Here is a 57,671-nt window from a genome sequence, read left to right on the forward strand (position 1 = left end):
CCATTAGAGCATGAGCTCGGCTGATTAGCCGAACTCATGCTCTAATGGCGGACCTGACCCCGGATTTTTAGTGCGGCCGGCGGCGGAACCAGCCGGCCAGCGACAGGCGGTCGTGCGTGGCCGGCAGTACTTCATGCGGCATGTCGGCCGACATGAACAGCACCAGCCGGCTGCCCATCGGCGCGATGTCGCAGGTGGGCGCGTCCAGCGGATGCACACGCAGCGCGCCGCCCTGCTCCACTTTCCAATCCGGGTTCAGATAGATCACTACCGAGACGGTGCGCAAGTCGTCGTCGCGAAAGCGGTCCAGGTGCTTGTGATAGGCGGCGCCGGGGGCGTAGTGCGCGAAGTGGCTTTCGTAGCTGTCGAGACCCAGGAAGAATTCCCGGTTCAGCGCCAGCCGCAAGGCTTCCATCACCAACAGATAACTGTCGCAGGCGGCGGACTGGCCGGCTTCCAGCCACAGGATGCGGTCGCCGCGTATGTCGCTGCGCACCGCCTGCGCGGCGCCGCGGCCGACAGCGGCCAGCGCCAGCACGCCAGCGGCCGCGCCGGCGCGGCATTCGGCGGCCAGGGCCAGCGTCAAATCATGGGATAAAAACAGGTTCTGCTGCGACCAGCCATGCAAGGCCAGTCCATCGAGCGTCAGTTGATGCAGGCCATCGGTGCTGGCGGGGAGTTCATTGGGCATAGGACTCCTAGTGAGCGGCCATAGTACCACCCATGCACCGTAGCGCACATCGAATGCCCAGTTCGGCAGCGCCCAGCCAGCCTGTTCTACACTTTGACTTACCGCAGTGTGCGCCGGCAAAAGGGTCGCATGATTGATATCGTGCGCCCATCACCGCGGCGCGGTAAGGCATACAATGAAACTGCTCGAACCAAAATCCCACGTGCCGCCACTTCCGGCGCCCAAACGCAAACGCAAACGACGCAAGCCTGCCCCTGCCAAGCCGCCAATGCCGGCACCTTGAGGAAAGGGAAGTAGTCATAAATGAGAACAAGGAAGAGTTGCGGTTCAATCTTCGCTACGCCCAGCGCCTTTACCAACGGACCGCACGCCTTTATCGCCGAATACAAACCATCCTGACTTTTTTCAACTTGCTGGCTGGCAGCAGTGCGGTCGCGGCATTGGCCGCCCAGATGTTGATTCCATCCGCTTGGCTGCTGGGCCTGTTTGCGGTTTTCAGTTGTCTCAATCTGGCGATACGACCAGCCGACAAAATCGCAGCCAACGATGCGGACGTCCGCAAGTACGGCACGCTACTAGCAAAGCTCAACACACTGGATACGCCGATACTCCAGCAAATGCTGGATGAAGCGCGCCTTTCCGACACTATCGAAGTGGAACCGCTACGCGCGGTGGCATATAACGACGTCGTCATGGAAATCGATGAGCCGGACTCACTGATTGAGCTGAGTCCGATCCAAAAGCTGATGGGTGTTCTAGCCTGATTCCGCCAATCGGGCGCGCACGGCGTCGATAAAGGCGTCGGGCTTGTCGAGGCTGATGCAGATGCGCTCGACGGACTGTGTGCGGCCGAAGGCGTTGAGTAATTTGCTGCCTGCCTTCAGACGCAGCTCCACGTTCATGCTGCCGAACTGGCGGTAGCGCAGCAGGCCGCGCTGGCGGCGGATGTCATCGCCGCAGCGGGCCACCGATTCGATCAGGTGGTACGGCACCGAACGGTCGGCCGCGAACACGCCGTAGCGTATCAATATCGCCTTCTCGTCCAGCGACACCGGCCGCCACTGGCTGGCCCGGTACTCCGCCACCAGATACAGCACCGACCACACGCTGAGTACATCGAGCACCCATGCGAACACCGGCTGTACCGCCACCAGGTGCAGCATCAGGTGCGACAGCGGCATTTCGAACAGCATCACCATGATCAGCGCGAACTGGTTGGAGACGTTGCCGTCGTTCTTGTCGTAGCTGAAGTGCTGCTGGCCGGCGAAGCGCAACTGCTCGCCGCGCCGCATGAACAAGCCGTAGTACCAGATCCGCGCCTCGAACAAGGCAAACGGCGCGAAGCCGGTGCCGGCGAAGCGGCCGTGGATGGCGGTCGCCAGCGCTTCGTCGGCGTTGCCGCCCAGGCGCATCAGCGCCTTGATCCGCCGCACCATATACACCAGCAGGAACAGCTCCAATGCGCCCTGCACCACCGCCAGCAGCGGCCAAAGCCGCTCGATGTCGCGCCACAGGTCCTTGCTGCCGTTGGGGATAATCAGGCTGCCGAAGGCGAATCCGGCCATCGCAAACACCAGCCACTTGAGCAGGAACACCTTCCACGACGGGCGAAACATGAAGTAGTACAGCAGCGGGAAGCTCACCAGCAAATCGCCCAGCAAAGGCCAGTCGACCATGTTGCGGCCGTAGTCGTTGGCGATGAATGGCACGCGGAAGTAGAGGTAGTGCGCCGACATGGTCAGCAAGACGATCAGCGCGAACCAGTGTTTTCTTCCTATGCCTGCAATCATGGACACTCCCCGTGTGGTGGACACGGAGAGTATAGCCGTCTATTTAAAAGCTTTCACGAGCGCGTCCAGTTTCACTTTCAGCGACTGGTCGTGATGGCTGACGGGCGGCACTTCGCGCTTGATGTCGAGCAGCTGGTACACCGCCATCTGCGCCGCCCGCACCGAGTATTCGACGGTGAACACCACGTCCTCCGGCACCTCGACGAACTGGCTGACAAAGGCCAGGTTGCGCGAGTTGGCAGGCACCGGCAGCGGACGGTCGCTCTTAAAGCGCGGCATGAACATGCTGGTAATGTAGGGCATGCGGCATGGGATGCAGTTCGCCTTGGCCATGATCTCCATGTCGAAATTCAGATGGCCGCACAATTCGCGCAGGATCTCTTCGCCGCTGCAATCGGCCATGGGCTTGGCGACGAAATTGCCGATGCGGTCGGGGTGCAGCGAGTAGCCCCAGAACACCTGCACGCCTTCCGGCTGGCCGGCGAAGTGCGGCTGGTGGGCTAGCACGATCGACATCAGCCAGTTCGAATCCTTGAACGTCACCAGCCCGCCGGTGCCGGCCACGTTGCCGCTGAATTGCTCCATCTTGTCGAAGAAGGCCGGGTCTTTCAAGGTGACCGTGAACGACTCCCACCACGATTCCGGAATGCTGGAATTGAAGGCGGCCGGATTGCCGAACTGCGGACGGTCCACCGCCAGCTTTTCCCACAGGGCCCAGCCCTGGCTGTCGCGCTTGTCCAGCTTGGGCGGCGCGTTGCGCATGCTGCCGAAGCTGGAAGCGTCGGTCATCGAACCGTTCTGGAAGAACACCAGGTCGTGCGGGGCTACGGCGATGGTCATGGCCTCGCCGTTGCGGGTGCATTGCAATGCCGTCGCGGTCAGCGTGCCACCCTCCTCCAGCAGCTCGATGTCGTCGACCTTGCAGTTGCGGACGATCTGTACGCCCTGCTGTTGCAGCCAGTGCTGCAAAGGACGCACCAGCGAATCGTACTGGTTGTAGACCGTGCGCTTGACGCCGGCCAGCGTTTCGATGCGCGAGAACTCCATCATGAAGCGGTGCAGGTAGCGCTTGAACTCCACCGCGCTGTGCCACGGCTGGAAGGCGAAGGTGGTGGCCCACATATACCAGAATTTGGTGTCGAAGAATTCCGGCGACAGCCAGTCGGTGATGGCGCTGTTGCCCAGTTTTTCTTCGTCGGCTTCGGCCAGCGCCAGCAGGTCGGTGCGGTCCTGCATGCTGAAGCCCATCGACGTCACGTCAACGCGGAAGCGGTTGCGGTCGACCAGGCGGGCCTGCGAGTGCGATTTGTGCATGGCGTTGAAGGCCACGGTTTCGTCGTAGACGCTCTGGCCTTCGTGTTCCAGCGAGGGGATGCTCTTGAACAGCTCCCAGGTGCATTCGTAGTTGTCGGTGGTGAGCATGCGGCCGCCGCGCAGCGTGTAGCCGCTGTCCGCGTTGCCGCCGCCATCGAGGCTGCCGCCGGCCAGCGGCATCGCTTCGAAGATGGTGATGTTGCGGCCTTCAACGCCGCCGTCGCGGATCATGAAGGCGGCCGCCGACAGCGAACCGATGCCGCCGCCGACCAGATATGCTTTGATGGTATTGCTCATGGCAGTGCCCTTCTCGTGAGAATAAGTTGCCATGATAGTGGGGGTTGTCTTGTTAAAAATGCCGCACGTTACGCCAAAGCACCATATCCATGCGCCAGATCAAAAATTCAAAAATATATCGGGCCAATTAAAAAAGGCTCCCCGCAAGGAGCCTTCGACAAGGAGACTGGCGCCGCCTTATTTTTCTGCCGAATACATGCCGGCGTATTTCAGGCCGAAGTACAGGATGAAGGTGTAACAGGCCGCTGGGACCAGGAAGGACATCTGCAGGCTGACGGTGTCGGCCAGCAGGCCTTGTGCGAACGGCACCAGCGCGCCGCCGACGATGGCCATGCACAGCACGCCCGAACCCTGGCCGGTCAGTGGACCCAGCTTGTTCAGCGCCATCGAGAAGATGGTCGGGAACATGATGGAGTTGAACAGGCCGACCGCCAGCATCGCCCACATCGCCAGCTTGCCGCCGGTGAAGATCGCGATCAGCACCAGCGCGATCACAGCCGCCGAGTTGAAGGCCAGCGCCTTGCCCGGGCTGACGTAGCGCATCACGGCGAAGCCGATGAAGCGCCCCACCATCGCGCCGCCCCAGTAGTAGCTGACGAAAGGCGCCGCGTCGGCAGTCGACAGGCCGGCCACTTTCGCATCGCCGATGAAGTTGATCAGGAAGCTGCCGATACTGACTTCACCGCCCACGTACAGGAAGATCGCCACCGCACCCAGCACCAGGTGACGGTGTTGCAGCACCGCCGACCAGCCGGCGCTCTCGCCGCCAGCCTGTTCGGCGTCGACGATCTTCGGCAGGCGCGCCAGCGCGAACAGCACCGCCAGCGCCAGCAAGGCCGCCGCCAGCACCAGGTAAGGGCCTTGCACGCTGGCCGCCTGGGTCGTATGGTAGGCCGCCAGCTGCTCGGTGGTCAGCTTGGCCATGTCGGCGGAGCTCATCACGCCGCCGGCCAGGATCAACATACCGCCCAGCGTAGGCGCCACGGTGGTGCCCAGCGAATTGAAGGCCTGGGTCAGCGTCAGGCGGCTCGATGCCGTCTGCGAATCGCCCAGCACCGTCACGTAAGGATTGGCCGCCACCTGCAGGATGGTGATACCGCCCGCCAGCACGAAGAAGGCGATCAGGAACAACGTGTAGCCGCTGGTCGCCGCCGGGTAGAACAAGGCGCAACCGGCGGCCGCGATGGTCAGGCCGGCGACGGCGCCGTTCTGGTAGCCGATTTTTTTAATCAGCATACCGGCCGGCAACGAGACGATGAAGTAGGCGCCAAAGAAGCAGAACTGCACCAGCATCGCCTGTACATAGGTCAGCGTGTAGACCGCCTTCAGGTGCGGGATCAGCACGTCGTTCAGGGAGGTCAACAGACCCCACATGAAGAACAGGATGGTGACGATGATCAGCGGACCGGTATTGCCACCGGTCTGAGTCTGGCCGCCCGACATCGGGACGGCTGGGGAATATTGTTCCATGCTTTGATAGTCTCCTGATTTTTATTTAAAGTCGCCGCACGCCAGCGCATCCTTGTCTTTGGCGGCGCCGCCAACGATCTGGATGTTGGCGAAGGTCGCGGCGAACGGCGCATCGGCGGCCACGCTGAACGGCGTGCTCAGTGCCGCCAGCGACAGTCCTTTGGCGCTGAAGCAGGCCAACGGGATTTTAACCGTCTGCTTGCCCTTTCCCGCCAAACGCTGGAACACGGCGCTGGCGTCCAGCTCCACCGTTTCGATGCCGACGCTGACCTTGCCCTGCGGCGCAGCCGACACGATAGCATCAAATTGCAGCGCGCCGTCGGTCGACGCGAAGGCCGGCAGCTTGTGCGCCTTGGCCGCTTGCGCTTCCAGCTTGGCGGCGCCGGTCCAGGTAAGGCGCTTGGCGTCCTGCTGGGTGTTGATCTGCGCGGTTTCGACGGTGACGGTCGGCAGCTTGAAGACGGCGTTCAGGTCCGCGCCCAAGGCCACGCGCTGGCCGCCGCTGTGGACATACAGCGCATAGGTCGAACGGTCGGCCGGCGCGTACACCGGCACCGCACTGGTCTTGCCGCAGCCGCCGGCCGGATAGCTGGCGTCCAGCAGCTGCAAGGCGCCCTTGCTTGCATAGGTCATGCCGTAACCGTACTTGAACAGCGGATCGTAGGCCGCGTCGCCAACGTTCAGCGGCGACTGGCAGGCCGACTTAGGCCACGAGAACGACAGCTTGCCGTGGAAGTCCACATTGACCTTGCCGTCGGCTTTGCGGAACAGCACATCGGAGACGCCCTTGCCTTCGGTGCCCGGCAGCCAGGCCGAGACAAAACTGTCCGACAGGTTGAGCAGGTCGTTGACGAACAGCGGACGGCCGGTCACCAGCACCGTCACCACCGGCTTGCCCTTGCCCGATACCGCCTGCAATACCGCCAGGTCCTCGGGATGGCGGCCGGACAGGCGCAGCGTGCCCGATGGGCCGATGTCGCCGTCGCCTTCCGCATACGGCGTCTCGCCGATGACGGCGATGACGGCGTCGAACTTGCCGACGTCGACGCCGGCGGCGTTTTCGCTGAAGGTGACGTTGTCCTTGCCGGCGGCGTCCTGGATGCCGGCCAGGATGGTATCGCTGACCGGGTAGTCGCTATTCTTGTTGTCGGTGCCCTGCCAGGTCAGCGACCAGCCGCCCGACTGGTTGGCCATGCTGTCGGCGCTCTTGCCGACCACCAGGATCTTCTTGCCGCGCGCCAGCGGCAGCACGCCGCCGTTGTTCTTCAACAGCACCAGCGATTCGCGCACCGCCTGGCGCGCCAGCGCGCGCTCCTGCAGCAGTTCCTGCTTGCCGGCGTAGATGTTCTGCGACGGCTTCTTGCCGTCGAACAGGCCGGCGCGCAGCTTCACGCGCAGGATGCGGGTGACGGCGTCGTCGATGCGCGACATCGGGATCTCACCCTTCTCCACCTGCGCGATGGTGTTGGCGATGAAGGCCTTCCAGTGTTCCGGCACCATCACCATGTCGACGCCGGCGTTGATCGAGGCGGCGCAGCTGTCGTTGGCGCAGCCCGGCACTTCGGCGATGGCGTTCCAGTCGCTGACCACCAGGCCGTCGAAGCCCATCTTGGTTTTCAGCGCGTCGGTCAGCAGCTCTTTACTGCCGTGCATCTTGCCGTGGTCGGTGCCGCCCTTGACGTCGCTCCAGCTGTTGAAGGACGCCATCACCGTCTGCACGCCAGCCTGCAGCGCCGGGTAGTAGCCCTGGGCGTGGATGTTGATCATGTCCGACATCGTCGCCTGGTTCTCGCCGCGGTCCTTGCCCTCGGCCGTGCCGCCGTCGCCGATGAAGTGCTTGGCGGTGGCGACCACGGTGTTGTCCGATTTCAGGTCGCCCTGCAGGCCCTTGACGTAGGCGCCGGCGTAGTCCTTGACGATGGCCGGATCTTCGGAGAAGGATTCGTAGGTGCGTCCCCAGCGGTCGTCGCGCACCACGGCCAGCGTCGGCGCGAACACCCAGTCAATGCCCGTGGCGCGCACCGCCTTGGCGACCGACTTGGCCATCTGGCCTATCAGCTTGGCGTCGCGCGCGGCGCCCAGGCCTATGTTATGCGGGAACAGCGTGGCGCCGTACATATTGCTGTTGCCGTGCATGGCGTCGATGCCCCAGATGACCGGGATCCGCACCTTCATGTCGGTGCCCATCGAAGCGTCGTAGTAGGCGTCGGCCAGCTTGACCCAGTCGGCCGCGCTGGCGTGCTTGTTCCCGTCCGGCCAGCTGCCGCCGCCGTTGAGCACCGAGCCGATGTAGTACTTGCGGATGTCGTCCGGCGTGCTGAATTTGATTTCCGGCTGCGTCATCTGGCCGATCTTTTGCGCCAGCGTCATGCCGGCGACGATCTGCGCGATGCGCGCCTCCATGCCAGAGTCCTGCTTGACGGCGCTGGTGATGTGCGGCCAATCGGCCAGCGGCTTGGCGGCCGGCGCGGCGGCGGTGGCAATGGCGCCGCCCAGCGCCAGCGTGGCGGCCAGCACGGCGCGGCGCATGATGTAGTTATTGGTCTTCATTCGTGTACTTGTCTCCGTTGTTGATATTGTTATCTCGTCGCTCCCGCGAAAGCGGGAGTCCATAGTCAGCATGGGTTCCCGCCTCCGCGGGAACGACAATCACTCGTCGCGCAAAAAGCCGCTGTACCATTGGCCGCTTTGCTTGAGGATGCGGCGCTGCGTCGGGTAGTCGATGTAGGTCAGGCCGAAGCGGCGCAGATAGCCTTCCGCCCATTCGAAGTTGTCCAGCAGGCTCCAGGCGAAATAGCCTTTGATGTTGCCGCCGGCGGCGATGGCGTCGCGCACGGCGGCCAGGTGGCGGATCAGGTAATCGCGCCGCGCCGTGTCGTTGACGGCGCCGTCCGCGCCCAGGTGATCGTCGTAGGACGAACCGTTTTCGGTCACGTACAGATCACCGGTCGGATAGTCGCGCGCCACGCGCTCCAGCAACTCGACCAGGCCTTGCGGCGACACCTCCCAACCGAAGTCGGTGCGCTGGCGATCCTGCGGATAAATGATCGAGGTACGCAGCGGATACTGCTCCGGCGCGTCCTTCACCACCTCGGGGAAGTAGTAGTTCACGCCGAGGAAGTCCATAGTCGCGGCGATGGCCTCCATATCGCCCGGCAGCACCTGCGGCGCGTCCCGGCCCACCAGTTGCAGCGCCAGCTCGGGATAGCCGCGTCCATACAGCGAGTCGAGGAACCAGCGGTTGCGCAGCACATCGTGGCGCTGCACGGCCTCTTGATCAGCAGCGCTGTCGCTGGCGGCCTTGACCGGGTGCAGGCTCAGGGCGATGCCGACCTTGGCGCCCGGCACGTTGGCGCGTATCAGCGGCACCGCCAGGCCGTGCGACACCAGCACGTTGTGGCACACCTGCAGCGCCAGCGGCAGGCTCTTGTTGCCCGGCGCGTGCATGCCGTCCCAGTTGCCGTGCATGGCCGTGCACCACGGCTCGTTGTGCGTGATCCAGTGCTGCACGCGGTCGCCCAGGTGCTTGCTGATCACATCGGCGTAGTGCAGGAAGGCGTCGATCGTGGCGCGGTTGGCCCAGCCGCCCTGGTCTTCCAGGTACTGCGGCAGGTCCCAGTGGTACAGCGTGCACCACGGTTGCAGGCCGCGCGCCAGCATGCCGTCCACCAGCTTCGAATAGAACGCCAGTCCCTTGGCGTTCGGCTCGGCGTCGACGCCGTTGAAGATGCGCGGCCAGGCGATCGAGAAGCGGTAGGAGTTCAGGCCCATCGATTGGGCCAGGTCCAGGTCCTCCTCCCAGCGGTGATAGTGGTCGCAGGCCACGGCGCCGGTGGAGCCGTCGCGCACCTTGCCCGGGGTTTCGCTGAAGGTGTCCCAGATCGACGGCACGCGGCCATCCTCGGCGGCCGCGCCCTCGATTTGATAGGCCGATGTCGACACGCCCCACAGGAAGTCGCTGGCAAAGTCGGAACGCTGGATCGCCGTAGGCAGGTCGGTAAGAATCATGGTCATGGTTTTAGTTTTATTGTGCGAAGGGAGTAGGCGGTACGGTGGCGTTCATCCATTTGATGACGGTTTGCTGCGGTTCGTAAGGCACGCTGCCGAACAGGCGGAACAGGTTTTCGATCTCCGCCAGCGAGGCTTTGTTGAAGTCCAGCTTGGGGATGCGGGCGCCGGGCGAGTTGGTCACCATGCCCCAGGTGCCCTTGCCCTGCCCGCCCTGGTTGGACAGCAGCTTGTAGGCCCAGGCGGTCGATGCCCAGCCGTTGGCGACGTAGCTGTCGTAGCTGGCGCGCGTGACCTGGCCGCCCAGCTCCGGCCCCATCGCGGCCCACGGCTGGAACTCGCCGATGAAGTAGGCGGTGTCCAGCTTTTGCTGCTGCGCCTTCCACGCGCAGACGCCGCCCTTGCCGGCATCGGCGCCATGGCCGCATTGCAGCCAGTCGCGATGCACGGCGACGCCCGGCTTGCCCCAGCCGAAGTGGCCGGGATAGGGATGCATCTCGAACGCCACGTTGACCTGTCCATGCTCGGACGGTTTGCCGTAGGCGTCTATGCCCTTGCTGTGGCCCGGCAGGATGATGACGTGGTTGGGATCGATCTTGCGGATCTCGCGGTACAGCGTGCCCATGACGACGGCCAGGTTTTCCGGCGTCGTGCCCCACGGTTCGTTGAGGATGCTGTAGCCGGCCACCGCGCCACGGTCCTTGTAGCGCGCGGCGATCTGCTGCCACAGCCAGATGGTGCGGGCCTGGTACTCCGGCGTGTCCCAGTACTGGTTCTTGCCGGCGCAGCCGCTGTGGTGCTCCCAGCCCTGCGAGCCGACCGCGCCGTGCAGGTCGAGGATCACGTAGATGCCGCGTTTCTCGGCTTCAGCTATGGCGTTGTCGAGGTAGCGCCAGGCGTCGGCGCGCAGCTGGCGCGGATGCTTTTCGTCTTCCAGCACGCTGTAGATGAAGGGCAGGCGCACCAGGTTCAGCCTCAGCTTGGGCAGCATGTCCCAGTCGCGCGCGGTGATCCAGTTGTCGCGGTACAGCGCATACAGGCGCTCGCGCTCGGCGTAGCCGAAGCGTTTGTCCAGCACCGCCTCCAGCTTGCACTGGTCATCGATGCCGGCGCTGCCCTGGCCCATCATCCAGAATTCCTGGATCAGGTAGTTGCCCAGGTTGACGCCGCGCAGCGCCGGCGCGCTGCCGTCGGCCGCCAGCCAGCGCGTGCCTTCCGTGTGCAGCATGGGCAGCACGGACGGCGCGGCCGGCGCCGGGGTTTGCGCCTGAGCTGCAGCCGCGCCCAGCAAGACTGTCGCCAGCCAGGCGGTGCTCAGCAATCGTGTTGTGACCATCCAGCGCCTCCATGTGTGGAATCGTTTCCAATATACTACAAAAAAAGAGCGTGCGACCGGCGCACACCCTCATTCTTTACGGCTGTTCAGGAGCCTGCGCCAATGATGCGCGCTGCGTCACGTGCACGCTGTAGGCACGCTCGACCGGCCGCTTCAACTCGTAGCAGCGGTTGAGCAGGAAGTTCAGGCCGTTCAAGGTCATCTCGCTCCACGGGATATGCACGCTGCTCAGGCGCGGCGCGGTGAATTCCGCGCTGTGCGTGTCGTCGTATCCCAGCACCGAGACCTGCTCCGGCACCGCCACCCCCGCCTGCTGGAAGCAGGACAAGGCCCCCACCGCCATCTCATCGTTGGCGCAAAACACCGCCGTAAATTCATAACCCGACGCCATCAGCTGCTCGGCGCAAGCCCAGCCGCCCTCTGGCGAAAACTGGCCGTCCTCCATCCACACCGACGCCGGGTCTATGCCCGCCGCCGCCAGTTCCGCCATGAAACCGGCGATGCGCTGCTGGTTGTCCGGCGCGCTGGCGCGGCCCGCGATCACCGCGATCCGGCGATGGCCCAGTTCCAGCAAGGTGCGCGCCGCCAGCCGTCCGCCGGCCTCGTGGTCGACGGTGAAGCACTGCTCGGCGATGCTGGCGAAGGCATGGTTGATCACCGCCACCCGCGACTGGAACGGCCCCAGCGCCACAAAATCCTCGTCCTCCAGCGAATTGCTCATCACGATCAAGCCGTCGCTGCCGCGTTCGATCAGGAAGTTGACGCCCTCGATCGCCTGCTGCCGCGCGTCGCCCTCGCCGACGCCGAAGGCCACCACCATGTTCAAGCCGCTGGCCCGCAGCGCCGTGTAGATCGACTGCAGGATCGGCGTGTAGAACGTCCCGCTCAGGTAGGGGATGTACACCCCTATCATCTGCGAACTGCCCGACAACAGCGAGCGCGCCGCGTGCGACGGCCGGAACTCCAGCTCCTCGATCGCCTTGCGCACTTTTTCCAGCGTCGCCTGCGATACCGAACCCTTGCCGCTGATCACGCGCGACGCTGTGCCCAGCCCTACTCCCGCCAGGCGGGCTACGTCTTTGATGGTTGCCACAGCTTCCCTTATCCGTTCAGTCGGCGGCAAGCATACCCCATCGCGCCCGGCGGTGACAAGCACGCCGGCACCGGCTTGCCGGGCCGCCTGCGCCCGGTATTGCATTGGTCCTTATCCGGCTAATCGCGCAGCGCCGCGGCGATGCTCTTCTGCGCCTTCTCCACCGGCATGCGGGTGTTCCAGAACGCCGTCAGCACGTCCTGCAGCGCGCCGTTCTGGTCGGGCGTCAGGTAGACCTCGATCATGCCCAGCGGGCGCGCCTTGTCCTTCATGATCGCCATGCCGGCCTGGGCGCAGGCGTCCATCGACGACACGTCGATATCGCTGCGCACCGGCAGCGAGCCCTTGAGCTTGCTGAACTCCAGCTGCGCGGCCGGCGCCAGCATGGTGGTGGCCAGCAGCTTCTGCGCCTTGACGGCGTCGGCGTTGGACGTTTTCGGGAACACGAAGGCGTCGCCCTGGATCAGGTAGGGCACGGCCGGCCCCAGGCCGGCGATGCAGCCGTAGTCCTTGCCGGCGGTCTGTTTGGCGGCGGCGAACTCGCCCTTGGCCCAGTCGCCCATGATCTGCACCCCGGCCTTGCCGCTGATCAGCATGGCGGTGGCGTCGTTCCAGTTGCGGTTGGGCGAGCCGGCGTCGACGTAGCCTTGCAGGCGCTTGAAGGCCACCAGCACCTGCTTGAACGCTTCCGAGTTGAGCGCCTTGGGATCGCGGTCACGCAGCACCTGCAGGTACAACTGCTTGCCGCCGACATTGGCCAGCATGGCCTGGAACAGGATGTTTTCCTGCCACGGCTGGCCGCCGTGCGCCAGGCCGACTACGCCGGCCGCCTTCAGCTTGTCGAGCGCGGCGAACAGCTCGTCCGGCGTGGCCGGCTCCTTGACGATGCCGGCCTTCCTGAACGCCGCCTTGGAATACCAGATCCAGGTCGACATGTGGATGTCGACCGGCAGCGCGTAGTAATGGCCCTTGACGCGGATCACGTCCAGCATCGGCGCCGGCATCAGCTGGTCCCAGTGGTCGCGCGCGGCGATGTCGTCGACGTTGTTGAGCGAGCCCTGGTCGATCAGGTCGCGGAACTGCTTGGTGGTGTTGAACTGGGCGGCGGTGGGCGGGTTGCCGCCGACGATGCGGTTGATCGCCACCGCCTTGGCCTGGTCGGCGCCGGCCACGGCGGTGTCGACCCAGACGCCGCCGGCGGCGCGGTAGGCTTCGGCGAATTTGCGCACGGCGGCCGACTCGCTGCTGGAGGTCCACCAGTGCATCACTTCGGCGCGCGGCGCGGCGGCCGGCGCGGCCGCGTGGCTGGCGCCGCCGGCGGCCAGGGCCCCTGCCAGCGCGGCCAGCAGCGACATGGCCATGCCGCCCCTACGGTGCTTAGTCATCCTGTCTCCTTGTCCGCCGATGTGCCCCGGCGCGGTGTTGGTCTGGTGTGCGATCTTAGCCGTTGCCGCCGTCCCGGGCAAAAAAACCGGCGCCATCCGGGGCGCCGGCAACTTCGCGACCGAAGAGACACGGTACATGCAACAAGCTTTGGAAACGTTACCAATTGATGCGGACGAATATATCACCCATTGTTTTTGGGTGTCAACCGACAATTGCGGCAGCCGGCGCCGGGCCGGCTGCCGCCGCGCTTACGCGCCTTCCGGCACGAACACGCGCAGGCGGTGGCCGTCGCGGTCGACGGCGACGAAGGTGTAGCCGAAGTCCAGCGCCACCGGGCGCTGGGCGATGGTCACGCCGCGCGCCGACCAGTCGGCGTGCATGTCGTTGACCACGGTGCGGTCGCCGACGCTGATGCACAGCTCGCCGCCGCCGCCGGACGCCAGCGCCTTCGGCTCGACCCCGTCGCGCGCCCACAGGCCCAGCTTCAGGCCGGACGCCAGCGCGAACAGCGCGAAGGTCGGGGCGACGTCCACCGGCTGCTGGCCCAGCAGATCGGCGTAGTAGGTGGCGCTGGCGACCGGATCGTCGACGTACAGCAGGACAAAGTTAGGGCTGATCATGGTGGTTCTCCTGGTGGTTGATAAGGGTGGTCGCGGCGCGCTGTGCCGGCGCCGCATGAACAGAATGCTAACGGCAGGCTGTGACAGTTTCTGTCAGGAGCATCGCGCTTGTCGTCGATCAAAGGCGAATGTTTCCGAGTGGATAGACTGTAGCGGTATCGACACCCAGGAGGCCGCGCATGGACACCCTAAGCCGTTGGCCGCGCCGGCAGCGCGGCGCCCTCGCCCTGATGTTTGGCGCGGCCGTGGTCGGCATGCTGCTGCTGGTGGGCATGGCGCTCGACCTCGGCCAGCTGTACACCCGCAAGGCCGAGCTGCAACTGCTGGCCGACACCACCGCGCTGGCCGCCGCGCGCGAGCTGAACGGCACTGCCGCCGGCGTCGCCAGCGCGCTGGGCAAAGCCGCCGACGCCGCCGCCGGCGTGCGCTACCAGTTCGGCCAGTCGCCGATCGCCTGGTCCAGCGCCGCCCTCAGCTTCAGCGCCACGCCGGACGCGGCCGGCGTCTGGCTCGGCGCCGCCGCCGCCCAGGCCGCGCCGGACGGCCTGCTGTACGCGCGCGTCAAAAGCGACCCGCTCAACGCCGCCTACGGCCAGGTGCAAACCGTGTTCATCCGTCTGCTGTCGAGCGGCTTGAACTCGGTCAGCACCTCGGCGCAGGCGGTGGCCGGCCGCCTGACCATCGCCGCCACGCCGCTGGCGGTGTGCGCGCTGTCCAACACGCCGGCCGCGGCCCGCCTCAATCCCGGCCCGCCGGCGCTCAACGAGCTGGTGGAGTACGGCTACCGGCGCGGCGTCGGCTACGACCTGATGCAACTGAATCCGAACGGCCTGGCGCCGCAGCACTACGCCATCGACCCGCTGTCGCCGCCCGGCAGCGTCGGCAGCGCCGGCAACACCGCCGACAGCGTGCTCGCGCCGTATGTGTGCGCCGGCACGCTGCAGATCCCGCGCCTGCAGGGCGGCGCCATCACGGTCAGCCGCAACTTCCCGCTGGCCACCCAGTACCCGCAGCTCAATTCGCGCTTCGACCAGTACGCCGGCGGCGCCTGCTCGCCCAACGGCGCGCCGCCCGACACCAACGTCAAGTCCTATGTCTACACGACGATCCCGTGGATGAGCACGGCGCGCAACGGCCAGGGCGCCAAGCAGTTCGCCGACGCCGCCAGCGGCAAGCTGTGGACCGTGGCCGATCCGCTGCCCTCGCCGGCCGGCACGCTGAGCGCCGACTACGGCCCGCTGTGGTCCTACGCCAAGGCGGCGCAGTACGCGTCCTACGTGCCCGGCGCGGCCGAGCCGGCCGGCGGCTACGCCACCTTCAGCGCCGCCAACTGGGCCGCGCTGTATGCGCCCGGCGTGCCGGTCGCCAGCGGCTACCCGGCCAGCACGCCGTACCAGGCGGTGGTGGGCGCCAACTTCCAGGCGCCGTCCGCCGCCAACCAGCCCGGCTGGCGCCAGCGCCGCGTGCTGCACGTGGCGCTGCTGGCCTGCCCGGTGGCGGCCGGCGGCACCGTCAGCGCCACCGTGCTGGCGGTGGGACGCTTCTTCATGACGACGCCCGCCACCGCCACCAGCTTGCACGCCGAGTTCGCCGGCGCGCTGCCGGACCAGGCGCTGGGCGGCGCCGTCGAGCTGCTGCCATGAGCCGTCCCAACGCGCCCCGCCGGCCGCGCGGCATCGCCGCCGTGGAAATGGCGCTGATCCTGCCGACCTTTGTGCTGCTGCTGGCGCTGCCGCTGTTTCTCGGGCGCGCGCTATACCACTACCAGATCATGCACCGCGCCGCCCACGACGCCGCGCGCTACCTGTCGTCCTGCACCGCGCTCGAGCTGCGCACGCCGGCGCGCACCGCCGCCGTGGTGGCCGCCGCGCGCGCCATCGCCGCGGCCGAGCTGGAGGGGACCCACGCCGGCAGCAGCGCGCCGGCCGTCAGCATCAGCTGCGACGGCGCCCAGTGCACCGGCCTGCTCCTGCCCACGGTCATCACGGTGCAAATCAGCACCGTGCTGGAGGACGACGTGTTTCCCTACTACTCCTACAATCTGGTGGGAACCAGCGGCATGCCGCTGGTGGTGCCGGTATCGATGCATTATGTCGGCAACTAAGCCCCCAGGCGCGCGCGGCGCGATCACGATCGAATTCAGCCTGCTGTCGCTGCTGTTTTTCACGCTGCTGTTCGCCGTCATGGAAGTGGCGCGCGCGATGTACTTGTTGAATACCCTGCAGGAGGTGACGCGGCGCGCCGCGGCGCTGGCCGCCGTGAGCGACTTCAGCAACCCGGCCGTGATGGACCAGGTGCGCCAGACCGCGCTGCTGCGCGACGGCCCCGGCATGCTGACGCTGGGCCAGCCGGTCACCGACGCCCACATCCGCATCGACTACCTGTCGCTGGCGCGCGCCGGCAACGGCGACCTGACGCTCACGCCCATCCCGACCGGCAGCCTGCCGGCCTGCGTGGCGCGCGCGCGCCTGAACTGCATCGCCGACCCGAACGGCGCCGGCTGCATCCGCTTCGTGCGCGCGCGGCTGTGCGCGCCGAACGGCAACAGCTGCGACCCGGTGAGCTACCAGACCATCATGCCCTTGTTCAGCCTGTCCGCCACGCTGCCGACCGCGACCGCGATCGCCCGCGCCGAGTCGCTGGGCCTGCAGGCCGGCAGCCCGATGTGTCCCTAGCGGCTTATTCCAGCTTCCACACGTACTCGAGGGTTTGCCATTGATCCCCGCCCGGCGACAGGAATTTGCACTTGGTGATGCTGGTCGAGGCCGCCTTGTCGAGGTTCTTGAAGCCGCTCGACTTGCTCACCTTCGACTCCTGCACCTTGCCGTCGGCCGACAGCTTCAGGCTCAGCACGACCGTGCCCTTCTCTTCGTTCATCAGCGAGGCCTTGGGATACTCGATCACGCAGGGAACCTTGGAGTCGAGCGTCGCCATCTTGTCGGCGGCAAGCGCCGGCAACGTGACCGACAACAGACTGAGCGCAGCAATGGCATAACGTTTCATGGGTGTTCCTTATGGTGGGTGACGGGATGAACCCTGGTTGCCGCCAGCGACGGGATCGCCGCCGCGCGCACTTCGATCCTACGCTTGAGCACGCCAGCCTGTCGATGGCGGGCGCCCAGAGTGTTGCTTTTCCGCAAAACTTTGAACGACACGATAGTATTGGCATAGCGACTCGCCAGCGTATATGCTGATGAGATGGCTTCATGACGATCCACGCAGAAAGCACCCGCAAATGAAGCGCCGCTCCTTGATACGACTGGCATTGTTGCCCTGGCTGCCCGCCATGGCGGCGCCCGCGAAGCCCGTGATCAACGTCTCCACCCTGGTCGGCGACGATCCCGCCACGGACATCGCCGAGCTGGTGCTGCGCGAAGCCTACACCCGGCTGGGCTACAAGCTCGAAGTGCACCGCCTGCCGGGCGAGCGCACCCTGATCTACGCCAACGAAGGCCGCATGGACGGCGAGCTGTATCGCAAGCTGGGCATGGACCGCACCTACGGCAACCTGGTCATCGTGCCGGTGCCGCTGCTGACCTACGAGATCGTGGTCTTCACGCACGGCACCAGTTTCATCCTCAACGGCTGGGACAGCCTCAAGCCCTACACCATCGGCCACGTGCGCGGCATCAAGATCGTGCAGGAGAACACCATCGGCATGAAGACCGAGGCCGTGCCGACCATGACCCAGGCCTTCCAGAAAATGATGGTGGGACGCACCGACCTGGTGGTCGGCAACCGCCTGTCCGGCATGGCGGTGATCAAGCAACTGAAGCTGGACGACGTGGCGGTGCTGGCGCCACCGCTGGCCGCCTTCCCGGTCTACCACTACCTGCACAAGAGCCACGAAGCGCTGGTGCCGCAGCTGGCCGCCGTGCTGCGCCAGATGCGCGCCGACAAGGTTATCGAAAACATACAGCAGCGGGTCGCGGCCGGATCGTAGGGAAGGCCTGGTCCTACAAGCTTGCAAGCCAAGTCCGAACCGAATACCGGCCGCCGCCGCTTACACTCTTCTTTTGATCAAGAACAATAGGAGAGCGCGCTATGCTCAATCTGTCCAGCCGTGGCCGCGCCTTCCTCGTCATCGTCGGCGCCCTCGCCGTCGACGAGTTCGGCAACGAAACACTCATCGGCCTGACGGTACTGGAATCGGACTATTTCTTGAAGCATCAGGAATATACCGACCAGCGCCTGATCCATCTCGGCGCCCCCCGTTTCCAGTTATTGATGGACCGCCACCTGATCGCGCGCCGGCAGGCGCTGCCGACAAGGCCGGCCTGAGGCCGCGCTCACATGCCGTGCATGCGCTTGAACAGGCCGACCAGATCGAGATACTGCGCGCCGACATACAGGCCGACGCAAGCGGCGACCAGCAGCGCCGCAACCACCGTGGATTTTTTCATCACATTTCCTTTCAAAGACTGGCAAGAGAAAGCTGAATGCTGAGACGCGATGCCGCCCATGCCGGCAAACCGCTCGCCAGCAAGGCGCCCAGCAGCACCAGCGCCGTCCAGGCCAGGGCGCCGGCGCTCGACACCGTCAACGGAAACGCCAACCCGAACAGCAGTTCGCCCAGATAGGCGCCGATCGCCGCCGACAGCGGCAGCGACAGCGCGAAGGCCAGCGGCACGCTCATCGCCGCCACCAGCACACCCTCGCACAACACATTGCGCAGCACCACGGCGGAACTGGCGCCGATGCTGCGCATGATGCCGAACTCGCGCCCGCGCTCGGCCACGTTGCTGCCCATCGCCGAACCCAGCCCGAACAGGCCGACCGCCGCCATCAGCAAGGCGATGAACAGCATGGCCGCGATCAGCAAATCGAAATGGCCATCGACCTCCTTGCGCAGCATGGTCTCCGTCAGGTTCATGCGGACGTCGATGCCGGCGGCGGCCAGCGTGCGGCCGATCTCGCGCGCCGCCGCATCGATCGCCGCTTCGTCGTGCGCGCGCAGCACGATGCGATAGCTCGATGCCTGCCCCGGGCGTCCCGCCATGCGCGCATAGGTCGGCGCCGAGACGAACACCGTGGCCGCCGTCATGTCCTGGCGCGCGATACCAGCCACCCGCAGCGTCAGCGCGCGGCCATGGCCGGCGATGCCGACGCTGCCGCCGACCCGCGCCTGCGGGAAGAACTCCAGCGCGGCGCTGTTCAACACCACCTCGTCCGGCTGGCCTGCGCCCAGCCACTGGCCGGCCAGCATCTCCAGCTTCAGCGTGGCGTTCTGCTCCGGCACCGCCTGCACCGCCAGCGTGCCGTGCGCGCCGTCCGGGTAGACACGCTCGATCTCCAGGCCGTCGGCGCGCTGGCGGGCCACGCTGCTGCGCTCCCACGCCTCGACCCGCGCGACCGACGGCAGCGCCGCCAGCAACTGGCTGACCTGCGCGACCGGCGCCGGACGGGCCAGCGTGGTTTCGATGTCGTAGTGGCGCTCCGCCGCCGCGACCACCAGGTGCCGCGCGGATGCGGCCCGTATATTCAGGCTGCTCATGAACATGGCGCCGGCCAGCGCCAGCAAGCCCAAGGTCAGCAGCAGGCGGCCGCGCCGGCGCAGGCTGTTGCGCAGCGCCAGCAGCAGGCTGCGGTCGACCAGCGGCAACCGGTCCAGCCACGCCGCCGGCGCGGCAAAGCGCTGGCCATGGCTGCCGCTGTCGCTGATCGTCGCCTGCACCGTCGCCGCGCTGGCTTGCGCGATCGGCACCGCAGCGATCGCCAGCGGCAGCAGCACGCCGGCCGCGATCATCAGCAGATAGCACCAGTGCGGCACCGCGCCGCTATGCATGATGAAGTTGAGGAGCTGGTTCAGCACCACGCGCGAGAACGCGCGCCCCGCCGCCAGCCCGGCCGCCATGCCGAGCGCCGTGGCGACGCCGGCCAATGCCAGCACCAGCGTCAGATACAGGCCGGCGATCTGCGAGCGCCGCGCGCCGATGGTCTTCATCACGCCGATCTGGCGCCGCTGCTGTTGCAGCATGCCGCCCACCACCGTGGCCGCCAGCACCGCCGACAGCAGCAACGCCACGCCGCTGAACACCAGCAGCATCGCCAGGATGGAACTCATGACCTTTTGATGCGGATGCTCGCCCGGCGGCGGAATCCGGATGCGCTCCACCGCATGCCCGTTCTGCCGCAGCCAGACCGCCAGCCGCGCCACGGTCGCCTCGATGGCGTCGACATTCATGGGCTGCTCGCTGACGGTCAGCTTCAGCTGCCGCAGGCTTCCGTCCAGTCCCAGCGCGGCCACGGTGGCCGGCGTGGCATAGGCGTACACGGTCTGGCCACGGCTGGCCGGCGGCAAGGACGGGTCGTGCACGGTGCCGGAGATCTGCAGCGTTTGCGGCGCGCCGTGGCCGGTGCCGACGGCGATGCGCTGGCCGATGCGCGCACCGATCAGGCGCAGCGCCTCGCGCTCCAGCAGCAGCGATCCATCCGGCGGCGGCCATGCGCCCTGCTCCCGATACACGGTGTTGATGCGCAGCTGGTTGAAGTCGTCCACCACGAAGATGGTCAACGGCAGCGCCGCGCCCTGGCCCTCGCCCGCCAGGGTGACGCCGACCGTGCCGCTGGCCTGCGCCTGCGCGATGCCGGGGAAGGCGCGTATCGCCGCCAGCAGCGGCGCGTCGATGCGTTCCAGTTGCAGCGTGGCCGACGGCGGATTGGTGTCGAGGTAGTTGCGGGTGGTCTCGCGACTGAGGATGGTGTAGCTGCTCAACATGGTGGCCAGCCCGCACACCCCGGCCGCCATCGCCAGCACCGTCAGGGCCACGCGGCCCGGCGTGAGCGCGACGTCGCGCAACAGCTTGCGCCAGCGCGGGCTAAGCATGCCGCACCCGGTTGGCGGTATGGTCGATGCCCACAACGCCGTCGCGCGGCGCGCAGATCCTGCCGTCGGCCAGCGTGACGACGCGCGTGAAGTACTCGCTGAAGTCGCGTTCGTGCGTCACCATCAGCACCGTCTTGCCCTGTTCGACCAGGCCGGCGAACAGCTGCATGATCTGGCGCGTGGTGTCGCTATCGAGATTGCCGGTCGGTTCGTCGGCCACCAGGATGGGCGCGTCGTTGGCCAGCGCGCGGGCGATCGCGGCGCGCTGCTGCTGGCCGCCGGACAGCGCCGACGGCAGCTTGTCGGCCTGCGCGCCGATATCGAGCTGCTCCAGCAAGGCCAGCGCGCGCGCACGCCGCTGGCGCGCGGGATAGGTGGCGCAAAAGTCCATCGGCAGCATCACGTTTTCGGCCACGGTCAGCGTCGGCAGCAGCTGGAAGAACTGGAACACGATGCCGAGGTGGCGGCCGCGCCAGCGCGCCAGCTCCGATTGCCGCATGCCGTGCACGGCGGCGCCGTCTATACAGACTTCGCCGGAAGACGGCGTGTCGATGCCGCTGGCCAGGTTCAGCAAAGTCGATTTGCCGCTGCCGGATTTGCCGACCACGGCGACGAACTCGCCGGCCTGCACCTCCAGGTTGATGCCGTCCAGCGCCATCAGGCTGCCGGCGCTGCTGTCGTAACGCTTGCTCAAATCGCGCAAGACCATCAAGGGTCGCGCCGCTGCGGATGCTGTCATGGTTGGTTCCCGTCGGTTGAATAGCACAGCAGCCATTAAATCGACGGGGGATTGCCGCTTTATCTCCGCCGCGTGAAGATTTGTAAAGTTACCAACATCAACATATAATCAAGCCGCGCCACGGCACGCCCCTGCCGAAACCCGGAACCCACTTGAAAAAACTAACGCTCAGCGCCGTTGCGGTTGTCACGATCGCCCTGGTCATCACCTTCGGCTCGCCCTACATCGCCCTGTATCAAATTCGAACCGCCGTCGCCGAACGCGACGCGGACGCCATCTCCGATCATGTCGACTTCCCTGCCCTGCGGGAAAACCTGAAAGGCCAGGTCATGGGCGGCATGATGGCGGCGATGGATACGCCGGAATTGAAGTCCAACCCGTTCGCCGGCGTCGGCCAGGCGCTGGGCGCGGCCATGGTCGGACCGATGATCGATACGCTGGTCTCGCCCGCCGGGCTGATCGCGCTGATGCAACGCTCTTCGACGGCGTCCGATACCGCCGCCGGCCCGTCCGCTGCCAGCGAAAAGCCGAACTATAAATTGTCGTTCAAAGGCTGGAGCAAGGTGATCCTGCAGCGCGCCGACACCGATGGTTCCGAAGGCGCGCTGACGCTGCGCCGGTTCGGGCTATGGAACTGGAAGCTGACCTCCATTGAAATACCCGCCGACGCATGGAAAAGGTAGTCGACTCCAAACAGAGTCCCAGAACGGCCCGCTCGCAGACGCGACCGGGCCGTTTTTAGTAATCTTTCCTAAACTGCGCCATACCGGCATGCGTTTCTCGAGTTTTGTCGCCCGGGTGGGTGAGAATAGCCAACCAACGGCTCTCAAAACCCAACAATGAAACCTGCCCATCTCCTGCTACTGGCCTTGGCCGCCCCCCTCGCCCAAGCTCGCGACACCAGCGTCAGTTCGCCCGATGGCGCGCTGGTGGTCAGCGTCAGCGACGACCGCGCCACCCCGACCTATCGCGTCAGCTATCGCGGCGTGCCGGTCATCACGCCCTCCCACCTGGGCATGGTGTTCAAGCGCGGCGCGTCGTTTGGCGAAGGCTACACCATCACCGCCACGGCCAGCGACGAGGCCGACACCACCTGGACCCAGCCCTGGGGCGAGCGCAAGCTGGTGCGCGACCAGCACAACGAGCTGCGCGTCGACTTTGCGCGCGCGCTCGACGCGCGCAGCAAATTCACGGTGCGCTTCCGGGTGTTCAATGACGGCATAGGCTTCCGCTACGAAGTGCCCGAGCAGCCAGGCATGCCGGGCGAGATCGAGATCGTCGACGAAACCACCGAGTTCCAGATTCCCGAGGCCGACAAGACACGCGCCTGGTGGATCCCGGCGCGCGCCTGGCGCGGCCTGGAATACCTGTACCGCTCCACGCTGCTGAAAGACGCGCCGCACGTGGAAACGCCGTTCACACTGCGCTTGCCGTCCGGCGTGCACCTGTCCATCCACGAAGCCGCGCTGACCGACTACGCATCGATGACGCTGAACCAGCAACATGACGGCGTGTTCAAGGCCGACCTCACGCCGTGGTACGACGGCAGCCGCGTCAAGACCCGTGGCGCGTTCAAGACACCGTGGCGCACCGTGCAGGTATCGCCCGACGCCAAAGGCTTGCTGAACTCGGACCTGATCCTCAACCTCAATGAGCCGAACAAACTGGGCGACGTCTCCTGGGTCAAGCCGGGCAAATATGTCGGCATCTGGTGGGCCATGCACCTGTGGCAGAAGACCTGGGCCTCGGGTCCCAAGCACGGCGCGACGACGGCGGAGACCAAGCGCTATATGGACTTCGCCGCCAAGTACGGTTTCTCCGGCGTGCTGGTGGAAGGCTGGAACGTCGGTTGGGACGGCGAATGGCAGGACAACGGCGACCGCTTCAGCTTCACCGAACCCTACCCGGATTTCGACATGCGCCAGATCGCCGCCTACGGCAAGAAGCTGGGCGTCGGCCTGATCGGCCATCACGAGACCTCCGGCGCGGTATCGCACTACGCCGGCCAGATGGACGGCGCTCTCGACTACTACCGCGACCACAACGTCACGCAGGTAAAGACCGGCTACGTCACCGACAACGCGCGCATCAAGCGCGTGGATGCGGAAGGCGTCACCCGCTACGAATGGCACGACGGCCAGTACATGGCCGGCGAATACCTGCATTCCGTGGTGGCGGCGGCCAAGCGCCACATCAGCATCGACACCCACGAGCCGATCAAGGACACCGGCCTGCGCCGCACCTATCCCAACTGGCTCACGCGCGAAGGCGCGCGCGGCCAGGAGTACAACGCCTGGGGCTATCCGCCCAATCCGCCCGAGCACACGGCGCTGCTGCCCTTTACCCGCATGCTGTCCGGCCCGTTCGACTACACGCCCGGCATCTTCAACCTCAAGCCGAACGGCGAGCAATCGGAGAACCGCGTGCGCTCCACGTTGGCCAAGGAACTGTCGCTGTACGTGGTGCTGTATAGCCCGATCCAGATGGCGGCCGACCTGCCCGAAAACTACGAGGCGCGCCGCGACGCCTTCCAGTTCATCGTCGACGTTCCGGCCGACTGGGAAGAGAGCCGCGCCATCGCCGGCGAAGTGGGACAGTTCGTGGCCATCGCCCGCCAGCAGCGCGGTGGGCGCGACTGGTTCCTCGGCGCGCTGACCAACGAAACGGCGCGCAAGCTCGATCTCAAGCTCGACTTCCTGGCGCCGGGCCAGCGCTACCAGGCCGAGATCTACCGCGACGGCCCGGACGCGCACTGGGAAACCAATCCCTACGCCATCGTCATCGAAAAGAAGGCCGCGCAGCGCGACCAGACGATGACGCTATGGCTGGCGGCCGGCGGCGGCGCCGCGATCCGCTTCAAGGCGCTCGACTAAGTTGTTCGACTAAAGCGGTGTTTACTAAAACCGCACTAAACTCTGCGGCCCGCGCCGCCCTTGCCTCGCCGCCGCAGGCTTCAAATGCTATAAACAACAGAACAACAATACCAACTGGAGACGCTCAATGACGCAACACCGCACCACCGGCCAGCTCGCGCTCAGCATCGCGCTGGCCATGACCAGCATCTGGGCCACCGCCGCCGCACCCGCGCCCGCACCGGAACCGGGCTTCCCGGTCAATACCTTCATCGGCACCCAGGACGACGGCAACACCTTCCCCGGCGCCTCCGCCCCTTTCGGCATGCTGCAACTGAGCCCGATCGGCGAGCATTACGCCGGCTGGCGCTACCTAGACCCGAAGATCCGCGGCTTCGGCCACTTCTTCCTGTCCGGCGCGGGCTGCTGGGAACAGGGCGGCCAGTTGTCGGTGCTGCCGGTGACCGGCGACATCGGCCCCGGCGCCAAGTTCGACACCACCAAGCCGGCCAGCTTCGACCAGAAGAAGTACGCGTCCAGCTACACCCATGACGGCGAAGTCGGCACGGCCGGCTACTTCAAGATCAAGCTCACCGACTACGACGGCATCGTCGCCGAAACCACGGCGCTCACGCGCGCCGGCGCCGAGCGCTACACGTTCGCGGACAACGTCCGCCAAGGCCATGTGCTGGTCAACGTCGGCCAGGCCAACGAACGCCATTCGGTGGTCGGCAGCACCTTGCAGGTGGTGGGCGACCGCGCCATCGAAGGCAAGATCGTCACCAAGAGTTTTTGCGGCGGCGCCCAATACGCCACCTGGTTCCGCATGGAGTTCGACCGTCCCTTCAGCACGCACGGCGTGTGGAGCGATGCCGGCGGCGCAGCCGGCACGCGCGGCCTGAGCCAACAAGGCGACAGCCGTCCGCACGGCGCATGGTTCACCTTCGACCTGAAAGACGGCAAGGCCGTTACAGCCATCAGCGCCATCTCCCACGTCGATGCCGAAGGCGCGCGCCGCAACCTGCATGCCGACGCCTACGCAGGCACGCAGCCGCGCAGCTTCGATGCGATGCGCGAGGCCTCGCAGCGCGCCTGGCAGCAGGAACTGAACACGGTGCGCATCGGCGGCGCCGACAAGGACCAGCGCACGGTGTTCTACACCGCCCTCTATCACGCGCTGCTGCAGCCCTTGACCGGCAATGACGCCGACGGCCGCTATCGTGGCTACGACGACGCCCTGCACAACGCCAACGGCGCCACCTACTACGAGTTCTTCTCGCTGTGGGACACCTACCGCGCCCACAACCAGTTGCTGGCGTTGCTGCGCCCAGAACGCGCGCGCGATATCGCCGATTCGGTGCTGAAGACCCGCGAGCAAGGCGGCTGGCTGCCACGCTGGGGCTACGCCAACTTCGAATCGAACGTGATGACGGGCGACCCGGTGACGCCTTTCCTGGTCGACCTGTGGCGCTTCGGCGCGCTGAAAGGCCAGGAGCAGCGCGCCTACACGGCGCTGCGCGAGAACGCCTTCGGCACGCCGCCATTCGGCAGCCGCAGTGAAGGCCGGGCCGGCAATCCGAGCTACCTGGATAACGGCTACGTGCAGTACGACCGCGCCTTCCGCGCCAAGGGCATGGATGTCGATCCACACCACGGCGGCTCCGCCACGCTGGAATATGCGCAGGCCGATGGCGCGCTGGCCTACATGGCCGAAGCGCTGGGCAAGCACGACGACGCAGCGTTGTTGCGCAAGCGCGCCGGCAACTGGCACAAGGTGTGGGACGAAGCGGCGAACGACAAGGAACTCGGCTTCAAGGGCTTCCCACGCGCGCGTATGACCGATGGCAAATGGTTTGCAGAACTTGACGGCAGCTACAGCCCGCGTTCCGAGCACGGCTTCCACGAAGGCACGGCGTGGCAGTATCAATGGCTGGTGCAGCAGGACGTGGGCGGCATGGTGGCGGCCATGGGCGGACGCGCGCAAACCGCGCGCCGGCTCGACGCCTTCTTCGCCTACGACGCCTTGCGCAAGAACCCCTACGAGGCGGTGCGCAAGGATTGGGTGATGGGGCCGTACAACTACTACAGCCAGTATCGCTACAACCCGAACAACGAGCCTGACCTGCACGCGCCGTGGATGTACACGCTGGTCGGCCAGCCGTGGAAGACCAGCACCGTGTTGCGCGCGGCCGAAACGCTGTTCACCAACGCGCCGAACGGCGTAACAGGCAACGACGACCTGGGCACCATGTCGGCTTGGTATGTATTCAGCGTGCTGGGTCTGTATCCGTCGATGCCGGGCAGCGGACACTTCCTGCTGCACGCGCCGAAATTTGCCAGCGCCGAGATTGATGTAGGCAACGGCAAGACCCTGCGCATCAACAGCAACGCGGCCAGCGGCAAGGCGCCGATGGCGATCGAGCAGGTGCGCTGGAACGGCCAGCCACGGCCGCAGGTTTGGCTGGACTGGGAGCAGCTCAATGCCGGTGGTCAGATCCAGATGAAGCTGGGCAGCGATGCCGCCGCCCAAACCTGGGGCACACAAGCGGATGCCCTGCCCGCCGATCTGCGCGAGCCGCAGCGACCGTAACCGTCGTTCCCGCGTAGGCGGGAACCCATACGTCGCGTGGTCATAGGCGAAGTATGGATTCCCGCCTGCGCGGGAATGACGAGTTACGGCGCCGGCGCCTTCCAATACCGGTTGATCCACTCCCCATGCGTCGGCATAGCCGCAACAGCCTGCGCTAACGTCGCGCGCATGCCCTCGACGTATTGCACCAACTTCTCTTCCGGCATATCGTCCACGATCGGGTGGTAACTCTGCGGTATGATGCGCTGCCCCAGCATCACCTGCACCCAACTAGGCAGCGCGAAGAAATCCTCGCCGTTGCGGAAGTAGCGCCCGTCACTGCGGAACAACTCCATCGCCTCCTTCAAACTGTCCGGAACGGACATGGTGCGGCAGTAATCCCAGAACGGCGTGTCGTTACGCTCGGTCGCGTGATAATGCAGGATCAGGAAATCGCGAACCCGCTCGTACTCAAACGCTGATTCGCGGTTGAACCGCTCTGCCAGCAAGGGATTGAAATCGCGGCCAGGGAACAACGCCAACAAGCGGCTAATGCCCGACTGGACCATATAGATGCTGGTCGACTCCAGCGGTTCCAAAAAACCACTGGCCAATCCCAGCGCCACCACATTCTTGTTCCAGAATTTCTTGCGCATGCCCGGCGTGAAGCGCAGCGGGCGCGGCTCGCCCAGCGGCTTGCTGTCCAGGTTGGCCAACAGCGTCGCGGCGGCCTCGTCGTCGCCGAGGTAACGGCTCGAATACACATAGCCATTGCCAGTGCGGTGCTGCAGCGGAATGCGCCACTGCCAGCCCGCCTCGCGCGCGGTGGCGCGCGTGTACGGCGTGATCGGATCGACGCGCTCGCTGGGCACCGCCATCGCGCGGTCGCACGGCAGCCAGTGCGTCCAGTCCACGTAGCCGGTCTTGAGCGTCTGCTCGATTAGCAGTCCACGGAAACCCGAGCAATCGATGAACAATTCGCCTTCGACCACTTCGCCATTTTCCATCCTCACCGATTCGACAAAGCCGTCATCGGCGCGCTGATTCACGCCGACGATCTTGCCTTCGATGCGCTGCACGCCACGCTGCTCCGACAGCTCGCGCAGGAAGCGCGCGTACAGGCTGGCGTCGAAGTGGTAGGCGTAGGCGATGTCAGCCAGCGGCGAATTAGGCGGCGCATTCCCATCGCCGGGCACGAACTTGCCCTGTGGCGCCATCACGGTCTGCAACGAGTAATCGCCGATCTCCGCCGCGCGGCCGGACTGGAACAGCTTCAGCCAGAACTGGTGGAACGGCAGCGGCCCCAGCGAACGGCCGATGACGCCAAAGCCGTGGATGTAGCTGTCGCCGATGCGCGACCAGTCCTTGAACTCGATGCCGAGCTTGACCGTGCCTTGGGTCCGTTTGACGAACTCGGTTTCATCGATGCCCAGCATCTGACTGTTGAACATGCGGATGTGCGGAACGCTGGCTTCACCGACGCCGACGATGCCGATTTCCTCGGACTCGATCAGGCGTACCGAAGCCTGCTTGCCCAAATAGGTGGCCAGCGCCGCAGCCGCCATCCAGCCGGCGCTGCCGCCGCCGACCACCACCACGCGCTTGATACGGTTGTTTATCATTTTTCGCTATCCCTTGCAGAAGCAAAAAAGTCGGCGGTTGCCAAAACAGGCAACGCCGACGGGAACCTCCCCTCACGCCAGCGGGCGCAAGGGGGCGGGAGGAAGATATCAGAACTTGTAGTTCAAGCCAAAGTACGCGATGCGGCCGGTGTAACCGTTGGAGTAGAAGCGATCCTTGGTGTCGCTACCCAGGTGGGAACTGGTCTCTTCCTTGGTCAGGTTCAGCACCGAAGCGGTCAGGCTCAGTTCCTTGGTCAGGTTGTAGGCCACGTTCACGTCGATCTGGCTGTAAGGATCCGAATACACGTTCAAGCCGTTGACCAGGCCGTTCACAACTTCGCCGCGACGGTTGTACGAAGCGCGCAGCAGATACTTGTCGGTTTCGTAGAACACAGTGACATTGGCCTGGTTCTTTGCGCTGCCGACCAGCGGCGACTTGCCGATTTCGGTGCCGTCGCCAAGGGTGATGGCCGCCTGGTTGGTCTTGTTGTACGTGTAGTTGACCTGGAAGCCGAGGCCGGAATCGAGCGTGTGCTGCACGTACGTCTCGATACCCTGCGACACCCCGTTACGGCCACCGGCCGTGGTCGAGTAGTTCTGCACCGTCACGGTCTGGCCGCCGACATTCATGGTCACGTCGCGCACCACCGGCACCGAGAAGTTGCTGACGTTCTTGCGGAACAGGTCGGCGCCAACCACGGAACCGCGGTGGAAGTACCACTCCAGGCCGATATCGAGCTGGGTAGCCTTGTACGGATCCAGCTGCTTGTTGCTGCCTTCGCCGAACCAGCCCTGCTTGTCGCCGCCACCGATCAAACGGCGGTCGTTGACGTATTCCTGGCTGTAGTACTGCAAGCCGCCCGGCGACGCGATGTCGCCATAGCTCGGCCGCGACACCACCTTGGACGCCGCCACGCGCAGCAGCAAGTCCTTGCGCACATCGTAGGCCAGGTTGAGGCTAGGCAGCACGTCGGTGTAGCTGCGGTCGAGCGAACTGAGCACGAACGACGAGTTGCGCGCGGTGCTGTCCGGCAGCCTGGTGAAGCCGCTGGTGCAACCGGAGCCGGCAGGTGCGCCGACGGCTGGAGCGCCGCCCGCCTGGCAAGGCGCCGGGCTGCCATTGGCGCCGTTGAAGAAGTAGTCGTTGTAGTTGTCGACGCGGTCGGTCGAATCGGCATGCTGCTTGGTGCGCACCACGCGCAAGCCGACGTTACCACGCAGACGGTCGGTCTTGATGTTGGCCTGCAAGTACGTCGAGGCGATCTTCTCGTTGACGTTGTAGACGAAGTTGTCTTCGTTGCGGGTCTGCATAGCGCCGTAGGTCTGGTTCAGATAGGCGATGTAGGCCGGATAGTTAATCGCCGGGAAAGCGCTGGCGCTGATGCCGCCCGCCAGGTTGTCCAGCGACTGGCTGTACAGGAACTGCGGCTGGAACTTGTTGGCGGTGGAATCGCAGCCGGCCTGGTAGCGCTTGTCGTAGTTGGTCGGATCGGCACCCTTGCACACCCAATAGTTGTTGCCGGTGCTGCGGTGGGTGCCGCCGTCACGGTACTTGCCGCCGAATTGCAGCGAGTCCAGCCAGGTGGTGTCGGTGTGCCAGGTGAAATCGGCCTGGGCATATTTCTGCTCGGTGCTGTTGTGGGTCCACGACGAGCTGGTCGAACCGAGGTCGATCTCGCCTATGCCCTTCTGCAGGTTGGCCATCAGTTCCGGCGAGAAGGTCATGGTCGGCTTGCCGGCCGTGCTCCAGGCGCTGGCGTAGTTGCCGAGGGTCCAGCTGCCGTCCGCGTTTTGCAGGCGCGGCTTGATCGGCATGCCGAATTGCAGCTCCGGGCCGCCGCCGGCCCAGGTACGGCCGCCCTTGAAGGTGGCGTCCAGCGACGTGCCGTGCCATTCGACTTCGATGTCGGCGGTTTGCGACAGCGCTTTTTCGCGGTTGTAGCTGCCGGTGATCTGCGGCGTTGGAATGGTGCAATCGTCCGGACCGAAGCCGCCGGTGTTGGTCAGGCCGCCAGCCTTGGCCTGGTCGCCGCTGCAGTAGTAGGTCTTGCCGGCATGCGCGCTGTATTGCGCGCCGGTGACGATGGTGCCGCTGCGGTCGAAGGTCAGGCCGTCGAGCATGCGGCCGCCGGCCCAGTTGCCGTCGCCGTCGTAGCGGGCCAGATTCCACTCAGGAATCTTCAGCGTGTTGGTCTGCGAGTTCTGCGACAGGTCGAAGCGGAAGTAGTTACCGGTCACGGTCAGGTTGCGGACCGGCTTGGCTTGCAGGGTCAACTGGCCGCCCTTGCGCTCGCGGTCCTCGGTCTTGACGTCGAAGTTGACCGAGGTCGGCATCATGAAATTGGTGTATTTCTTGCCGCTCTGGTCCTTGAAGCCGGACTGGCCCCACCAGTAGCTGTTCATATTGGACGGCTTGCCGTTGACGTCGGTGGCCGGATGGGCGTCGTAATCGTCGCCATACCATTGCCAGTTTTCGGTGCTGGCGCCCATGGTGCGGGTGGTGCGTTTCTGTTGCGTGTAGCCGACCAGCACGCCGAAACGGTTGCTCTCATCGTGCCAGGCGTACTGGCCGGAGAACTGGCCGTCGGTCTTCTTGCTGGTGTCGGCCCAGGTGCCTTCGGCGGAAACGAAGCCGGTGCCCGACTTCACTTCCAGCGGACGGCGGGTGTGCAGGATCACCGTGCCGCCGATGCCGCCTTCGTCGATGCGCGCTTCCGGCGTCTTGAACAGTTCGGCGCTGGACAGCATGTTGGCCGGCATCAGCATGTAGTTGAAGGAGCGGGTCGGATCGCCGTTGGACTCGGCCGTGGCGATGTAGTTGCCGTTCAACTGGGTCAGGGTCAGTTCCGACGACAGGCCGCGGACGCTGACGTTCTTGCCCTCGCCGCCGCTGCGGTCGATGATCACGCCAGGCACGCGCTGCAGCGCGTCGGCCACGTTCTTGTCGGGGAACTTGCCGATGTCTTCGGCGGTGACCACATCGACGATGGCGTTGGCGTTGCGCTTCTGGTCGAGGCTTTTCTCGATCGCGTAGCGGTAGCCGGTGACGACCACGGAGTCGATCGGCTTGCCGTCGGCGGTTTTTTCGGCCGGTTTATCGGCGGACGCGGTTTGCGCGTGGGCGCTGGATAGGGTCATCAGGCCGAGGCTCAAGGCCGTGGCGATCGGCGTCTTGGTCCAGCGGCGCTGGCGCGCAGCGTGAGGGGTTTTTAACGTCATGTGCTGTCTCCTGGTCGTGTGCCCTACGAGGGGCTGTATTTATTATTTGGCGGCAGCAGGCTACCGCATTGCAACACGAGCCCTGATGATTTCCTAAACGGCTCAAAAGCCGCTTGCATATCGATGGGGACCGCATTCCAACCAGAAAGATTTATACAGAAGAAGCGATGGTGGCTCTACAAACTTTCAAAGTTTGCACGAAGTTTAGCGTTGTTTAGGAAACAAGAGAGGTGGGAGGGCGATAGTCGACTGCCGGGCGACGCCGGGGGCGAGATTCGGTGGCTCGCCACGCACGGTGGCAAGGCTTCCCCGGGCCTCGCACTACAGACTCAAAAATCCACTTTATAGCGACAACTTTTATCCGGGCGACACAGATGTAATCAATTATGCTTACACTTCACTCACTAAATCGACCACCGGAGGTGCGGTGAAACAGAGCGAGTTTGTCAGATGGCTCAAGCAGTGCGGCGCGACTTTCGATGATGGGACCAACCACGTGAAAGTCACACTGAACGGCAAGACCAGCTTTCTGCCAAGACACCCGGCGAAAGAACTTAAAACCGGGCTTGTCGAAGGCGTGTTGGCGCCGATCTAATATTGACCCAAGGCGCCGATCCAAATATGACCCAGGGCGGGACGCTACATTTTTGAGTAGCAGCTGTGGATAGGTGTACCAAATATTGCGACTAGCGAGACTCAAACCGGGACCTGTCTTTATCATGAACAGGGTCTTTGCTTGGCCAGCCCCATCCACCGAATTGCGTTTGCCGATAATCTTCATATGCCTGACTAATTTCGTAGGCCGAATTCATCACAAAGGGACCATCTTGGATAACCAGTTCGCCAATGGGCCTTCCCTGCAACATGAGAAGCTCGCTTACCTCTGAACCATTGATTAATTCCATCGGTTCGTCGCAAGACACCTCGACTGAGGTCAACGCGTCAACCTGATGCCCGCCCATCAACATGCCCTCGCCCATGAAGTAAAACAGCTGCCTACGTGTGCCACTCCCCGACGCCGGCGGCAGCGTCCATTTTGCGTGAGGAGACAGTTTGATGGTCCAAATTGCCAAGTCAGAGTCTGGCGCGCATGCCCAGGAATCGTTGGGTGGCGTTGGGGGAGACTTAGGGAACTCTTCGCCAGGACTCCCAACAATGCACCGAATTTCAACACAGCCAATTTTGTCCTGAATTTGGTAGACCGGAATATTCTCGGCCCAGAGCATCTTGAAGTCCGGCGCCACCATCTTGCTGCGGGCGGGCAGATTGAGCCATATCTGAAAAAGCTCAAGAGGATTCGGCGCTTCGCGGTTCAGTAGCGGAAACATTTCAGAATGATTGATACCTCTTCCGGCAGTTAGCCACTGGACATCGCCCGCTGCATAGCGTGCGCTATTGCCCCTCGAGTCAGCGTGGTCCACCACGCCCTTGCGCAGAATGGTGATTGTCTCGAAGCCCCGGTGTGGATGCGCCGGAAAACCTGGAACTTTACGGCCGTAGTACATACTCCAATTGGCCGTACCGTCTGAATCCCCGTCCATGGAGCTATTGGGGTGAGCCGTATCAGGCCCGAGGTCGTCGTTCCCGGATGGGTAGTTGTCCACGTGGTACGCGCAGATTAGGAAGGGGTCAATCGTTTTCCATGGCGACCCAAGGGGTTCAATTTTTAGGATTGTGGAAGTCATTTTGAGCATTCGAAGGGCGCTGCGCAGAGAATTGGCCGCAAGTTAATTTGAAGAAGTGGAGCTCGGCGCTTGCCTTTGTAGGCGTCCCATAGAGGTTCCGCTTGGCGAAGTCTATAGGCATTAGGCGCTCGCGGAATCGCAAAAAGCGCTCTCCCGCGCCAACCGAATCGTCAATGCCGCATTTAACTCGGTGGACAGGAGCCTCGATGCCCCAAGGCTCCTGTTGAGTAGCCTTACCCCAATTTGACCAGGTTCTGAAGGACCAACGGGCCGCCTTTCTCGAGCAAAACACCGCCTTCGTTAAGCTTTCCCAGCATGATGGGCGCGAAGCCGAGGTCCGCTACCAACTGGACAGCTGCTGCGGTAGCGTTGGCATCGTTGCCTGCGACAAACATAACGCGACGACCACTACCTTCGGCAGGCGGTGAAGCAAGGAGTTTTGCCGGCAATTGATTCAGCGTTTTGACTACGTTGGCGCCAGGGAATGCCGCTGCAACGATATCGCTTGAGGCTCTGCCCGCAAGCACTTCTGGTGGCACACCATAGGTGTTCATAGCATCGACAATGGTCTTGCCAGCCCAATTCAAGGCTGCAGACGCTACTGATGTGTGTGCGAGAAATGGCACGGCCAGAATGATGAAATCAGCCTTGATTGCATCTTGCAGGCTTAATGCCGTTACGTTGCTTCCAAGTTCGCTTGCGAGCTCGGCCAGAGAGTCCGGGCCACGGGTGTTGGCGATGCCAACTGGGATGCCATTGCGGGCGAATTGACGGGCCAATGCTGTACCAACGTTGCCGGAACCGATGATGGAATAGGTCATGATAATTTCCTAAAGAGTTATGAGATTTTTATGCAGGGATTGCTGCGATATCTTTCAATGCTTGGGATACGGCAGCTTCTTTGGCCTCTGGACCAAAGGCGATGCCTTCTGCGCGTACAACTGTCACGTCCGTGATCCCCAAGAAGGCCAACAGCCCGATGAGGTAACTCTCTTGGTGTTCCAACGCTGCGGCGGGACTACCAGCCGAATAGACACCTCCACGCGCCGACGCGATGAAAGCACGCTTGTTCTTCAACAAACCCTCAGGGCCTGTCGCCGTGTATTGAAAGGTCTTGCCGGCGATTGCGATGCGGTCGATCCACGCCTTCAGCGATGTAGGAATCGACAGGTTGTACATCGGTGCGCCGATTACGATGACGTCCGCCGCGAACAGTTCATCCATGTAGGAATTGCCTTTAATAAGGTCTGCCATCATGGTAGCGTCATCCACAACGGCTCCCTGGAAAGCAGCCATGTGCGCCCCGGAAAGGTGCAAGGCCGGGTCGGATGCGAGGTCTCTCGAAACGATGGTGAGGTCCGGATACTGCGCATGATAGCGGGCGACGATACCGGCGGAGAGTTGGCGGCTCACGGAAGCGGCGCCAAGTACGCTGGAATCAAGATGAAGGATATGCATAGTTTGCCTCGGCTTTAGGTAAATAATTTATCGAATGGATTACTGTTTGACCGCTTCGACTTGCACTGCGAGCTTCACACTGTCGGGGATGCCCATGTCTACACCCCAACCCATGCCCCATTGGCTGCGCTGGATAGTGGTTTCGAAATCGCCACCGCACACTTCGCGCTTGAGCATGGGGTTTATGTAGCAGTTGAAGTTGCTCGACTTCAGCATCACCGGACGCGTTTTTCCCAAGAGGGTAAGTTGCCCGACGACTTCGCTGACTTTATCGCCTGAGAAGCTGAAATTGTTTGCAACAAACTTCGCCTCTGGGAACTTGGCGGAATCGAAGAAGTTGTCGCTTTGCAGATGCTTATCGAATGGCACCGTGCCGGTGTTGATGGATGCGGTCTCGAGTGTCAACTCGACCTTGCCCGTTTTTGCTGCCTTGTCGAGGACGATGGTCCCCTGCTTCTTGTCGAAACGACCTCGATTTGTCGATGTCCCAAAGTGCGGTACTTCGAAAGTCACGAAGGTATGTGTTGGGTCAATGGTGTAGGTCGCCACCTCGGCATGAGCGGTGCTGAGTAGAGCCGAGCTGGCCAGAGCGGCAGCGATAAGAGTAGTACGCATGAAAATCTCCTTTAGAAAATGATAGGGAACGGGGTTTGCAATGAGACTCATGATGCGCGGCATTGGAAGATTAGAAAAGATGATATATTGAGATGTGAACCATCTATTTTTGGGATGGATTGGGAGTGACTATGCTGGACGGTGTGTCGTTAGACCAACTTAGAACCTTTATCGCTGCTGTGGATGAAGGCAGTTTTTCGGCGGCAGCCAGAAAGCTAAACCGGGTCCAGTCTGCGGTTAGCGGCTGGGTCAGCTCTCTGGAGGAGCAGATCGGAGTGGTGCTGTTCGATCGCACTGGTCGGTTCCCGAAACTAACCGCCGAAGGCGTTCTGTTATTGGCCGATGCTCGCCACATCGTTTCGGGAGTGAATACACTAAAGGCCAGGGCTAAATTGATGGCGGCTGGGCTTGAAGCTGAGCTCTCTGTTGTTGTGGACGTCTTCTTTCCGACCCATGCCGTCAGTGCGACCGTGAAAGCATTTGCGGAAAAGTTTCCATTCACGCCGCTGCGGCTTTTTGTAGAAGGACTTGGAGCCGGCTATCAGCCTATCCTGGACGGACGCTGCAGTCTCGGTATTTTGGGCGCACTTCCTGGCGTATTCCCCTCACTTGTCAGTGAACGATTAGGGGAAATACCTCTAGTAGTCGTCGCCTCGAAAGAGCATCCTCTTGCACAGTTCAGTGGACGAATTCCTAAGTCCGAGCTTGCAAAGTACGTGCAATTAGTTTTGACGGACAGGTCAGAGCTATCGGCGGGGCGAGACTATGGTGTGATGTCGCCATCCACGTGGAGATTGGCCGACCTTTCGACCAAATACGCTTTTCTGAAGGACTCAGTGGGGTGGGGCAGCATGCCGCTTCACTTAGTAGAGCAAGACATAGATATCGGGGCATTGATCGTGTTGGAAGTAGACGACATGCCACGTTCCGGCTATCCATTGGCAATGTCCGCTGTGCATCAAGCAGCTGCTCCTCCAGGGCCTGCTGGACGGTGGTTTATTGACCATCTTAAGGGCTGGTCAGCAGGACAGTCGCCGAGTTTTGAAACAGCAGTTGTGGATAAGTGTACAAAATAGCGAATTGCCCTCTCTTTACTGCGCCGCAATTATTTATTTAAACGATTTATACCATTACTCACATCAACTGCAGCGCAATTTTTAGAACGGCCCCTCCGGGGATGCTCCTTTCCCACCCTTGCACCTTTGCTCCCTGGCCTTGATGCGCCCTTTGGCATCCATGCTGCTTTGCTGGAAACGGAAAGATTCGTTCCCTGTTTCGACGATATGACAGTGGTGAGTCAGTCGGTCCAGCAGCGCCGTGGTCATCTTTGCATCGCCGAACACGCTCGACCATTCGGCGAAGCTAAGGTTGGTTGTGATGATGACGCTGGTGTGCTCGTAGAGCTTCGACAGCAGGTGGAACAGCAAGGCGCCACCGGCTTGACTGAACGGAAGATAGCCGAGCTCGTCGAGGATCACGAGGTCCATGCGCATCAGAGACAAAGCGATACGTCCCGCCTTGCCTTCACGCTTTTCCCGCTCCAGCAGGTTGACCAGGTCGACTGTCGAGTAGAACCGGACCCGCTTGCCCTTCGAAGCGATGCCCGATACCGCGATGGCAGTGGCAAGGTGGGTTTTGCCGGTTCCGGGTCCGCCAATCAGCACGGCGTTCTGCGCCGTATCGGTAAATGTCAGCGTGGCTAGCTGCCGCACCAGTGCCTGATCGACTTCCGATGAATCGAAGTCGAAGCTGGCCAGATCCCGGTGGACAGGGAACTTCGCCGCCGTCATTTGATGGCTGACCGAACGCATGGCACGATCCGTATACTCGGCGCGCAGCAGATGTTCGATGAGCCACTTGGAAGACGCCACCGAGTCCTCTCCTTGCGCCAGCAAGTCCGTCCAGGCGCTGACCATGCCATGCAGGCGCAGGTCCTTCAGTTCCTTCGCGACGTCATGCATGGTCGACCTCCTGCGCGCTGTTCGCCGCTTTGTCGTCGATGGCGCGCAGGCTGTCGTAACGGCTGGTATTGGCCACCGGCGCCTCCTTCAGTTGCAGACTTGTTTCTACGCTCGCCGGCGGCGGTGTTGCGTTGAGCCGCGCCAGCACGTTCTCGACATGCTCAACGCTGAGTACGCCGGACTCGTTCACCAGCTCCACCGCCACCAGCACCGCTGGCAAGCCTGCCGTGGGTACGGCGGCCAGCACCTGTGCCATCAGGCGATCGCCGCCTGCATGCCGCATAAGGCCATGCTTGAGTTGCATCAGTGGCGCCGGCAGGTCGGCGAACGGCCCACCGTTGCGCAGCGCTCCTGGCTTGCGTTCGACCAGCGGGATGTAGTGCTGCCAGTCGTAGCGCACACAGCCTCGGTCGGCCAGCCGCTCATGGCTGGCGATGATGCTCACACGCGCTGGATACAGGCGCACACTGACCATGTGCCCGGCCAGTTCGCAAGGCACCGAATAGCGATTGCGGTGCACGGTGACCGGACAGGTGCTCGACACGCGCGCCGGCTTCTCAACATAGCCGTCGAACGGAGTGGGCATGGGCATCATCTGCGCTTGCTCCTGTTCGAGCATATCGGCTACGCTCAAGGTTGGATATTCCGGGTGACGCAATTCACTCCATAGCGCCTTGCAGCGCTCGCCCAGCCAGGCATTGAGTTCCGCAAACGAGCAGAATTGGCGACTCTGCGCATCGAGCCAGATCCGGCGGCGGCTGTCCTGTACGTTCTTCTCGACCACGCCTTTTTCCCAACCCGAAGCGCGATTGCAGAAGTCAGAGTCGAACAGGTAGTGCGAACACATCGAGGCAAAGCGCGCATTGACGATGCGTCCCTTGCCCTTGTTGACCTTGTCGACCGCCGTCTTCATGTTGTCGTAGATTCCGCGCCGGCTGACCCCGCCCAGCGCTGCGAAGGAGCGGGTGTGCGCGTCGAACAGCATCTCATGGCCCTGGCTCGGGTAAGCGGCGAGCCAGAATGCCCGGCTGGCGCATAGCTTGAGGTGCGACACCTGAATGCGCCGGTAGATGCCGCCGATAACCAGGCCTTCCTCGCTCCAGTCGAACTGGAATGTCTCGCCCAGCTCGAAGGACAGCGGCAGGAATGCATGCGGCGCTTTACCCTCGGTGGCGCGCCAGTCGCGGATGAAATCGGTGACGCGGCTATAGCTGCCCGCGTAGCCGCTGGTCGTGATTTGCGCAAACAAAGCCTTGGCGCTACGCCGGTTCTGTTTGATGCGGTGCGCGTCGGCCTTGAGGGCTTGCTCCAGCACGGCGTGATAGGGACTCAACCTGGTCGGCTTCTGCTCCCGCTGATAGAGCGGCGGCGCCACACTCTCTTCGGGGACTCTGACCCACTTGCGCAGCGTATTGCGGGACAACCCCGTGCGCCTCGAAATTTCGTGCAGCGATAGCTTATCGCGCAAGTACATCCGTCGAACTTTGCCTAACATTTCCATGGTGATCACCTTTTTATCTCCTGCCCAAAAATTAGGCGGGAGTAGTAGAACACCTGGGTCAATTTTCAGTCGGCAGAAGGCCTATAGGTGGGTCAGTTTTCGGTCGGCGTCAACAGTACAGACTTGCAAAAACAACAAAGGCCAGTCCGAAGACTGGCCTAAGCTGTTGATTCTATTGGTCGGGGCGAGAAGATTCGAACTTCCGACCCCTTGCACCCCATGCAAGTACGCTACCAGGCTGCGCTACGCCCCGACGAATTTGGAATTATAGCAGCGGCTTTAAGTATTTGTCATGTTTGCTTTCACCTTCGATGCAACATCCTCTTCCCTGCGCAGGAGTAAGATACCTGCATGCCCTCCCCAGCCGAACTCACCGCCCTCAGCCAAGCCGCCGACCTCGTCAAACAGGCCGACGCCCTGATCATTGCCGCCGGCGCCGGCATGGGCGTCGATTCCGGCCTGCCCGATTTTCGTGGCAACGAAGGCTTCTGGCAGGTCTACCCCGCCCTCGGCCGCGCGCGCATGGAGTTTTCCAGCATCGCCACGCCCTACACCTTCCGCTCCGATCCGACGCTGGCATGGGGCTTCTACGGCCATCGCCTCCAGCTCTACCGCAACACCACGCCGCACGCAGGCTTCGCCCTGCTCAAGGCCTGGGGCGAAGGCATGGCGGCCGGCTACGGCGTATTCACCAGCAACGTGGACGGCCACTTCCAACGCGCCGGCTTCGACGCGCACCCCGTCCACGAATACCACGGCTCCATCCATCACCTGCAATGCATGGAGCCCTGCGGCCCGGATATCTGGAGCGCCGACGCCTTCGTGCCCGAAGTCGATATCGAAGCTTGCCGCCTGCTGAACGCTGCGCCGCTTTGCCCGCACTGCGGTGGCATGGCGCGGCCGAATATCCTGATGTTCGGCGACTGGGGATGGAACGAACGCCGCACGGTGATGCAGGAGGCGCGCCTTCAAAGCCTGCTGCAAACGGCGCAGCGCCCGCTGGTGATCGAGTTGGGCGCGGGCGCGGTGATCCCGTCGGTGCGCCACTTCGGTGAGCGCGTGCTTCGAAATCACAACGGCCGCATGATACGGATCAATCCGCGCGAACCGGATGTCGCCAGCCCGCTCGATGTGGGCCTGGCGATGGGCGCCCTCGCCGCCTTGACGGCGATCGACGCCCTGCTATAAACGATTTACACCAATTTGACGGCGATGCCGGACAGGCCGTCCACCTTGCCCACCAGCGTCTGTCCGCGCACCACGGCGCCCACACCTTCAGGCGTGCCGCTGAAAATCAGATCGCCCGGCGCCAGCGCGAACAGTGTGGACAAATTGGCGATGGTCTCGCTGATCGACCAGATCAGATGATCGATGGTGGCCGATTGCTTGGTCACGCCATCCACCTCCAGCTGGATCGTAGCGCGGTTGATGTCGCCCGCTTCGGCCGCGCGATGAATCAAGCCCACCGGCGCCGAGTAGTCGAAGGCCTTGCCGATTTCCCAAGGACGACCGGCGTCGCGCATTTTGAATTGCAGATCGCGGCGCGTCATGTCCAGCCCTACCGCGTAGCCGAAGATATGCCCGGCCGCGTCCTCCACAGCGATATTGCTGCCGCCCTTGCCGATGGCGACCACCAGTTCGCACTCATAGTGCAGGTTGTTCGTCACCTGCGGATACGGCAGGTCCAGCACCGCACCCGGCGCCACCGGAATGACCGCTTGCGCGTCATTCGGTTTGCAGAAGAAGAACGGCGGCTCGCGGTCCGGGTCGAAGCCCATCTCGCGCGCGTGCGCCGCGTAGTTGCGGCCGACGCAGTAGACGCGGCGTACAGGGAACAGATCGGCGGTGCCGGCGACCGGCAGGCCGACGATGTCATGGGCGGGAATTACGTAGGATGTCATGATGCTCCGATAGGCTGGAATGGGAGATCGATCATGGTACAACAGCCTCCGCCCGCGTGCAGCGGACGGAAACAATACGAGACAAATCAGGTCATCAGCAGCGCGCGCATGGCGACACGGAAGGAGTCCACCAGGCTGGCGCGGTTCATATTGGGCCGATACAGCGCGCGTATCGTCAGACCATGGAAATAGGAGATCAGCGTATCGAGACGGCCATCCAGCAGCACGTCGTCCACCGGCAGATTGCGCTGTTCGCGCCCACGCTTGACCAGTGCGCGCAACTGCACGCGCGAGACTTCTTCATTTTCGCGCAGCCTTGCGGCGATGACCGGATTGCGAGATGCTTCGGCAAACATCTCCAGCGGCACACTCCATGGCTGCGGGTCGAGCGACTCGTCGATGTGGATGGGCGCATCTTCCAGCATCGCTTCCAACGGATCGTCGCGCGTCGCCAGGTCGCGCAACAGGCTCGTTACATACTCGGCCTCGCGGTCGACAAAGGCCAGGATGATCGCATCCTTGCCGTCGAAGTAGTTGTAGATATGGCCAGCGCTCATGCCGGCCTGCTTGGATATCTCGGACATGCTCGCACCATGGAAGCCGCTGCGCGCAAAGCAGACGGCGGCCGCCTCCAGCACCTGGTTGCGCCGGTTCTGCGCGCGTTCCGGGTCGGTGCGTCGTTTTACGATGGGTGCGGTCATGGGGTCTTCCTTGGGTAACGAACTTGCCTGAGGCGGTACTGTGGCGAAGCGGACCATTTTTGTCAATTTATCAGCAGTCGAAGGCGGCTGGCGCGCAACACTCTGCGCCTGCCGCCCCGGCCACCTTAGCCGCGCTGCTGCGCGACTTCCGGCTGCCAGCCGCCGCCCAGCACCTTGTACAGGGTGACGGCGTTGCTGGATTTGCCCAGCCGCGCCGAGATCAGGCCCTGCTGCGCCGCATACAGCGCGCGCTGCGACACCAGCGCGTTCAGGTACGAGTCCGCGCCCTTGCGGTAGCGCGCCTCGTGGATGCGGAAGCTCTTGTCGGCCGCATCGACCAGCGCCTGCTGCGAGGCGATGCGCTCGTCCAGCGTGCCCCGCTGGGCCAGCGCGTCGGCCACTTCGCGGAACGCCACTTGGATCGCCTTCTCGTACTGCGCCACCGAGATGTCGCGATTGGCCTTGGCGATATTCAGGTTGGCGCGATTGACGCCGCCGTCGAAGATCGGCAAATTGATCTGAGGGATGAAGCTCCACGTCGACGATCCCGCCTTGAACAGGCCGGACAAGGTGCTGCTCGCGCTGCCGCCCGACGCCGTCAGCGATATGCTGGGGAAGAAGGCGGCACGCGCCACGCCAATGTTGGCGTTGGCGGCGCGCAGCGCGCGTTCAGCTTCCTGCACGTCGGGACGGGATTGCAGCAGGTCCGACGGCAAGCCGGCCGGTATCGCCGCCAGCTGCGTTACCGCAGCCTGCTCGCCGGTGGGCAGCAAGTCCGCAGGCACGCCGCTGCCAACCAGCAGCGTCAGCGCATTCTGGTCCAGCGCCACTTGCGCGGTGTAGACCGCCATGTCGCTGCGCGCCGATTCCACGCTGGTCTGCGCTTCGTACATATCGACGCCGGAGGTGACGCCGGAATTGAAGCGCTTCTTGCTCAGGTCATAGGAGGTCTGCTGGCTGCGCAGCGTTTCCGCCGCCAGCTTCAGGCGCTGCTGGTCGGCGATCAGCGTCAGGTAGGCGTTGGCCACCTCGGCCACCAGCGTGATCTGCTGCGCGCGGCGCGCTTCCTCGGTGCCGAGGTAGGTCTGCAAGCCGGCCTTCGACAGGTTGCGCACCTTGCCGAAGAAGTCCAGCTCATACGACGCCATCGCCAACCCGCCGCTGTACTGGCGGTTGATGGCCGCCTCGCCGGTGCCGGTCATGGTCGACGGCGTGCGTGATGCGCTCTGGCTGGCGTTGGCCGACAGCTTCGGCAACAAGGCCGCGCTGTCGATGTTGTACTGCGCCTTGGCCTTCTCGATGTTGAGCACCGATACGCGCAGGTCGCGGTTGTTGGCCAGCGCCAGCGCGATCACCTTGCGCAGACGCTCGTCGGCAAAGTATTCGCGCCACTGGATTTCGGATACCGGCTTGGCGTCGGCCGCCGCTGCCGGCACACCTTTGTAGGCATCGCCGGAAGGCCAGGCTTGCGCCACCGGTTGCGCCGGACGTTCATACACCGGCGCCAGACTGCAACCGGCCAACATCGCCAGAGCAGCCATGGTGAGTAAAGATTTTTTCATGATTTTATCCACAATCAGTGCGCCTCCAAAGCCGCAACAGGAGCGGCGGCCTTCTTGCTGAAGTAACCGCGCACCAGTACAAAGAACACCGGCACAAAGAAGATGCCCAGGAAGGTAGCCGACAGCATCCCGCCCAACACGCCAACGCCAATCGCGTTCTGGCTGCCGGAACCGGCGCCGCTGCTGATCGCCAGCGGCAGCACGCCGAGGCCGAAGGCGATGGACGTCATCAGAATCGGACGCAGTCGCAGACGCACGGCCTGCAAGGTCGCCTGCTTCAGCTCCACGCCCTGCTCCTGCAGCTCCTTCGCAAACTCCACGATCAGGATCGCGTTCTTCGCCGCCAGGCCCACCACGGTCAGCAAGCCGACCTGGAAGTACACGTCGTTCGACAGCTTGAACACATACGTCGCCAGCACCGTGCCGATCACACCCAGCGGCACCACCAACAGCACCGAGAACGGGATCGACCAGCTTTCATACAACGCGGCCAGGCACAGGAACACGATCAGGATCGAGATCGCATACAGCTGCGTGGTCTGCGAGCCGGAGTCGCGTTCTTCCGTCGACAGGCCGGTCCACTCGAAGCCGATACCGGGCGGCAGCTTGGCCGCCATCTTTTCGATTTCCGCCATCGCGGCGCCCGAGCTCTGGCCAGGCGCCGGCATGCCAAGGATCTCGGTCGACGGCAGGCCGTTGTAGCGCTCAAGGCGCGGCGACGCATAAATCCACTTGCCGGTCGAGAAAGCCGAAAAAGGCACCATCTCGCCGTCTGCATTACGGACAAACCATTTACCCAGGTCTTCCGGCGACATGCGCGAATCCGGTTGGCCCTGCATGTACACCTTCTTCACGCGGCCACGGTCGACGAAGTCGTTGACGTAGGCACTACCCCAGGCGGTGCTCAGCACCTTGTTCACGTCGGCGATGGACAAGCCCAGCGCGGTCGCCTTCTGCTGGTCGACGGTGATCTTGTACTGCGGCGTATCTTCCTGTCCGTTCGGACGCACCGCCATCAGCACCGGATTCTTGGACGCCATGCCCAGCATCTGGTTACGCGCCGCCATCAGCGCTTCGTGGCCGACGCCGCCCTGGTCCTGCAGCTGCAAGTCGAAGCCGCTGGCGTTACCCAGTTCCAGCACCGCAGGCGGCGCGAAGGCGAACACCATCGCATCCTTGATCTGCGAGAAGCTGCCCATGGCGCGGCCGACGATCGCCTTCACGCGCTGATCGGCGCTCTTGCGCTCCGACCAGTCCTTCATGCGCACAAAGGCGATACCGGTGTTCTGGCCGTTGCCGCTGAAGCTGAAGCCAGCCACCGCGAACACCGACGCCACCGAATCCTTCTCTTCGTTCAGGAAGTGCTGCTCGACTTTTTCGATCACCTTCAGCGTGCGCTGCTGGGTCGCGCCGGTCGGCAGCTGGATTTGCGAGAACAGCACGCCCTGGTCTTCTTCCGGCAGGAAGGAAGTCGGCAAGCGCACGAACACGAAGGCCAGCACCGCCAGCAGCAACGCGTACATGATCAGCGAACGTCCGCTGCGATTCAGCAGCGCGCCCACCCAGCCCTGGTACTTCAAGCTGCTGCGGTCGAAGCTGCGGTTGAACCAGCCGAAGAAGCCGGTGTTGATCGCCGTATGGCCCTTGGCCACAGGCTTGAGCAGGGTCGCGCACAGCGCCGGCGTGAAGATCATCGCCACCAGCACCGACAGCACCATCGCCGAAACGATGGTGACCGAGAACTGGCGGTAGATCACGCCGGTGGAGCCGCTGAAGAAGGCCATCGGCACGAACACCGCCGACAGCACCATCGCGATACCCACCAGCGCGCCGCTGATCTGGCCCATCGATTTGCGCGTCGCTTCGATCGGGGACAAGCCCTCTTCCGTCATCACGCGCTCGACGTTTTCCACCACCACGATGGCGTCATCGACCAGCAGGCCGATCGCCAGCACCACCGCGAACATGGTCAGCGTATTGATCGAATAGCCCAGCGCCGACAGGATCGCGAAGGTCCCCAGCAGCACCACCGGCACCGCCATCGTCGGGATCAGCGTGGCGCGGAAGTTTTGCAGGAACAGGTACATCACCAGGAACACCAGGATCACCGCTTCCACCAGCGTCTTGACCACTTCCTCGATCGACAGCTTGACGAACGGCGTGGTGTCGAAGGCGATCACCGCCTTCATCCCGGCCGGGAACTGCTTCTCCAGCGATGCGACCCGGGCCTTGACGGCGTTGGCGGTATCGAGCGCGTTGGCGCCGGTGGCCAGCTTGATGGCGACGCCGGTGGCGGCCTTGCCGTTGTAGCGGGCCAGCACGTTGTAGTTCTCACTGCCCAGCTCCATGCGGGCCACGTCGCGCAGGTGCACGGTGGCGCCGCTGGCGGCGGTCTTCAGCAGGATCGCGCCGAACTGCTCAGCGGTCTGCAGGCGGCTCTGCGCGGATACGGTGGCGTTGAGCTGCTGGCCCGGCATGGCGGGCGCGCCGCCCAGTTCACCGGCCGAGACTTCGGTGTTCTGCGCGGTGATGGCGGCGGTGACGTCGGCCGGCGTCAGTTGATAGCTTTGCAGCTTGGCCGGGTCGAGCCAGATGCGCATCGCGTACTGGGCGCCGAACAGCGTGACGTCGCCCACGCCTTCCACGCGGCTGAGCGGATCGATGACGTTGGCGGCCACGTAGTCGCCCAGGTCGGCCTGCTTCATGCTGCCGTCTTCGGACACGAAGCCCAGCACCATCATGAAGTTCTTGGTGGCCTTGGCCACCACCAGGCCTTGCTGCGTGACGATGGCCGGCAGCAGCGGCGTCGCCAGCTGCAGCTTGTTCTGCACCTGCACCTGGGCGATGTCCGGGTTGGTGCCGCTCTTGAAGGTCAGCGTGATGCCGATGCCGCCGGTGCCGTCGCTCGACGAGGACATATAGCGCAAGCCGTCGATGCCCTTCATTTTCTGTTCGATGACCTGGGTGACGGCGTCTTCCACCGTCTTGGCGGAGGCGCCCGGATACGAGCCGCTGATCGAAATCGACGGCGGTGCGATGCTTGGATACTGCGCGACCGGCAGGCCGAGAATCGCGATCACGCCCGAAAGCATGATGACGATGGCGACGACCCACGCGAAGATCGGGCGGTCAATAAAGAAACGTGACATGGCGATGCTCCTTTACTGGGCGCTCTTGGCGCTAGGCGGCATGGCGCCGCCAGCCGCCACGGCGGTGGCAGGCTTGGCCGCATTGGCCGCTGCACCCGGCTTCACCTTCTGCACGCCTTCGACGATCAGCAGGTCGCCCGCGTTCAGGCCGGACTTGACCAGCCACTTGTCGCCCATGGTGCCGCCGGTGACCAGCACGCGCTGCTCAACCTTGCCTTCCTTGTTCAGCACCAGCGCGGTCGCTTCGCCTTTGGCGTTGCGGGTTACGCCTTGCTGTGGCACGGCGATGGCCTGCTCGTTGACGCCCGACTCCACCACCGCGCGCACGAACATGCCAGGCAGCAGATCGTGCTTGGGGTTGGGGAACAGCGCGCGCAAGGTGACGTTGCCGGTGCCCGGATCGACCGTCACGTCGGAGAACTGCAACTTGCCGCTTTCCGCGTACTTGCTGCCGTCCGACAGCAGCAGCGTGACTTTGGCCTGGCCGCCGGCCTGCTTCAAACCGCCGTTTTCCAGCTCGCGCTTCAGGCGCAGCAGGTCTTCGCTCGATTGCGTGACGTCGACATAGATCGGATCCAGCTGCTGCACGGTGGTCAGCGCGCCGGTCTGGTTGGCGGTCACCAACGCGCCCGGCGTGACGGCCGAGCGGCTGATGCGGCCGCTGATCGGCGCGTCGACATGGGTGTATTTGAGGTTGATGGACGCCTGCTCCAACGCGGCGGCGGCCGATTCCACGTCGGCCTTGGCCTGCTCGTTGGCGGCGACGGCGTCGTCGTAGTCCTGGCGGCTCACGCCTTCGATCGCCACCAGGTCCTTGTAGCGCGCCACTTTCGGGCCGCTGGTCATCAGGTTGGCTTTGGCCTTGGCCAGCGCCGCCTTGGCCGAGTTGTAGGCCGCCTGGTAGCTGGCCGCGTCGATCTGGTACAGCGCCACGCCGGCCTTGACGTCGGCGCCTTCGACAAACAGGCGTTTTTGTATCAGTCCGCTGACCTGCGGGCGCACTTCGGCCACCTGGAAGGCGGCGGTGCGGCCCGGCAGTTCGGTCGTGATGTGCAGCGCTTCCGGCGCCACTTTAAAAACGCCCACTTCCGCCACCTGCATATGAGGTGCTTCGGTCGTGGTTTTGGAGCAGCCGGCGACGAGCACGGCTGCGGTGATCAGGGCTGCGGTCCTGCAGAAAAGAGCTTCCATGAGGGGACTTTCTGTATAAAAAATGTGCACAAGTGCGTAGAATGAACGATCATTCTAATTAAGTCAAGCGCGCTTTTTGTCCATGGCACGACAAAGCGTGGCGCGCGGCGGTGAATTTCTCTGGGGGAAAGAGGCGCGCGCGGCGCCCGGTGCTACAATGAATTTAATTTCTTTAAGTCATCTTTTTCGGCCCGCGCCATGACATCGCAGCCCACCCACCGCACGGCCCGGCCGCGCCTCACCACGCTGGTGACAGTGGGTGTGGCCGCGACGGTGCTGATGTCGGTGTTGTCGCTGCTGGTGCTGGTCGATCACTTCGCCATCGACTACGCCGAGCGCGAAGCGGGCCAGCGTTTGCAGCAGCTGTCCTGGCAGATGCGCGATTCGCTCAACCGCGTGGTGCAGAAGGCCACCGGCGACGTCCAGCTGCTGACCGAACTGCCGCAGATCCGCGACGCCAAGTCCCCCGCCGAAATCCGCCAGGTGCTGGAAAGCCTGCAAAAAACCTTCCCCGACTACGCCTGGATCGGCCTGGCCAATCCCGACGGCAGCGTCTACGCCGCCACCCAAGGCTTGCTCGAAGGCCAGGACGTCAGCATGCGCGCCTGGTTCAAGGGCGGCCGCGACAAGCTCTACGCCGGCGACTTCCACCCCGCCACCCTGCTCGGCAAAAAGCTGCCGTACAACGCCGACCCGTGGCGCTTCGTCGACGCGGCCGGCCCGGTGCGGCGTTCGGACGGCAGCTACCGCGGCGTGCTGTGCGTGCACATGAGCTGGAGCTGGGCGCGGCGCATGGTGCAGACCATCCTGGCGCCGGCCGACCAGCAATATTCGGCCGATATCTTCGTGGTGCGCGGCGACGGCACCGTGATGCTCGGCCCCAAGGGCACCGAGGAAAAAACCATCGACAGCACCAGCCTGGCGCTGTCGCAATCGGGCGTGCCGGGATCGCTGAAGGAAACCTGGGCCGACGGCCACAGCTACCTGACCGGCTTCTCCCGCACCGGCAAGCTCGACGATCCCGCCACGCTGACCTGGTCGGTGCTGGTGCGCCAGCCGGAGGACGTGGCGCTGGCCGGCGCGCGCGCGCTGGAACGCCAGATCCTGCTGCTGGGCGCGATCCTCGGCGTGGCCATGGCGCTGGCGGCGTCGGCGGCGGCGCGCCGGCTCACCAGTCCGCTCAACGCGCTCAGCAAGAACATCGAACAGCGCTCGGCCGCGCCGGCCGACACGCCGCCCGGCGCGCTGCCGCCGATCCCGCTGGTCGACAGCTTCCACGAGGCGCAAGTGCTGTCGCAGGCGCTGGCCGAGCTGGTGCACAACGAGCAGGGCCACCTGGGCACGCTGCGCGGCATGAACGAGAAGCTGGAATCGACCGTGGCCGAGCGCACCCGCGAGATCGCCCGCAAGGCGCTGCTGCTGGAACGCGCGCTGGCGCAGGAGCAAAGCACGCAGCGGCTGCTGCAGGAGCGCGCGGCCGAACTGCGCGCCATCCTGGACAACGCGCACGACGCCTTCATCGCCCTCGATCCGGGCGGCGTGGTGCTGGACTGGAACCGCCAGGCCGAAAAACTGTTCGGCTGGAGCCGCGCCGAAGTGATCGGCCAGCCGCTGGCGGCGATGGTGCTGCCGCCGCTGCTGCGCCGCGCCTACGAACGCGACATGCGCCAGCTGGCCGACAGCGGCGCCGACACCGTGCTCAACCGCCGCATCGAACTGACCCTGTGCAACCGCGCCGGCCAGGAGTTGCCGGTGGAGGTGTCGCTGGCCTATGTGCCGCGCAGCAGCGGCCACCTGTTCATCGCCTTCCTGCACGACATCAGCGAGCGCAAGTCGCTGTTCGAATCGATGGCGGCGATGGCGCTGCGCGACACGCTGACCGGCCTGCCCAACCGGCGCGCGCTGATGGCCGCATTGAACGAGGCGATCCAGCGCGCCAACCGCCTGCGCCACAGCTGCGCCGTGTTCTTCCTCGACCTCGACCGCTTCAAGCAGGTCAACGACCGCTTCGGCCACGAGGAAGGCGACGAACTGCTGCGCCAGTTCGCCGCGCGCGTGCAGCACATCGTGCGCAAGACCGACACCGTGGGCCGGCTGGCGGGCGACGAGTTCATCGTCATCCTGGAGAACCTGCACAGCGACGGCGCCGCGCAGGAAACCGCCGACAAGCTGCGGCCGGCGCTGCAGCAGCCGTTCCGCCTGAAGACCGCCACCGTCTCGCTGAGCGCCAGCATCGGCATCGCCATCCACCATCCGGACGACCCGCAGGATATCGAGATGCTGCTCGGCCGCGCGGACCGTGCGATGTACCTCGACAAGCAGCGCAGCGCGCAGCAGCGCCTGCAGGGCTGAACCGGCCGCGCACGTTTGCTATCGAAAATCCCGCTTTATCCATTTCAGGTAGTATCAGCCGAAACATCAGCCGCGCCCCTGCGACCGCGGCTCCAACTTTTCGGACAGCGCCCATGCAAGCACAAAACAGCGTCACTCATCTGTTTCTTTCGACCGGCGTGCCCGGCCTGGACGAAGTGCTGGCTGGTGGCCTGACGCGCGACCGGCTCTATCTGGTCGAAGGCGAACCGGGCACCGGCAAGACCACGCTGGCGCTGCAGTTCCTCAACGAGGGCGCGCGCCAGGGCGAACCGGTGCTCTACATCACGCTGGCCGAAACCGCCGTTGAGCTGCTGAGCGTGGCGCAGTCGCACGGCTGGACCATGAACGGCATCCACGTCGAAGAAATCCTGCCCAACGAGGACGTGCTCGATCCCGCGCAGCAGTACACCATCTTCCATCCGTCCGAAATCGAACTGGGCAGCACCATCCAGCGCATCGTCGCCGCCATCGAGCGCCACCAGCCGCGCCGCGTGGTGCTCGATTCGCTGTCGGAGCTGCAGCTGCTGGCGGAGAGCCCGCTGCGCTACCGGCGCCAGGTGCTCGCGCTCAAGCAGTACCTGAGCAGCCGAAGCTGCACCACCATCTTCCTCGACGACCGCACCGCCTTCAGCAGCGACCTGCAAGTGCGCAGCGTGGCGCACGCGGTGCTGACCTTGGAGCTGGCCGACCAGGCCTACGGCGCCGAGCGGCGCCGCCTGCGCGTGGTCAAGTACCGCGGCATCGCCTTCCGAGGCGGCGCCCACGACTACAAGATCATCAGCGGCGGGCTGCACATCTTCCCGCGCCTGGAGGCGGCCAGCACCCGCGTGGTCAGCGAACGGCGCCAGCTGTCGAGCGGCCTGCCGGCGCTGGACCAGCTGCTCGGCGGCGGCCTCGAAGAAGGCATGAGCACGCTGATCTCCGGTCCGCCGGGCACCGGCAAGTCGACGCTGGCGGCGCAGTTCGTGCACGCCGCCACCCAGCGCGGCGAGCCGTGCGCGATGTTCCTGTTCGAAGAGGCGCGCAACAATATGCTCAACCGCGCGGCCGGGATCGGCATGCAGCTGGCCGACGCGATCGACCGCAAGCTGCTGACGATCCAGCAGATCGACCCGGCCGAACTGGCGCCCGGCCAGTTCTCGCACGCGGTGATGCAGGCGGTCGAGCGCGGCGCGCGGGTGGTCGTCATCGACAGCCTGAACGGCTACCTGAACGCGGTGCCGGACGAGCGCTTCCTCACCGTCTACCTGCACGAGCTGCTCACCTACCTGGGCCAGCGCGGCGTGGTCAGCATCGTGGTCGGCGTCCAGCAGGGCATGTTGGGCAGCGGCATGACCACCACGATCGACGCCAGCTATATCGCCGACAACGTCATCATGCTGCGCTACTTCGAAGCCATGGGCGAGGTGCGGCAGGCGATCTCCGTGTTCAAGAAACGCGGCAGCGCGCACGAGCGCACCATCCGCCGCTTCCAGATCGGCCGGGACGGCATCCACGTCGGTCCGGTGCTGAACGACTTCCACGGCATCCTGACCGGCGTGCCCACCTACAATGGAACGCTGGCCGCCGGCGGCGCTCCGCCGGCCGTCTGACGCCGATGGAAACGCGCATCCTGATCTACGCGCCAACCGGCCAGGACGCCACGCTGGCGGCCAAGGTGATGGCGGTGGCGTCCATCAACAGCCACGTCTGCCGCACGCTGGCGGAGCTGGCGGCGCAGCTGGAGCGCGGCGCGGGCGCGGTGCTGACGGTGGAGGAAGCGCTGGCGCCGGGCGGCTACAAGCTGCTGCAGGAATACGTGGCGCGCCAGCCCGACTGGTCCGACCTGCCCATCATCCTGCTGACCCATCGCGGCGCCGATTCGCCGACGGTGCGCCAGGCCGTGGCCGGCCTGGGCAACCTGAACCTGATCGAGCGGCCGGTGCGCACGCTGACGCTGATCACCGCCCTGCACGCCACGCTGCGCGCGCGCAGCAAGCAGTACCAGGTGCGCGAGGCGGCGCGCCGCAAGGACGAATTCCTGGCCAGCCTGGGCCACGAGCTGCGCAACCCGCTGGCGCCGATCCGCACCTCGGTCTCGCTGCTCACCCATATGTATCCGGACGCGCAGCCGGTGGCGCGCATCCGCGACATGGTGGAGCGCCAGGTGCGGCTGTTGACGCGGCTGGTCGACGACCTGCTGGACGTGGCCCGCATCACCAGCGGCAAGGTCACGCTGCAGCGCCAGCAGGTGAGCCTGGCCGCCGTGATGAACCACGTCGGCGAGCTGTGCCTGCAAGCGGCGGACGCCAAGCGCATCGCCATCGCCTGGCAGCTGCCGGCCGAGGACGTCATGCTGGACGCCGACTATGCGCGCCTGGTGCAAATCGTCGCCAACATCCTGTCGAACGCGGTCAAGTTCACGCCGCAGGGCGGCCAGGTGGCGGTCAGCGCGGCCTGCCATGACGACGAGCTGCTGGTGACGGTGCGCGACAACGGCATCGGCCTCGACGCCGAATCGATCGCCCGCATCTTCCGCATGTTCGAGCAGAGCAAGACCGTGGCCGGCCAGTTCTCCAGCGGCCTGGGCATCGGCCTGAGCCTGGCCCGCCGCTTCGCCGAGATGCACGGCGGCTCGGTGGAAGCGAGCAGCGGCGGGCCCGGCCAGGGCAGCGAATTCGCGATCCGCCTGCCGGTGCTGGGCGGCGCCGAGCGCGACCCGGCCCTGCCGTCGGCCGCCTGCGAGCTTGACGGCCGCAGGTTGCAGGTGCTGGTGGTGGACGACAACCAGGACGCCGCCGATTCGCTGGCGGCGCTGCTGGAGATCGACGGCTTCGACGCGCACGCCGTGTACGACGGCGCCAGCGCCATCGCCGCCAGCGCCGAGCATCCGCCGGACCTGATCATCCTCGACCTCGGCATGCCCGGCATGGACGGCTACGAAACCGCGCGCGCGATCCGCCAGCGCCCGGGAGCCGACAACATCCTGATGATCGCGCTGACCGGCTGGGGCCAGGGCGACGCCCGCCGCCGCTCCGGCGAGGCGGGCTTCGATCATCACCTGGTCAAGCCGGTGGAGCTGGACCAGATCGTGCGCCTGGCCGGCGCGCGCCAGAACCGCGAGCAGGTGCAGGCGGCTCGTTGAACTGCGCGCCAAGCAGGGAGTCCGCTCACAGCGGCTTGATGTTGATGGTCGCGCCTTGCAGGTAGAAGGCGTTGGTGCCTTCGAAGCCGGAATCGGCGCCCAGCGCGATCCAGAAGCGGCCGTCCTTGTCGGTGGTCACTTCGATCGCCTCGCTCGACTTGCGGGTGGTGCTGACCCACTTGCCGCCGGCGCAGTCCAGGCCCGCGACGCCCTGCGTGCCGAGCACCTTACCCTGCGTGCCGGAGACCGCCTGGTTGCCACGGTCCAGGTTCATGCGGAAATGGCCGCCCGGCTGTTCCACCGTATTGATGTTGTAGTAGTTGGCCGCCACCACCATCCATACGCTCTCGCCGCGCGAGCCGCCGACGCCCATGCAGCCGGTGGCCGCATCGGTGGCGTAGCGCATCTCGAAGGTCACCGCATACTTGGTGGTCGGGATGAAGCCTTCCAGCTGGCGCGTGGCGTAGGTCAGTACGTCGTCGCTGTTGTTGTGCGAAACCAGGTAGTAGCCCTTGCCGCTCAGCGGCGCCGGCAAGTCCTTCCAGCCGGAAGCCACCTCGGTCGGCCGGTCCTTGTCGGTGTAGTCGGCGACGTCGGCCCGCCAGCCGTCGATACCGGTGTTGAAATCGATCGTCACCGTGGACGCCACCGGCGTGCCCTTGTCCGGCAGCTTGTAGGGGTTGGGAAAGATTTCGCCGCCACCGCCGCAAGCGGCCAGCGTCAGGACGCCGGTGGCGGACAGCACGGCAATCAGATATTTTTGTATGGTCATGGTTTTCCCTAGAGTGTGCGACGCCTTGGTAAGGCGTCGACACTTAGTTTAAAGAAAACCTGTATTTTTTTGCAATAACTTTGTAACAACCAGTAAGTGGCATTTACTTCCAATCGCCACGCAGCGCCAGCACGCGCTCCTGCAAGCCTTCCGGTGTCACGTCCTGCGGCGGCACCGGCACGCCGACCGCCAGCGCCAGCCGCGAACGCAGGCCGGTGCGGAAGGCGCGCTCGAACACGTTGGCGCCGCTGCGGCTCAGCAGATGGCCCCACAGCCCGCGCAGCGCCATCGGGATCACCGGCACCTTGGTGCGCTCGACGATCTTGGACACGCCGCCCTTGAACTCATTGATCTCGCCGGTGCTGGTCAGGCGGCCTTCCGGGAAGATGCATACCAGGTCGCCCTCGTGCAGCGCCTGGGCGATGTCGACATAGGCCTTCTCCATCAGCCACGGGTCTTCCTTGGCCGGCGCGATCGGAATCGCGCGCGCGGTGCGGAAGATCCAGCCCAGCAGCGGCAGCTTGAAGATGCGGTGGTCCATCACGAAACGAATCGGCCGCGGGCTGGCCGCGCCGATGACGATGGCGTCGACATAGCTGACGTGGTTACACACCAGCACCGCCGCGCCTTCGGCCGGGATGCGCTCGGCGTCGATCAGGCGCACGCGGTGCACGGTGTGGATCAGCATCCAGGCCAGGAAGCGCATCAGGAATTCCGGCACCAGCGAGAAGATGTAGACCGCCACCACCGCGTTCAGCGCGGCCGTCACCAGGAACAGCTGCGGAATGGTGAAGCCCTGCCCCAGCAGCACGATGGCCAGGCCGGCGGCGGCCACCATGAACAGCGCGTTGAGGATGTTCATGCCGGCGATGGTGCGCGACATGTGCTCGGGGTCGCAGCGGGTCTGGATCAGCGCGAACAGCGGCACGATGAAGAAGCCGCCGAACATGCCGATCAACAGCACGTCGCACAGGATGCGCCACATGCCATGCTGCACCATGATGGCGAAGGCGTCCAGGTGCGGGCCGGCGGCCAGCGCGGCGGCGCCGGCGCTGAAGCCCTGGCTGGAAAAATACAGGTCGGCGCCGAACACCGACAGGCCGATCGAGCCGAACGGCACCAGGCCGATCTCCACCTTGCGGCCGGACAGGCGCTCACACAGCAGCGAGCCGCTGCCCACGCCCAGCGAGAACACCGTCAGCAGCAGCACGAACACGCTGTGGTCGCCGTGCAGGTAATCCTTGGCGTACACCGGGAACTGCGCCAGCACCAGCGCGCCGTAGAACCAGAACCACGAGTTGCCCAGCATGGACAGGAACACCACCCGGTTCTTGCGCGAGAAATTGATGTTGCGGAACGATTCGCCGATGAAGTTCCAGCTCACCTTCAGCTCCGGCGCCGGGGCCGGAGCCAGCGGGATGCGGTAGCTGGCGATCAGACCGAGCAGCGCCACGGCGATGGTGGCGATCGCTTCGAAGGCGATGCCGTTGGGCTTTTGCACCACCAGCACCGCGCCCAGGATCTCGCCCAGCAGGATGCCGACGAACGTGCCCATCTCGGTCACGCCGTTGCCGCCGATCAGTTCCTCGGGCTTGAGCTGCTGCGGCAGGTAGGCGTATTTGACCGGGCCGAACAGGGTCGAGTGGACGCCCATGCCGACCACGGCGGTGACCAGCAGCCACAGGGTGTGCGTCATCCAGCCGAGGCCGGCGATACACATGATGGCCACCTCCAGCCATTTGACGAAGCGGGTCAGGCCGGACTTTTCGAACTTGTCGGCCAGTTGGCCGGCGGTGGCCGAGAACAGCACGTAGGGCAGGATGAACAGGCCGGGAATCAGGTTGGTGACCAGCGATGGCGACAGCGTGGTCCAGCTGAGCGCGTCGAAGGTCAGCATCACCACCAGCGCGGTCTTGAACAGATTGTCATTGAACGCGCCGAGGAACTGGGTCCAGAAAAACGGCGCGAAGCGGCGTTGCGACAACAGGGAAAACTGATTGGGCTGGCTCATGTCTGCGGCATCCGTTCTGATGGGTGTTACGGAAAGGTTGAACGGATTATAACCCCATGCCGTGCTATCCAAACATGCCAGAAAGCAACAAGCTAGCGCCAGATCAATCCAGCCATGCGCTCAGGATGTCTTCCGCCCCGCTGCTGGCCAGCGCGCCGGCGGCACGCGCAGTCGGGCCTCGGATCACGGTGGCGCGGTCAAGGATCTCCTCAGCATCAGGAATCAGGTGTCGGCGCTGAAGGCCGTGCAGGAAAGTCGATGTCGACAGGATCAGGACGTTATCGGGAATGCGTACCAAGAAATTTGTTTTGCGGACATCCGAGTCTTCAAACAGCAGCAGACCGGCATCGATGCCGGCCGCCAGCTCACGGGCCAAAATTTCGGCCGCCGCCATCTCGCCGCGATTGCGCGTGCGCAGGGCCGGGTTCAGCGCCAGCAAAGCAGAAAACTCGGCATACTCCTCTGTGTCGCCGATTTCCACGGTGTCGCGATTGAGATCCAGCCACGCAAGAAGCTCCTGCGCGCCCGGCTTGGCGACGTGGCGCGTGACCTCGAACCGCACCATGTCAGGGATGACGACACGTACTCCCAACAAGGTCAGCGTGTCGAGCGCATCGGCCACCGCCAGCGTAATGAGCGGACCGGCATCCGTCACGATTAAGGCGATGTTCATCCGAACACCCGTTCAAACAGATTGCGCTGCGCTTCGTTGAAGTGCTCGCTCGTATCGACGCGCGGCAATGGCAAGCCATGACGGGCCAGCTCATCCAGTATCTCGCCGAACCAAAGCCCGCTGGACTGCTCCAGTTCGCGGCGACTTATCCGGCCTTCCGAATAGGCAGCCAGCAACTGCTCTAGTTGCGGGCGGACAGCATCAGCAACGACTGCGGTTTCCATGATGAATCTCGCGTTGAAGTCACGGCTTGACTATACACCGAATGGGTTTATGCCTGCGGAATGAAGATGGCGATGCGCGTGCCGGCGCCGATGGCGGTGCTGATGTCGATGCGGCCGTCGAAGGCGGCCACCCGCTCGCGCATGCCGACGATGCCGATGCCGGGCGAGGCCAGCGCCGCGTCGTAGCCGCTGCCGTTGTCGGCGATCTCCATGCGCAGCCCTGTCCCGTTCAGCGACAGGCTCACCGTCACCTGCGTGGCGCGCGCGTGCTTGGCGATGTTGGACAAGGCTTCCTGCATGATGCGGTAGGCCGAGATGCCGATGCCGCTTTCCAGCTGCGCGAACTGGCCGTCCGCGCGGAAGGCGTAGCGGCAGCCGGCATGCGCACGATCGTAATGGCGCACCATCTCCTCCACTGCGCCGTCCAGGCCCAGCATGTCCAGCACTTCGGGACGCAGGCGCCGCACCAGCGTGCGGCCGCTGTTGTAGAGGCCCAGCGCCAGCTTGATGATGGACTGCGCGCGCTCGCGCACCTCGCCCGGTTCGCTGACGTCGACGATGCGCTGCGCTTCCAAGCGCGCGGCGATTAGCGTGGCGTTGAGTTCATCATGGATCTCCAGCGCGATGCTCTTGCGCTCATCCTCGACGGCGGTGTTGACCTTGCGGATCAGGCGGCGCTTTTCAGCGTCGGCCGCGCGCAGCGCCTGCATCGACGCCTGCAACGATGCGTTCAAGCCGGTCGACAGCTGCCACGCCAGCAGCGCGCAGGCCATCAGGCCCAGGCTGGCCACCAGCAGCTCGACATAAAAACGGTGCGTCTGCTTGACCAGCAGCGCCGACGGCGACATCGTCACCCGCACATAACCCATCGTCTCGACCGCCACGCTGCTGGCGCCGGCCGGCTTGTCCTTCAGGTAGGGCTTGCCGTCGGCGGCCAG

At 64.3% G+C, this 57,671-nt stretch carries 46 protein-coding genes and 1 tRNA gene (1 of these 47 running past the window's edge); 15 read left to right on the plus strand and 32 right to left on the minus strand.

The window, feature by feature from the left end:
• Positions 1–67: 67 nt before the first annotated feature.
• Positions 68–691: a 2OG-Fe(II) oxygenase gene (locus V6M89_RS13540; RefSeq protein ID WP_332853655.1), complete on the minus strand. Its 624-nt coding sequence runs from the start codon at positions 689–691 to the stop codon at positions 68–70.
• A gap of 320 nt (positions 692–1,011) precedes the next feature.
• Here V6M89_RS13540 and V6M89_RS13545 point away from each other — a divergent pair, with 320 nt between their 5' ends.
• A complete protein-coding gene (locus V6M89_RS13545; protein ID WP_332853657.1) occupies positions 1,012–1,455 on the plus strand; it encodes a hypothetical protein in 444 nt (147 codons plus the stop codon).
• Here the strand turns inward: V6M89_RS13545 and V6M89_RS13550 are convergent.
• The 9 genes from V6M89_RS13550 to V6M89_RS13590 form a co-directional block, all read right to left on the minus strand.
• The gene (locus V6M89_RS13550) at positions 1,447–2,481 is read right to left on the minus strand and encodes a hypothetical protein (RefSeq protein ID WP_332853658.1); all 1,035 of its coding nucleotides are present in this window, start codon (positions 2,479–2,481) and stop codon (positions 1,447–1,449) included. The two genes, V6M89_RS13545 and V6M89_RS13550, sit on opposite strands and share 9 nt — an antisense overlap.
• Positions 2,482–2,520: 39 nt before the next feature.
• The gene (locus V6M89_RS13555; protein ID WP_442881973.1) at positions 2,521–4,092 is read right to left on the minus strand and encodes an oleate hydratase; all 1,572 of its coding nucleotides are present in this window, start codon (positions 4,090–4,092) and stop codon (positions 2,521–2,523) included.
• A 177-nt stretch (positions 4,093–4,269) separates the two neighbouring features.
• On the minus strand, positions 4,270–5,562 hold the full coding sequence (locus V6M89_RS13560) for a sugar MFS transporter (protein WP_332853660.1): 1,293 nt from the start codon (positions 5,560–5,562) through the stop codon (positions 4,270–4,272).
• A 21-nt stretch (positions 5,563–5,583) separates the two neighbouring features.
• Positions 5,584–8,112, minus strand: coding sequence for a glycoside hydrolase family 3 protein (locus V6M89_RS13565; protein WP_332853661.1), 2,529 nt, complete (start codon positions 8,110–8,112; stop codon positions 5,584–5,586).
• A gap of 99 nt (positions 8,113–8,211) precedes the next feature.
• Complete coding sequence (locus V6M89_RS13570) at positions 8,212–9,576, minus strand: GH1 family beta-glucosidase (RefSeq protein WP_332853662.1); 1,365 nt, start codon at positions 9,574–9,576, stop codon at positions 8,212–8,214.
• A 10-nt stretch (positions 9,577–9,586) separates the two neighbouring features.
• On the minus strand, positions 9,587–10,906 hold the full coding sequence (locus tag V6M89_RS13575) for a glycoside hydrolase family 5 protein (RefSeq protein WP_332853663.1): 1,320 nt from the start codon (positions 10,904–10,906) through the stop codon (positions 9,587–9,589).
• A gap of 76 nt (positions 10,907–10,982) precedes the next feature.
• Positions 10,983–11,999 (minus strand): LacI family DNA-binding transcriptional regulator, encoded by a 1,017-nt coding sequence (locus tag V6M89_RS13580; RefSeq protein ID WP_332853664.1) that lies wholly within the window; start codon positions 11,997–11,999, stop codon positions 10,983–10,985.
• Between the two features lie 119 nt (positions 12,000–12,118).
• Complete coding sequence (locus V6M89_RS13585; RefSeq protein WP_332853665.1) at positions 12,119–13,384, minus strand: ABC transporter substrate-binding protein; 1,266 nt, start codon at positions 13,382–13,384, stop codon at positions 12,119–12,121.
• A 249-nt stretch (positions 13,385–13,633) separates the two neighbouring features.
• Positions 13,634–14,005 carry a VOC family protein gene (locus tag V6M89_RS13590; protein ID WP_332853666.1) on the minus strand — a complete coding sequence of 124 codons (372 nt, stop codon included), beginning with the start codon at positions 14,003–14,005 and terminating at the stop codon, positions 13,634–13,636.
• Positions 14,006–14,184: 179 nt separating this feature from the next.
• On the opposite strand from V6M89_RS13590, the gene V6M89_RS13595 reads away from it, so the two are divergent.
• The 3 genes from V6M89_RS13595 to V6M89_RS13605 are packed head-to-tail and all read left to right on the plus strand — an operon-like array spanning position 14,185 to position 16,680.
• The gene (locus V6M89_RS13595) at positions 14,185–15,648 is read left to right on the plus strand and encodes a pilus assembly protein TadG-related protein (RefSeq protein WP_332853667.1); all 1,464 of its coding nucleotides are present in this window, start codon (positions 14,185–14,187) and stop codon (positions 15,646–15,648) included.
• Positions 15,645–16,109 (plus strand): TadE family protein, encoded by a 465-nt coding sequence (locus V6M89_RS13600; protein ID WP_332853668.1) that lies wholly within the window; start codon positions 15,645–15,647, stop codon positions 16,107–16,109. Before V6M89_RS13595 ends, V6M89_RS13600 begins: the two co-directional genes overlap by 4 nt.
• On the plus strand, positions 16,096–16,680 hold the full coding sequence (locus V6M89_RS13605; protein WP_332853669.1) for a TadE/TadG family type IV pilus assembly protein: 585 nt from the start codon (positions 16,096–16,098) through the stop codon (positions 16,678–16,680). The genes V6M89_RS13600 and V6M89_RS13605 overlap by 14 nt, the downstream gene beginning before the upstream one ends.
• Positions 16,681–16,684: 4 nt before the next feature.
• On the opposite strand, the gene V6M89_RS13610 is transcribed toward V6M89_RS13605, so the two are convergent.
• Positions 16,685–17,008, minus strand: a complete 324-nt coding sequence (locus V6M89_RS13610) for an energy transducer TonB (RefSeq protein WP_332853670.1) — start codon at positions 17,006–17,008, stop codon at positions 16,685–16,687.
• A 232-nt stretch (positions 17,009–17,240) separates the two neighbouring features.
• On the opposite strand from V6M89_RS13610, the gene V6M89_RS13615 reads away from it, so the two are divergent.
• Together V6M89_RS13615 and V6M89_RS13620 are read left to right on the plus strand one after the other, a co-directional pair.
• A complete protein-coding gene (locus V6M89_RS13615) occupies positions 17,241–17,948 on the plus strand; it encodes a substrate-binding periplasmic protein (protein WP_332853671.1) in 708 nt (235 codons plus the stop codon).
• Between the two features lie 101 nt (positions 17,949–18,049).
• A complete protein-coding gene (locus tag V6M89_RS13620) occupies positions 18,050–18,286 on the plus strand; it encodes a hypothetical protein (RefSeq protein WP_332853672.1) in 237 nt (78 codons plus the stop codon).
• Between the two features lie 133 nt (positions 18,287–18,419).
• Here the strand turns inward: V6M89_RS13620 and V6M89_RS13625 are convergent, their stop codons facing one another.
• Both V6M89_RS13625 and V6M89_RS13630 read right to left on the minus strand, forming a co-directional pair.
• Positions 18,420–20,831 (minus strand): ABC transporter permease, encoded by a 2,412-nt coding sequence (locus V6M89_RS13625; protein ID WP_332853673.1) that lies wholly within the window; start codon positions 20,829–20,831, stop codon positions 18,420–18,422.
• A complete protein-coding gene (locus V6M89_RS13630) occupies positions 20,824–21,570 on the minus strand; it encodes an ABC transporter ATP-binding protein (RefSeq protein WP_332853674.1) in 747 nt (248 codons plus the stop codon). The genes V6M89_RS13625 and V6M89_RS13630 overlap by 8 nt, the downstream gene beginning before the upstream one ends.
• A 152-nt stretch (positions 21,571–21,722) precedes the next feature.
• Between V6M89_RS13630 and V6M89_RS13635 the strand changes: the two genes are divergently transcribed.
• The 3 genes from V6M89_RS13635 (at position 21,723) to V6M89_RS13645 (ending at position 27,012) form a co-directional block, all read left to right on the plus strand.
• Positions 21,723–22,253 carry a DUF2939 domain-containing protein gene (locus tag V6M89_RS13635; protein ID WP_332853675.1) on the plus strand — a complete coding sequence of 177 codons (531 nt, stop codon included), beginning with the start codon at positions 21,723–21,725 and terminating at the stop codon, positions 22,251–22,253.
• 156 nt (positions 22,254–22,409) lie between these two features.
• On the plus strand, positions 22,410–24,443 hold the full coding sequence (locus tag V6M89_RS13640; RefSeq protein ID WP_332853676.1) for a glycoside hydrolase family 97 protein: 2,034 nt from the start codon (positions 22,410–22,412) through the stop codon (positions 24,441–24,443).
• A gap of 127 nt (positions 24,444–24,570) precedes the next feature.
• The gene (locus V6M89_RS13645) at positions 24,571–27,012 is read left to right on the plus strand and encodes a GH92 family glycosyl hydrolase (RefSeq protein WP_332853677.1); all 2,442 of its coding nucleotides are present in this window, start codon (positions 24,571–24,573) and stop codon (positions 27,010–27,012) included.
• A gap of 83 nt (positions 27,013–27,095) precedes the next feature.
• Here the strand turns inward: V6M89_RS13645 and V6M89_RS13650 are convergent, their stop codons facing one another.
• Both V6M89_RS13650 and V6M89_RS13655 read right to left on the minus strand, forming a co-directional pair.
• Entirely contained in the window at positions 27,096–28,613 is a 1,518-nt protein-coding gene (locus tag V6M89_RS13650; RefSeq protein ID WP_332853678.1) for a tryptophan halogenase family protein, read from the minus strand.
• Positions 28,614–28,721: 108 nt separating this feature from the next.
• Entirely contained in the window at positions 28,722–31,832 is a 3,111-nt protein-coding gene (locus V6M89_RS13655; protein WP_332853679.1) for a TonB-dependent receptor, read from the minus strand.
• A gap of 427 nt (positions 31,833–32,259) precedes the next feature.
• On the opposite strand from V6M89_RS13655, the gene V6M89_RS13660 reads away from it, so the two are divergent.
• Positions 32,260–32,427: a type II toxin-antitoxin system HicA family toxin gene (locus V6M89_RS13660; protein ID WP_332853680.1), complete on the plus strand. Its 168-nt coding sequence runs from the start codon at positions 32,260–32,262 to the stop codon at positions 32,425–32,427.
• 91 nt (positions 32,428–32,518) lie between these two features.
• Here the strand turns inward: V6M89_RS13660 and V6M89_RS13665 are convergent, their stop codons facing one another.
• The 4 genes from V6M89_RS13665 to V6M89_RS13680 all read right to left on the minus strand — a co-directional run bounded on the left by V6M89_RS13665 (position 32,519) and on the right by V6M89_RS13680 (position 35,590).
• On the minus strand, positions 32,519–33,517 hold the full coding sequence (locus tag V6M89_RS13665) for a pirin family protein (protein WP_332853681.1): 999 nt from the start codon (positions 33,515–33,517) through the stop codon (positions 32,519–32,521).
• A 233-nt stretch (positions 33,518–33,750) separates the two neighbouring features.
• Positions 33,751–34,338 carry an NADPH-dependent F420 reductase gene (locus V6M89_RS13670; protein WP_332853682.1) on the minus strand — a complete coding sequence of 196 codons (588 nt, stop codon included), beginning with the start codon at positions 34,336–34,338 and terminating at the stop codon, positions 33,751–33,753.
• A 28-nt stretch (positions 34,339–34,366) separates the two neighbouring features.
• Positions 34,367–34,975: an FMN-dependent NADH-azoreductase gene (locus tag V6M89_RS13675; RefSeq protein ID WP_332853683.1), complete on the minus strand. Its 609-nt coding sequence runs from the start codon at positions 34,973–34,975 to the stop codon at positions 34,367–34,369.
• Between the two features lie 39 nt (positions 34,976–35,014).
• Positions 35,015–35,590, minus strand: coding sequence for a YceI family protein (locus tag V6M89_RS13680; RefSeq protein ID WP_102293749.1), 576 nt, complete (start codon positions 35,588–35,590; stop codon positions 35,015–35,017).
• Between the two features lie 131 nt (positions 35,591–35,721).
• Between V6M89_RS13680 and V6M89_RS13685 the strand changes: the two genes are divergently transcribed.
• Complete coding sequence (locus V6M89_RS13685) at positions 35,722–36,666, plus strand: LysR family transcriptional regulator (protein ID WP_332853805.1); 945 nt, start codon at positions 35,722–35,724, stop codon at positions 36,664–36,666.
• Positions 36,667–36,747: 81 nt separating this feature from the next.
• Here the strand turns inward: V6M89_RS13685 and istB are convergent, their stop codons facing one another.
• The 3 genes from istB to V6M89_RS13700 all read right to left on the minus strand — a co-directional run bounded on the left by istB (position 36,748) and on the right by V6M89_RS13700 (position 39,305).
• Positions 36,748–37,551, minus strand: coding sequence for an IS21-like element helper ATPase IstB (istB, locus tag V6M89_RS13690; RefSeq protein ID WP_332853684.1), 804 nt, complete (start codon positions 37,549–37,551; stop codon positions 36,748–36,750).
• The gene (istA, locus tag V6M89_RS13695) at positions 37,544–39,052 is read right to left on the minus strand and encodes an IS21 family transposase (RefSeq protein WP_332853806.1); all 1,509 of its coding nucleotides are present in this window, start codon (positions 39,050–39,052) and stop codon (positions 37,544–37,546) included. The genes istB and istA overlap by 8 nt, the downstream gene beginning before the upstream one ends.
• 176 nt (positions 39,053–39,228) lie before the next feature.
• Positions 39,229–39,305: transfer RNA gene (locus V6M89_RS13700), tRNA-Pro, on the minus strand.
• Between the two features lie 98 nt (positions 39,306–39,403).
• Between V6M89_RS13700 and V6M89_RS13705 the strand changes: the two genes are divergently transcribed.
• The gene (locus V6M89_RS13705) at positions 39,404–40,240 is read left to right on the plus strand and encodes an SIR2 family NAD-dependent protein deacylase (RefSeq protein WP_332853685.1); all 837 of its coding nucleotides are present in this window, start codon (positions 39,404–39,406) and stop codon (positions 40,238–40,240) included.
• A gap of 5 nt (positions 40,241–40,245) precedes the next feature.
• Here the strand turns inward: V6M89_RS13705 and V6M89_RS13710 are convergent, their stop codons facing one another.
• The 5 genes from V6M89_RS13710 to V6M89_RS13730 all read right to left on the minus strand — a co-directional run bounded on the left by V6M89_RS13710 (position 40,246) and on the right by V6M89_RS13730 (position 47,556).
• On the minus strand, positions 40,246–40,953 hold the full coding sequence (locus tag V6M89_RS13710; RefSeq protein ID WP_332853686.1) for a fumarylacetoacetate hydrolase family protein: 708 nt from the start codon (positions 40,951–40,953) through the stop codon (positions 40,246–40,248).
• Between the two features lie 86 nt (positions 40,954–41,039).
• Positions 41,040–41,654, minus strand: coding sequence for a TetR/AcrR family transcriptional regulator (locus V6M89_RS13715; protein ID WP_332853687.1), 615 nt, complete (start codon positions 41,652–41,654; stop codon positions 41,040–41,042).
• A 125-nt stretch (positions 41,655–41,779) separates the two neighbouring features.
• Positions 41,780–43,216: an AdeC/AdeK/OprM family multidrug efflux complex outer membrane factor gene (gene adeC / locus V6M89_RS13720; RefSeq protein WP_332853688.1), complete on the minus strand. Its 1,437-nt coding sequence runs from the start codon at positions 43,214–43,216 to the stop codon at positions 41,780–41,782.
• 14 nt (positions 43,217–43,230) lie between these two features.
• Entirely contained in the window at positions 43,231–46,365 is a 3,135-nt protein-coding gene (locus V6M89_RS13725; RefSeq protein ID WP_332853689.1) for an efflux RND transporter permease subunit, read from the minus strand.
• A 12-nt stretch (positions 46,366–46,377) separates the two neighbouring features.
• Entirely contained in the window at positions 46,378–47,556 is a 1,179-nt protein-coding gene (locus V6M89_RS13730) for an efflux RND transporter periplasmic adaptor subunit (protein WP_332853690.1), read from the minus strand.
• Between the two features lie 198 nt (positions 47,557–47,754).
• Here V6M89_RS13730 and V6M89_RS13735 point away from each other — a divergent pair, with 198 nt between their 5' ends.
• From V6M89_RS13735 to V6M89_RS13745, 3 genes are all read left to right on the plus strand, one after another.
• Complete coding sequence (locus V6M89_RS13735; RefSeq protein ID WP_332853691.1) at positions 47,755–49,908, plus strand: diguanylate cyclase domain-containing protein; 2,154 nt, start codon at positions 47,755–47,757, stop codon at positions 49,906–49,908.
• A 113-nt stretch (positions 49,909–50,021) separates the two neighbouring features.
• Positions 50,022–51,521 carry an ATPase domain-containing protein gene (locus tag V6M89_RS13740; RefSeq protein WP_332853692.1) on the plus strand — a complete coding sequence of 500 codons (1,500 nt, stop codon included), beginning with the start codon at positions 50,022–50,024 and terminating at the stop codon, positions 51,519–51,521.
• Between the two features lie 5 nt (positions 51,522–51,526).
• Complete coding sequence (locus V6M89_RS13745; RefSeq protein WP_332853693.1) at positions 51,527–53,053, plus strand: hybrid sensor histidine kinase/response regulator; 1,527 nt, start codon at positions 51,527–51,529, stop codon at positions 53,051–53,053.
• Between the two features lie 25 nt (positions 53,054–53,078).
• Here the strand turns inward: V6M89_RS13745 and V6M89_RS13750 are convergent, their stop codons facing one another.
• The 5 genes from V6M89_RS13750 to V6M89_RS13770 all read right to left on the minus strand — a co-directional run.
• Positions 53,079–53,825: a hypothetical protein gene (locus tag V6M89_RS13750; RefSeq protein WP_332853694.1), complete on the minus strand. Its 747-nt coding sequence runs from the start codon at positions 53,823–53,825 to the stop codon at positions 53,079–53,081.
• A 103-nt stretch (positions 53,826–53,928) separates the two neighbouring features.
• The gene (locus V6M89_RS13755) at positions 53,929–55,836 is read right to left on the minus strand and encodes an MFS transporter (RefSeq protein ID WP_332853695.1); all 1,908 of its coding nucleotides are present in this window, start codon (positions 55,834–55,836) and stop codon (positions 53,929–53,931) included.
• A 103-nt stretch (positions 55,837–55,939) separates the two neighbouring features.
• Positions 55,940–56,509, minus strand: coding sequence for a hypothetical protein (locus V6M89_RS13760; RefSeq protein ID WP_332853696.1), 570 nt, complete (start codon positions 56,507–56,509; stop codon positions 55,940–55,942).
• Positions 56,506–56,733, minus strand: a complete 228-nt coding sequence (locus V6M89_RS13765) for a hypothetical protein (protein WP_332853697.1) — start codon at positions 56,731–56,733, stop codon at positions 56,506–56,508. The genes V6M89_RS13760 and V6M89_RS13765 overlap by 4 nt, the downstream gene beginning before the upstream one ends.
• A 47-nt stretch (positions 56,734–56,780) precedes the next feature.
• On the minus strand, positions 56,781–57,671 hold the 3' portion of the coding sequence (locus tag V6M89_RS13770; RefSeq protein ID WP_332853698.1) for a sensor histidine kinase. Its footprint extends 387 nt past the window's final position; the window shows 891 of its 1,278 coding nt (coding positions 388–1,278); its start codon lies beyond the right edge, outside the window — the gene reads right to left on this strand; its stop codon occupies positions 56,781–56,783.

This window comes from Duganella sp. S19_KUP01_CR8 (genome assembly GCF_036688705.1).
Taxonomy (GTDB): Bacteria; Pseudomonadota; Gammaproteobacteria; order Burkholderiales; family Burkholderiaceae_D; genus Rugamonas.

What these genes read in the sequence shown, in the direction of transcription:
- V6M89_RS13540 (WP_332853655.1), bottom strand. Translation starts at nt 691, where the DNA reads ATGCCCAATGAACTCCCCGCCAGCACCGATGGCCTGCATCAACTGACG.
- V6M89_RS13550 (WP_332853658.1), bottom strand. Translation starts at nt 2,481, where the DNA reads ATGATTGCAGGCATAGGAAGAAAACACTGGTTCGCGCTGATCGTCTTG.
- V6M89_RS13555 (WP_442881973.1), bottom strand. Translation starts at nt 4,092, where the DNA reads ATGAGCAATACCATCAAAGCATATCTGGTCGGCGGCGGCATCGGTTCG.
- V6M89_RS13560 (WP_332853660.1), bottom strand. Translation starts at nt 5,562, where the DNA reads ATGGAACAATATTCCCCAGCCGTCCCGATGTCGGGCGGCCAGACTCAG.
- V6M89_RS13565 (WP_332853661.1), bottom strand. Translation starts at nt 8,112, where the DNA reads ATGAAGACCAATAACTACATCATGCGCCGCGCCGTGCTGGCCGCCACG.
- V6M89_RS13570 (WP_332853662.1), bottom strand. Translation starts at nt 9,576, where the DNA reads ATGACCATGATTCTTACCGACCTGCCTACGGCGATCCAGCGTTCCGAC.
- V6M89_RS13575 (WP_332853663.1), bottom strand. Translation starts at nt 10,906, where the DNA reads ATGGTCACAACACGATTGCTGAGCACCGCCTGGCTGGCGACAGTCTTG.
- V6M89_RS13585 (WP_332853665.1), bottom strand. Translation starts at nt 13,384, where the DNA reads ATGACTAAGCACCGTAGGGGCGGCATGGCCATGTCGCTGCTGGCCGCG.
- V6M89_RS13590 (WP_332853666.1), bottom strand. Translation starts at nt 14,005, where the DNA reads ATGATCAGCCCTAACTTTGTCCTGCTGTACGTCGACGATCCGGTCGCC.
- V6M89_RS13595 (WP_332853667.1), top strand. Translation starts at nt 14,185, where the DNA reads ATGGACACCCTAAGCCGTTGGCCGCGCCGGCAGCGCGGCGCCCTCGCC.
- V6M89_RS13600 (WP_332853668.1), top strand. Translation starts at nt 15,645, where the DNA reads ATGAGCCGTCCCAACGCGCCCCGCCGGCCGCGCGGCATCGCCGCCGTG.
- V6M89_RS13605 (WP_332853669.1), top strand. Translation starts at nt 16,096, where the DNA reads ATGTCGGCAACTAAGCCCCCAGGCGCGCGCGGCGCGATCACGATCGAA.
- V6M89_RS13610 (WP_332853670.1), bottom strand. Translation starts at nt 17,008, where the DNA reads ATGAAACGTTATGCCATTGCTGCGCTCAGTCTGTTGTCGGTCACGTTG.
- V6M89_RS13615 (WP_332853671.1), top strand. Translation starts at nt 17,241, where the DNA reads ATGAAGCGCCGCTCCTTGATACGACTGGCATTGTTGCCCTGGCTGCCC.
- V6M89_RS13620 (WP_332853672.1), top strand. Translation starts at nt 18,050, where the DNA reads ATGCTCAATCTGTCCAGCCGTGGCCGCGCCTTCCTCGTCATCGTCGGC.
- V6M89_RS13625 (WP_332853673.1), bottom strand. Translation starts at nt 20,831, where the DNA reads ATGCTTAGCCCGCGCTGGCGCAAGCTGTTGCGCGACGTCGCGCTCACG.
- V6M89_RS13630 (WP_332853674.1), bottom strand. Translation starts at nt 21,570, where the DNA reads ATGACAGCATCCGCAGCGGCGCGACCCTTGATGGTCTTGCGCGATTTG.
- V6M89_RS13640 (WP_332853676.1), top strand. Translation starts at nt 22,410, where the DNA reads ATGAAACCTGCCCATCTCCTGCTACTGGCCTTGGCCGCCCCCCTCGCC.
- V6M89_RS13645 (WP_332853677.1), top strand. Translation starts at nt 24,571, where the DNA reads ATGACGCAACACCGCACCACCGGCCAGCTCGCGCTCAGCATCGCGCTG.
- V6M89_RS13650 (WP_332853678.1), bottom strand. Translation starts at nt 28,613, where the DNA reads ATGATAAACAACCGTATCAAGCGCGTGGTGGTGGTCGGCGGCGGCAGC.
- V6M89_RS13655 (WP_332853679.1), bottom strand. Translation starts at nt 31,832, where the DNA reads ATGACGTTAAAAACCCCTCACGCTGCGCGCCAGCGCCGCTGGACCAAG.
- V6M89_RS13665 (WP_332853681.1), bottom strand. Translation starts at nt 33,517, where the DNA reads ATGACTTCCACAATCCTAAAAATTGAACCCCTTGGGTCGCCATGGAAA.
- V6M89_RS13670 (WP_332853682.1), bottom strand. Translation starts at nt 34,338, where the DNA reads ATGACCTATTCCATCATCGGTTCCGGCAACGTTGGTACAGCATTGGCC.
- V6M89_RS13675 (WP_332853683.1), bottom strand. Translation starts at nt 34,975, where the DNA reads ATGCATATCCTTCATCTTGATTCCAGCGTACTTGGCGCCGCTTCCGTG.
- V6M89_RS13680 (WP_102293749.1), bottom strand. Translation starts at nt 35,590, where the DNA reads ATGCGTACTACTCTTATCGCTGCCGCTCTGGCCAGCTCGGCTCTACTC.
- V6M89_RS13685 (WP_332853805.1), top strand. Translation starts at nt 35,722, where the DNA reads ATGCTGGACGGTGTGTCGTTAGACCAACTTAGAACCTTTATCGCTGCT.
- istB (WP_332853684.1), bottom strand. Translation starts at nt 37,551, where the DNA reads ATGCATGACGTCGCGAAGGAACTGAAGGACCTGCGCCTGCATGGCATG.
- istA (WP_332853806.1), bottom strand. Translation starts at nt 39,052, where the DNA reads ATGGAAATGTTAGGCAAAGTTCGACGGATGTACTTGCGCGATAAGCTA.
- V6M89_RS13705 (WP_332853685.1), top strand. Translation starts at nt 39,404, where the DNA reads ATGCCCTCCCCAGCCGAACTCACCGCCCTCAGCCAAGCCGCCGACCTC.
- V6M89_RS13710 (WP_332853686.1), bottom strand. Translation starts at nt 40,953, where the DNA reads ATGACATCCTACGTAATTCCCGCCCATGACATCGTCGGCCTGCCGGTC.
- V6M89_RS13715 (WP_332853687.1), bottom strand. Translation starts at nt 41,654, where the DNA reads ATGACCGCACCCATCGTAAAACGACGCACCGACCCGGAACGCGCGCAG.
- adeC (WP_332853688.1), bottom strand. Translation starts at nt 43,216, where the DNA reads ATGAAAAAATCTTTACTCACCATGGCTGCTCTGGCGATGTTGGCCGGT.
- V6M89_RS13725 (WP_332853689.1), bottom strand. Translation starts at nt 46,365, where the DNA reads ATGTCACGTTTCTTTATTGACCGCCCGATCTTCGCGTGGGTCGTCGCC.
- V6M89_RS13730 (WP_332853690.1), bottom strand. Translation starts at nt 47,556, where the DNA reads ATGGAAGCTCTTTTCTGCAGGACCGCAGCCCTGATCACCGCAGCCGTG.
- V6M89_RS13735 (WP_332853691.1), top strand. Translation starts at nt 47,755, where the DNA reads ATGACATCGCAGCCCACCCACCGCACGGCCCGGCCGCGCCTCACCACG.
- V6M89_RS13740 (WP_332853692.1), top strand. Translation starts at nt 50,022, where the DNA reads ATGCAAGCACAAAACAGCGTCACTCATCTGTTTCTTTCGACCGGCGTG.
- V6M89_RS13745 (WP_332853693.1), top strand. Translation starts at nt 51,527, where the DNA reads ATGGAAACGCGCATCCTGATCTACGCGCCAACCGGCCAGGACGCCACG.
- V6M89_RS13750 (WP_332853694.1), bottom strand. Translation starts at nt 53,825, where the DNA reads ATGACCATACAAAAATATCTGATTGCCGTGCTGTCCGCCACCGGCGTC.
- V6M89_RS13755 (WP_332853695.1), bottom strand. Translation starts at nt 55,836, where the DNA reads ATGAGCCAGCCCAATCAGTTTTCCCTGTTGTCGCAACGCCGCTTCGCG.
- V6M89_RS13760 (WP_332853696.1), bottom strand. Translation starts at nt 56,509, where the DNA reads ATGAACATCGCCTTAATCGTGACGGATGCCGGTCCGCTCATTACGCTG.
- V6M89_RS13765 (WP_332853697.1), bottom strand. Translation starts at nt 56,733, where the DNA reads ATGGAAACCGCAGTCGTTGCTGATGCTGTCCGCCCGCAACTAGAGCAG.